This is a genomic window from Streptomyces sp. NPDC044571 (genome assembly GCF_040647115.1).
GTDB lineage: Bacteria > Actinomycetota > Actinomycetes > Streptomycetales > Streptomycetaceae > Streptomyces.
Map to the genome: position 1 here is coordinate 1 of NZ_JBEZBN010000029.1, position 56585 is coordinate 56585.

The window sequence follows — 56585 nt, forward strand, 5'->3', positions numbered from 1 at the left end:
CGCGCGGGGGGGCGGGGCGGCCCCTCCGTAGGGCCGAGGCGGCCGAGCCGCCGGGGGCTACTCGCCCCGGCGCAGGCTCGGCTTGAGGTCCTTGAAGCGGGCCAGCAGCCCGTTCACGAACGAGGGCGACTCGTCCGTCGAGAACTCCTTGGCGAGCTGCACGGCCTCGTCGATGGCCACGGCGTCCGGGGTGTCGTCCACCCAGATCAGCTCGTACGCACCGAGCCGCACGATGTTCCGGTCCACGACCGGCATGCGGTCGAGCTCCCAGTCCACGGCGTAGGTGACGATCAGGTCGTCGATGCGGTTCACCTTGTCGGCGTACCCCTCGACGAGGTCCATCGTGAAGGCGCTGACCGGAGGCTGCCGGTCGTCCGACCTCGCGTGGCGGATCCAGTCCGCGAGGACCTCGCGCACGGGCACCCCGCGCTGGTCGGCCTCGAACAGGATCTGGAAGGCGCGCTTGCGCGCGTTGCTGCGGGCAGCCACGGTTAGCTGCTCACCCGGCCGAGGTAGTCGCTGGTACGGGTGTCGACCTTGACCTTCTCGCCCGTGGTGACGAACAGCGGGACCTGGATCTCGTAGCCGGTCTCCAGGCGGGCCGGCTTGGTGCCGCCGGTGGAGCGGTCGCCCTGGACGCCCGGGTCGGTGTGCTCGATGACGAGCTCGACGGCGGCCGGGAGCTCGACGTACAGCACCTCGCCCTCGTGCTGGGCGACGGAGGCGGTGAAGCCCTCGATCAGGAAGTTGGCGGCGTCGCCGACGGCCTTGCGGTCGACCATCAGCTGGTCGTAGGTCTGCATGTCCATGAAGACGAAGTAGTCGCCGTCCATGTACGAGAACTGCATGTCGCGGCGGTCGATGGTGGCCGTCTCGACCTTCGTGCCGGCGTTGAAGGTCTTGTCGACGACCTTGCCGGAGAGCACGTGCTTGAGCTTGGTGCGCACGAAGGCCGGGCCCTTGCCGGGCTTGACGTGCTGGAACTCGACGACGGACCAGAGCTGGTCACCGTCGAGCTTGAGCACCATGCCGTTCTTGAGGTCGTTCGTGGAAGCCACGGTTGCGGAATCTCCTGCACTGGAAGACCACGGGTGCGCGCACAGCCCGCCGCGGCGGGCTAGAGCGCGAGCAGCTCCTTGGTCGTAATGGTGAGTAGCTCGGGACCGCCGTCCGCCTCGGGGCGTACGACGAGCGTGTCATCGATCCGGACTCCGCCCCGGCCCGGGAGGTGGACCCCCGGTTCGACGGTGACCGGCACGCAAGCGTCCAGTTTACCCATTGCCGTAGGTGCAAGCTGCGGGTCCTCGTCGATTTCGAGTCCGACGCCGTGTCCGGTCCACGGCGCGAGGGCCTCCCCGTGGCCCGCGGAGTCGAGGACGGAGCGCGCGGCACGGTCGACGTCGCGGTACGCGGCGCCGGGCACCAGTGCTTCCCGCCCGGCCCGCTGGGCCGCGAAGACGAGGTCGTAGAGCTCGATCTGCCAGTCGGCGGGGCTGGTGCCGATCACGAAGGTCCGGCCGATCTCACAGCGGTAGCCGCGGTAGTTCGCCCCCAGGCAGACGGACAGGAAGTCGCCTTCCTCGACCCGGCGGTCGGAGGGGCGGTGCCGGGAGCGGCCGGAGTGCGGTCCGGTGCCCACGGAGGTCGGGAAGGCCGGCCCGTCCGCCCCGTGGTCCACGAGGCGGCGCTCCAGCTCCAGCGCGAGGTGGCGTTCGGTGCGGCCGACGAGGATCGACTCCAGCAGCTCGCCGAGGGCCTGGTCGGCGATCTCGGCGGCGATCCGCAGGCAGGCGATCTCCTCCTCGTCCTTGACCAGGCGCTGCTGCTCCACGGCGGTGCCGAGGTCAGCGAGGCGCAGGCCGGGCGCCACGGAGCCCAGGGCTCGGTGCCGGGCGACGGTGAGGTGGTGCTCCTCGACGGCGAGTGCGTCCGCGCGTGCGGAGGCCGCCATGTCCGCCGCGGCGACGGCAGGGTCGGCCCCCGGGGTGGGGAGCACGCTGACCTTCAGGTGCTCGTCGAGCCGGCCCTCGTCGATGTCGCCGGTGGGCGGACCGAGGGTGAACAGCATGTCGCCGCCGTCGGGGCCGACGAGCAGTACCGCACCCTTGGGTGAGGCGCCGCTGAGGTAGCGCACGTTTGCCGGACGCGTGATCAGTGCGGCGGCGTTTCCGGCGGCGGCGCAGCGGTCGCGCAGCAGGCCTCGGCGGGTCGCGTACACGTCTGACATGTTTTCGAGCGTACGAGCGTGTGCCGCATCCGTCCTGGCGAGCAGGTCCGTCCGGGCCTGGCGGGCCTGTCGGGATCAGTAGGCGGGAGCCGTGATGGCGCGGGCCAGGGCGTCGTCCAGGGCGCGGGACGTGGCCTCGACGTCGAGGTCGGAATTGTCGATGATCGGCAGGCCGGAGCCGTACCAGCCCGCCATCCGGCCGTGGATCCGGGCGACTTCCTCGTCCGAGAGCCGCCGGTTGCCGGAGCGGGCGGCGTTGCGCTCCAGGACGATCTCCAGGCCCGGCAGCAGCACGACCGGCAGCAGGGCGGGGCCCACGTGCCGTTTCCAGCCGCCGAGGCCGACGACCGGCCGGTCCGGGAAGACGGCGTCGTCAAGGATGCAGGAGATCCCGTTCGCCAGGAAGTTGCGGGCGGCGAAGCCGCAGGTGCGGCGGGCCAGGCGGTACTGGGCCTCGGACTGGTCGTTCCAGCCCGCCTGCGGGTCGGCGAAGCCGGAGCACACCCATTCCCGGACGTCGTCCAGGCTGACGTGCGCGGTCGGCACCGGCCGGGTGCTCGCCCAGTGCCGGGCCACCGTGGTCTTCCCGGCGCCCGCCGGGCCGATCAGCAGCACGGCCAGCGTGGCACCGCCGGTGCCGCCGGCCACCGCGGGCGGCAGCGGGATGTGTCCGGTGGCGGCGTCCGGCACCGGCGCCGGCGGTGCGACCGGCCACCCCTGTGCAGGGGGTATCGGCGGCTGCGCGGGCGCCGCCGGATGGTGCCCCGGCTGTCCCCAGCCCGCGCCGCCGCCCCCCACTCCTTGCTGCATCCGCTGCCACTCCGTCTCGTTCTCGCACCGACTGATGCGAGAACGTTATATGACCCCGGCGGCCGCGGCGCCCACCAGCACCGTCAGAGCGCGACTTCGTCCGCCAGCGCGCGCAGCGCCAGCCGGTAGGAGCCGATGCCGAAGCCCGCCACCGTCCCCGTCGCCACCGAGGCGATGACCGAGGTGTGCCGGAACTCCTCGCGGGCGTACGGGTTCGAGATGTGCACCTCGATCAGCGGGGCGGTGCGCTGCGCGGCCGCGTCCCGCATCCCGTACGAGTAGTGCGTGAAGGCGCCGGGGTTGATGACCACGGGGATCTTCCCGTCCGCCGCCTCGTGCAGCCAGCGGATCAGCTCGCCCTCGTCGTTCGTCTCGCGGACCTCGACGTCGAAGCCGAGCTCCTCCCCGAGCGCACGGCAGCTCTCGACGAGTCCGGCGTACGAGGTGGCCCCGTACACGTCGGGTTCGCGCGAGCCGAGCCGGCCCAGGTTCGGGCCGTTCAGCACGAGTACCTTGCGGCTCATGCCGACACCTCGCCGTAGGCGGCGATGAGGTGCGCCGGGTCGGGGCCCTCCAGGACGGTGGGCTTGGCGAGGCCGTCCAGGACGATGAAGCGCAGCAGGTTGCCGCGGGACTTCTTGTCGACCTGCATGGTCTGGAGCAGCTTGGGCCACTGGTCGCCGCGGTAGGTGAGCGGCAGGCCCACGGCGGCGAGGATCTCCCGGTGCCGGTCGGCCGTCGCGTCGTCGAGCCGGCCCGCGAGCCGGCCCAGTTCGGCGGCGAAGACCATGCCGACCGAAACGGCCGCGCCGTGGCGCCACTTGTAGCGCTCGTTCTTCTCGATGGCGTGCGCGAGGGTGTGCCCGTAGTTGAGGATCTCGCGCAGGCCCGACTCCTTCAGGTCGCTGGAGACGACGTCCGCCTTGACCTGGATGGAGCGGCAGATCAGCTCGGCGGTGTGCGGGCCTTCGGGGGTGCGGGCCGCCGCCGGGTCCGCCTCGATCAGGTCGAGGATCGCCGGGTCGGCGATGAAGCCGGCCTTGATGATCTCGGCGAGGCCGCTGACGTAGTCGTTGACCGGCAGGGAGTCCAGCGCCGCCAGGTCGCACAGCACCCCGGCGGGCGGGTGGAAGGAACCCACCAGGTTCTTGCCCTCGGCGGTGTTGATGCCGGTCTTGCCGCCGACGGCCGCGTCGACCATCGCGAGCACGGTGGTGGGGACGGCGATCCACCGCACCCCGCGCAGCCAGGTGGCCGCGACGAAGCCCGCCAGGTCGGTGGTGGCGCCTCCGCCGACGCCGACGATCACGTCGGTGCGGGTGAACCCGGACTGGCCGAGCGCCTTCCAGCAGTACGCCGCGACCTCGGCCGTCTTGGCCTCCTCGGCGTTCGGCACCTGGATGGCGACGGCCTCGTAGCCCTGCTGGGCCAGGTCGTCGCGCAGTGCCTCACCGGTCGAGGCGAGTGCCTCGGGGTGGATGACGGCGACCCGCTGGGCCTTCGTACCGATCAGGCTGCCGAGCTCGCCGAGCAGCTGCCGGCCGACCAGCACGTCGTACGGGTCGTGGCCGGCGCTGCCGCCGACGTGGATCCGCGTCACCTGGTCCTGGTCTGTCATACGTCCTTCAACTCCAGAGCGTCGAGGACCGCCTGGGCGACCTCTTCGGGGGTGCGGTCGTCAGTGGCCACGACGACGCGCGCGACTTCGGTGTACAGGGGCCGGCGGGCCTCCATCAGCTCGCGCCACTGGCGGCGCGGGTTGACGGTGAGCAGCGGACGCGCGGCGCCGAGGCCGACGCGCCGGACGGCTTCGTCGACGTCCATCGACAGGTAGGCGACGGGCAGTCCGGCCAGCAGGGCGCGGCTGCCCGCGTCGAGGACGGCGCCGCCGCCGAGGGCGAGGACTCCGGTGTGCTCGGCGACGGCGGTGGCGACGGCCTGCCGTTCCAGCTCACGGAAGTACGGCTCGCCCTCGTCGACGAAGATGTCCGAGATCGTGCGGCCCTGGGCCGCGACGATGTCGGCGTCGGTGTCCCGGTAGGGGACGCCGAGCCGCTCGGCCAGCAGCGCCCCCACCGTGGACTTGCCGGATCCCATGGGTCCGACGAGGACGACCAGTGGTCCGCCGGTCACCGGATCTGGAGGTTGTCGAGGTAGGACCGGACGTTGCGGCGGGTTTCGGGGACCGAGTCGCCGCCGAACTTCTCGACCACCGCGTCGGCCAGGACCAGCGCCACCATCGCCTCCGCCACGATGCCCGCGGCCGGCACGGCGCAGACGTCGGAGCGCTGGTGGTGCGCGGCGGCGGCCTCGCCCGTGGCGACGTCCACCGTGGCCAGGGCCTTCGGTACCGTCGCGATCGGCTTCATCGCGGCCCGTACGCGCAGCAGCTCACCCGTGGTCAGACCGCCCTCCGTGCCGCCGGAGCGGCCCGAGGTGCGCTTGATGCCCTCCGGGGTCGAGACGATCTCGTCGTGCGCCTGGGAGCCCGGCACCCGCGCCAGGTCGAAGCCGTCGCCGACCTCCACGCCCTTGATGGCCTGGATGCCCATCAGCGCAGCCGCCAGACGCGCATCGAGCCGGCGGTCCCAGTGCACGTGCGAGCCGAGGCCCACCGGCACCCCGTACGCCAGCACCTCGACCACACCGCCCAGGGTGTCGCCGTCCTTGTGGGCCTGGTCGATCTCCGCCACCATCGCCTTCGACGCGTCCGCGTCCAGGCAGCGCACCGGATCGGCGTCCAGCTTCTGCACGTCCGCCGGGGTCGGGTACACCCCGTACGGGGCCTTCGCCGACGCCAGCTCCACCACGTGCGAGACGATCTCGATGCCCGCGACGTCCTTGAGGAAGGAACGGGCGATGGCGCCGAGCGCGACACGGGCGGCCGTTTCCCGGGCGCTCGCACGCTCAAGGATCGGGCGGGCCTCGTCGAAGCCGTACTTCTGCATGCCGGCGAGGTCCGCGTGGCCCGGGCGCGGGCGCGTCAGGGGGGCGTTGCGGCCCGTCTCCTTCAGCTCCGAGGGGTCCACGGGGTCGGCCGACATGACCTTCTCCCACTTCGGCCACTCCGTGTTCCCCACCATCACGGCGATCGGGGAACCCAGCGACAGGCCGTGCCGGACCCCGCCGAGGAACGTGACCTCGTCCTGCTCGAACTTCATCCGCGCACCACGCCCGTAGCCGAGGCGGCGCCGCGCCAGATGGTCGGCCACCAGCTCAGTGGTGACCGGGACGCCGGCGGGAAGCCCCTCCAGCGTCGCCACCAGCGCCGGGCCGTGCGACTCCCCGGCGGTCAGCCAACGCAACCTGCTCAACGATGCTCCTCATGCTCGCGCCTGGTACAGCGGCGGCGCGGTCCGGGGCACTCCCAGCGCTGGCTGGGGCGCGCGGCCAGGACCCGCCACTACCCGATCCTCCCACGTCCGGGCCGGTACACCGCGCTCCGGTCCAGCTGTCGGACGGCGGCCTACCCGTCCTCCACCATGGCGGAGCCGGGATGCGGCGGGCAAGATCAGCCCGCGCAGTGCATCAGGTGTGCCGGCGGCCGGTTCAGTGCCGGGCCCGCAGCGCGGCCTCGCCGGCGGTCCGCATGGCGGCCAGCGGGCCGGCGGCGCAGCCGGTCATCTGCTCGACCTGGAGCACCGCCTGGTGGACCAGGAGGTCGAGACCGCCGAGGAGGGTGCCGCCCTGCCGGGACCAGGCGGCGGCCAGGGCGGTCGGCCACGGGTCGTACAGCACGTCGAAGAGGGTGGCGGCGCCCGCCGGTACGGACGGGGCGAGGGCGTCGGTGGCGCGCGCCGGGGTGGTGGCGATCACCAGCGGCGCGGCCAGCGCCTCGGCCGCGTCGGACCAGTCGGCCGTACGGACGGCCACGCCGAGCCGCTCGCCCCACTGGCGCATCTCGGCGGCGCGGACCTCGGAGCGGACGTACACGGTGACCTCGCCGGTGCAGACCCGCGCGAGCGCGGCCAGGGCCGAGGAGGCGGTGGCGCCCGCGCCGAGGATGGCCGCGGTCTCCACCTTCTCGACGCCCCGTTCGCGCAGGGCGGCGACGATCCCCGGGATGTCGGTGTTGTCGCCGATCCGCCGGCCGTCCTCGGTGAGGACGACCGTGTTGACCGCCTCGACGGCGGCGGCGGTGTCGCTGATGCCGTCGAGCAGCGGGATGATCGCCCGCTTGAGCGGCATCGTCAGGGAGAGCCCGGCCCATTCGGGGCCCAGGCCGGCGATGAACTCCGGGAGCGCGGCCTCGTCGATCTCGAAGCGGTCGTACGACCACTCGTCGAGGCCGAGCTCCCGGTAGGCGGCGCGGTGCAGCACCGGTGAGAGGGAGTGCTCGATGGGCGAACCCAGCACCGCGGCCCGTATGCGTGACATGTGTTACCTACCCGCCGTTTTTCTGCTTCTGTCGCTCGTTGAATTCCGCGACCAGTTTCTCGTGTTCGGCGAAGGTCTTGGTGTAGGTGGTCGTCTCTCCGTCAACCGAGACGAAGAACATCCAGCCGCCCTTGTCGGGGTCGAGCGTGGCCGCCAGGGCGTCCTTGCCCGGGTTGCCGATGGGACCGGGCGGCAGGCCCTTGTAGAAGTAGGTGTTGTAGGCGTTGTCGAGCGTCTTCGTCTCCGCGCGGGTGACGTTGATGTCGCTCGTGCCCTTCAGGTAGTTGATCGTCGAGTCGAACTCAAGCTTCTGGTTGGTGACGTCGTTCGTCTTCTTCAGACGGTTGTAGATGACCTCGGACATCTTGCGGAAGTCGTCGTGGTTCTTGCCTTCGGCGTTGACGAGACTGGCGACGGTGACGAGCTGGAGCGGGTTGTCGAGGCCGAGCTCCTTGGCCTTGCCCTCGATGCCGATCTCCGCGTACTTCGTGGTCGCGTTCTTGATCATCTCCTTGAGCAGCGACTCGGGAGTGCTGCCGCTGGTGAGGTCGTAGCGCGCCGGGTAGAGGAAGCCTTCGAGCGGGTCGATGATCTTCGGGTTGTTGTTGGCCCAGGCCGGGAGGCCCAGGTTCTTCGCCTCGCGCTTGGCGAGGTCCCTCGTGGTGCCCGCCGGCTTGCCGTACTTCGCGTCGATCATCTTGTAGACCTCGGCGTTGCGGCTGCCCTCGGGGATCGTGAGCACGTGCAGCTTGGAGGGGTCGACCAGCAGCGCGACGCACTCGGCGGCCGACATCTTCTTCTTCAGGGGGTAGACGCCCGGCTGGATGGCCTTGCCCTTGGGGTTCACCGTCGCGGCGTTGACGAACGCCTCCACGCTGGCGACCACGCCCTGCGCCTTCAGGATGCGGCCCATCTGGGCCATGGTGGCGTCCTTGGGGATCTCCACGTCGACCGACTCGTCGGTGCCGGCCCCGGCATAGTCCGCGGCCGTGCCGAACCGGTCCTTCAGGTACGTGTAGCCGTAGTAGCCGCCACCGCCGACGACACCCGCGATCACGACGGCCACGATCAGGCAGGCCGTGCCGCTGCGTCGTTTCTGCTTGCCCTTCGAACGGCCCGAGCGGCGCCCGCCGCCGGACGGCTCGCCGGGGCCGTTCTCCGCTCCGGACGGCGACGAGGAGGTGTCCTCCGCCGGGTCGTCCGTCTCCGGGTCCTGCTCGGGGATCAGGTGGCGCCGGCCCGGGGGCACCGGCGGCGGGTAGGCCTCGTCGGTGCCGTACAGGTCGGGAGCCTCGCCCGGGTAGCCGCCGACGGGCTGCTGGGCGTACGGGTCCGCGCCCGCGTACGGGTCGACGGCCTGTGCGACGCCGGCGTACTCGGCCTGGGCCTGGGCCTGGGTGTCCCAGGCCTGGCCGTCGTACGTGGGCTGCTGCTGGAACTGCTGCGGGGCGTACTCCTGCTGCGGCTCCTGGTACTGCTGCTGCTCGTACTGCGGGTACTGCTGTGGCTGCTGCGGGTACTGCGGCTCCTGGTACTGCGGCTCCTGCGGGTACTGCTGCTGCGGGGCGCCGCCGTAGGGCATCTGAACCTGCTGGGCCTCATGGCCGTTCCACCCCTGGTCCCCGTACAGGGGGTCCTCCGGGTGCCACGGTTCGGGGCCTCGGCCCCGGCCATACTCAGTCATCGATCCCCTAGAGCCGCGAGACGGAGGCAGCGGCTACGTCCGCCGCGGCACCCGGTTCCGCCTCTGAAGTGGTGGGCGACGACTGTTCGAATGCCGTCGCATCGCGCGGAACGTTACCGTATCGCGATCAGACAACCACTTCGACGCACTCACCGGGCGGATTACCTGATACCCGTTCGGTCTCAAGAGCGTTCTGAAGGATCACCACGGCGGCCGCCTGGTCGATCACCGAGCGGCCCTTCTTGGCGTTCTTCCCGGAGGCCCGCAGCCCCTGGGCGGCGGTGACCGTGGTCATCCGCTCGTCCACCAGACGGACCGTCACCGGCTTGATGCCCTTGGCCAGTTCCGTGGCGAAGGCGCGCACCTTGGCCGCGGCCGGCCCCTCCCGCCCGCTGAGCGAGCGGGGCAGGCCGACCACGACTTCCAGCGGCTCGTACTCCTCGACGAGCTGCCGCAGCCGCCGGTGGGCGAAGGGGACGTCCCGGCCCGGAACGGTTTCCACCGGTGTGGCGAGCACCCCGTCGGGGTCGCACGAGGCGACCCCGATCCGGGCGTCCCCGACGTCGATGGCGAGACGGCGGCCGCGGCGCAGGGTCATCGTCAGACCGTCTCGACGACGAGGCGCTCGACCGCGGCGATGGCCTCGGGGACGGCGGCCGGGTTCTGGCCGCCGCCCTGGGCGACGTCCGGCTTGCCGCCACCGCCGCCACCGAGGGTCTTGGCGGCCGTGCGGACCAAGTCGCCGGCCTTCAGGCCGCGCTCGCGGGCCGCCTCGTTGGTGGCGATGACGGTCAGCGGGCGGTCGTTCGCCACGGCGAACAGGGCCACGACGGCCGGGCGGTCGCCCTGGATGCGGCCGCGGACGTCGAGGACCAGCTTGCGCAGGTCGTCGGCGCCCGTACCGTCCGGCACCGAACCCACGACGAGGGCGACCCCGCGGATGTCCTGGGCGCCCGCGGCGAGACCGGCGGCGGCCTGGAGCACCTTCTCCGCGCGGAACTTCTCGATCTCCTTCTCGGCGTCCTTCAGCTTGCCGAGCATGGAGGCGATCTTCTCCGGCAGCTCCTCCGGACGGCCCTTGACCAGCTCCTGGAGCTGGGCGACGACCGTGTGCTCCTTGGCCAGGAAGTTGTACGCGTCGACGCCGACCAGGGCCTCGACGCGGCGCACGCCGGAGCCGATGGAGGACTCGCCGAGCAGCTTCACCAGGCCGAGCTGGCTGGTGTTGCCGACGTGGGTGCCGCCGCACAGCTCCTTGGAGAAGTCGCCGATGGTGACGACGCGCACGCGCTCGCCGTACTTCTCGCCGAACTCGGCGATGGCGCCCTGCTTCTTCGCCTCGTCGATGCTCATGATCTCGGCGGTGACGTCGAGCTCGCGGGCGAGCACGTCGTTGATCTTCTGCTCGACGTCGGTGAGGACCGTGCCGGGGACGGCGTTCGGCGAGCCGAAGTCGAAGCGGAAGCGGCCGGGCGAGTTCTCGGAGCCGGCCTGGGCGGCCGTCGGGCCGAGGGCGTCGCGCAGCGCCTGGTGGGTCAGGTGGGTGGCCGAGTGGGCGCGGGCGATGGCCCGGCGGCGGTGCACGTCGATGGCGGCGTAGGCGGAGGCGCCCACGGTCACCTCGCCGACCTGCACGGAGCCCTTGTGCACGGAGACGCCGGGGACCGGCTGCTGCACGTCGCGGACGACGATGACGGCGCCGGAGTCGAGCTTGATCCGGCCCTGGTCGGCGAGCTGGCCGCCGCCCTCGGCGTAGAAGGGCGTGCGGTCGAGGACGACCTCGACGTCGTCGCCCTCCGAGGCGGCGGGCGCGGAGACGCCGTTGACCAGCAGGCCGACGATGGTGGACTCGCCCTGGTTGGTGGCGTAGCCGGTGAACTCGGTGGCCCCGGCGCTGTCGGCGATCTCGCGGTACGCGGAGACGTCGGCGTGGCCGGTCTTCTTGGCCTTGGCGTCGGCCTTGGCGCGGTCGCGCTGCTCCTGCATCAGGCGGCGGAAGCCGGGCTCGTCCACCGACAGGCCCTGCTCGGCGGCCATCTCCAGGGTCAGGTCGATCGGGAAGCCCCAGGTGTCGTGGAGCAGGAACGCCTTGTCGCCGGAGAGGACGGTGCCGCCGGCGGCCTTGGTTTCCGTCACGGCGGTGTCGAGGATGTTGGTGCCGCCCTTGAGGGCCTTGAGGAAGGCGGCCTCCTCGGCCAGCGCGACGGTCTCGATGCGCTTGCGGTCGGTGATCAGCTCCGGGTACTGCTGCCCCATCGTGTTGATCACGACGTCGACGAGGTCCTGCACGACCGGGCCGGTGGCGCCCATGAGGCGCATGTTGCGGATGGCACGGCGCATGATGCGGCGCAGCACGTATCCGCGGCCCTCGTTGCCGGGGGTCACGCCGTCGCCGATGAGCATCACGGAGGTGCGGATGTGGTCGGCGACCACGCGCATGGAGACGTCGCTGTCCTTGGCGGCGCCGTACTGCACGCCGGTCAGCTCGGTGGCCTTGTCCATGACCACGCGCAGGGTGTCGGTCTCGTACATGTTCTGCACGCCCTGCAGGATCATGGCGAGACGTTCGAGGCCGAGGCCGGTGTCGATGTTCTTCGACGGCAGGTCGCCGAGGATCGGGAAGTCTTCCTTCCCGTCGCCGGCGCCGCGCTCGTACTGCATGAAGACGAGGTTCCAGATCTCCACGTAGCGCTCGTCGTTGACGGCGGGGCCGCCCTCGACGCCGAACTCCGGGCCGCGGTCGTAGTTGATCTCGGAGCAGGGGCCGCAGGGGCCGGGGACGCCCATGGACCAGAAGTTGTCCTTCTTGCCCAGGCGCTGGATGCGCTCGGCGGGGACGCCGATCTTCTCGCGCCAGATCTGCTCGGCCTCGTCGTCGTCGAGGTAGACGGTGATCCAGAGCTTCTCGGGCTCCAGGCCGTAGCCACCCTGGTCCTGGGGCGTGGTGAGCAGCTCCCAGGCGTAGCGGATGGCTCCTTCCTTGAAGTAGTCCCCGAAGGAGAAGTTGCCGCACATCTGGAAGAACGTGCCGTGGCGAGTGGTCTTGCCGACCTCTTCGATGTCCGGGGTACGGACGCACTTCTGCACACTGGTGGCCCGCGGGGCGGGGGGCTTGGTCTCACCGAGGAAGTACGGCTTGAACGGGACCATGCCCGCATTGACCAGCAGCAGAGTCGGGTCGTCCGCGATGAGCGACGCCGAAGGGACGACGGTGTGACCGCGCTCCTCGAAGAAGCTCAGCCAGCGGCGGCGAATCTCAGCCGACTCCATCAGTGGTCCTCATTCCGGTTGTACGAAGGGTTCGGTCGGGGGGTGGTCTTGCCGTTCGGGATGGCCTGCAGGCGGCGCGGTCCGGGGAGGGCCGTGACGTTGTCGGGCCGGTCCGGATCGTGCTGCAGTCCCAGTGCGTCTTTCAGCTCGTCCTCGCGCTGCGACATTCCCGCCTTGACGTCGAGGGCGAAGTCCTTGAGGCGGTGGCCCGCCTCCAGCGCCTTGTCGGCGGCCTGCGCGGCGAGGCTCTCCGGTGTCAGCTTCTTCAGCTGCCGGTTGACTTTGGTGGTGGCCCACACGCCGGCGGCTGCGCCTGCGGTGAACCAGAAGGCTCGGCGGAACATCGGCGGTCTCAGCCCTTCTGCTTCCGGCGCCGGGCTGCCGGCACCGTACGGCCCACGAACACGGTGCGTCGGGACGCTCCGCGCGGTTCCTCCTCCGGCGTCCGGCCCAGCGCCCTGCGGACGCCGTAGCCGAAGGCGGCGACCTTGACCAGCGGGCCGCCGAAGGTGGAGGCCACGGTGGAGGACAGCGCGGAGGCGTTCGAGGTCACTTCCTGCACGTCGCTCGCGATGGCGTCGACCCGGTCGAGCTGGGTGCGCGCGGAGCGGACGGTCGTGGAGGCGTCCGCGAGCAGCGGAACGGCCTGCTCGGTCACGTCGGCCACGAGCTTGGTGGTCGCCTTGAGCACCTGCGCCAGCCTCGCCAGCGCCACGGCAAGGAACGAGACGAGGATGGCCCAGAAGACGGCCACCAGGATCCCGGCCACCTCTCCACCGGACACGTTGCACCGCTTTCTGCCTGTTGGTCAGCACGTAGAAAAGTCGTTCTCCGACCCTATCGCGCCCGAGATCCACCGCCGTACCGGAATTCAAGGTCTCGCCGGACCGCCTTGTACGCAGCGCATCCGGAGCACTACCCTCCGCGCCCCGTGCGAGGGAGGCCGATTCCACAGGGAACGCCCGGCAATCTTCCCTCGGAGCTCAGCGGCTTCGTCGGCCGGGGTGCCGAGCTCGCCGAGGTGGCGCGGCTGCTGGACTCCTCCCGGCTGGTCACGGTGACCGGCGTGGGCGGGGTGGGCACGTCCCGGCTGGCGCCGGCGGCGGCGCGGCGCGCGGCCGACACCGAGCAGGAACGCTACTGCGACGGCGTGTGGCTCGCCGAGCTGTCCCGCGTACGGGATCCGGCGCTCGTCGGCGTCACGCTCGCGGAGGCACTGGGGCTGACCGACACCACACCTCCCGGCCGCCCCGGACGGTGCCGGCCGAGCACCTGGCCGGGCGGCGGCTGGTGCTGGACGGCTTCGAGCACCTGGTCGACGAGACGATCGAGCTGGTGCGGGAGCTTGCTGCGCCACTCCCCCGGCCTGCGGGTGCCGGCGGCGGCCGCTCGCCCTCGACGGGGAGCCGGCCCTCCCGCCGGCCCCGCCCGTGCCCGAGGAGGCGATGGCGCTGTGGCGCAGCGGGCGGCGGCTGCGGTCCCGGGTTTCGCCGTGACCGGGGCCGACCGGGCGGTGCCGGCCGAGCTGTGCGCCCGGCTCGACGGGATCCCGCTCGCCCTGGAGCTGGCCGCGGGCCGGCTGCGGGCGCTGTCCCCCGCGCAGGTCCCGGCCCGGCTGGAGGACCGGTTCGCGCTGCTGACGGGCGGGCGCGCGGGGTGCTGCCACGGCACCGCGCGCTGCGTACGGCGATCGGCTGGAGCCATGAGCTGTGCACGGCCCGGGAGCGGCTGCTGTGGGCGCGGCTGTCGGTGTTCGCCGGGCCGTTCGACCTGGACGCCGCCGAGTACGTGTGCGCGGCCGCGACGTGGTGGACGAGCTGCTCGCGCAGTCGCTGCTGGTCCGCGAGGAGATGGCGGCCGGGGTGCGCTACCGGATGCTGGAGACCGTACGGATGTACGGGGCGGGCCGGCTGGACCCGCTGGGCGAGGCGGGGCGGCTGCGGCGGCGGCACCGGGACTGGTACCTGGGGCTGGCGAGCTGGTGCGAGCTGGACTGGTTCAGCCCGCGCCAGGAGGAGGTGGCCGCGCTGGTGGAGGCGGCGCTGCCGAATCTGCGGCTGGCGTGCCGGGACGGGGCGGCGCAGACCGGCAATGCGGTGGCGACGGCCTATGCGGCGCACCGGCTGGGGTGCCTGGCGCTGGTCTCGGACGACATGCCGCGGGCGGCCGGACCGCTGGGGGCGGCGCGGAGCCGGAAACGGGAAACCCGCCGGCTCCCCCGAGGGGGAACCGGCGGGCTGACCAGCCTGTGAGCCTACGGCCGCTGGATCAGCGGGCGTAGTACTCGACGACGAGCTGCTCGTCGCAGATGACCGGGATTTCCTTGCGGTTCGGCTCGCGGTCCAGGCGGAAGGCCAGGGCCTTCAGGTTGACCTGCAGGTAGCGCGGGGTCTCGCCCTCACCTGCGTAGCCACCCTCACGGGCAACCTGGAACGGGACCTTCTCGCGGCTGCGCTCGCGCACGGTGATGACGTCGTCCGGGCGGACACGGAACGACGGCTTGTCGACCTTGGCGCCGTTGACCTCGATGTGGCCGTGAACGACCATCTGGCGGGCCTGGTAGATCGTGCGGGCGATGCCCGAACGCAGCACCAGGGCGTCGAGACGACGCTCAAGCTCGACGACCAGCGCCTCGCCCGTCTTGCCCTCGGCCTTCTTGGCGCGGTCGTACGCGCGGGCCATCTGGCGCTCGGAGATGTCGTACTGCGCGCGCAGACGCTGCTTCTCCAGCAGACGGACCTTGTAGTCCGAGTTCTGCTTGCGGCCACGGCCGTGCTCGCCCGGCGGGTAGGGGCGGGCCTCGAAGTACTTGACGGCCTTCGGCGTCAGGGCGATGCCGAGGGCACGAGACTTCTTGACCTTGGGTCGCTTCTGGTTCACGGGGAACCTACCTCCATGTAAGTTAGGTGAGGCTTACCTTAGCGAGGAGGACGTAATGTCTCGACCACATGGGATCCCCCTGCCCAGTGCGCATCGCAGTTCGGATTCAAACGCAACAGAATCCGCTGACGACGACGATAAGCAAGGTCAGCCGCGTCCCAGGGAAGGCGTTCGGCAGCTCACCGGAGCCGAACGCGTACGAACCCTCGTAGAGTCCAACGCCTCAGTATCCCTCACTCTGCCGGGTGCTCGTGACCAGGTGCGGTCCCTTGACCAGGGAGAGTGGGTGACAGGGATGGCGGCCGCTCGGACCGTCACCCCGGACGGGGACGTGATTCTCCTGGTGTCAGGGGAATCCGCGGCCGCCAGGGCAGCCGCTCACGCCCAGGACGCCGACCTCCCCGCCGTGATCGAGATCACGGACGTGGCGCCGGTGTCCGTGCCCCATCGTATCCGAGGCCGCGCCTGGCTCACCGGGTGGCTGACGCGGGTGCGCGGGGTCGACCGCGCGGTGTACGGGGCGCTGCTCGGGGAGCGCCCGGGCGGGACGCTGCTGCGCCTGGAGGTGGGAGAGATCTCGGTGGACGACCTGTGGGGCGCGGAACAGGTGGATCCGGAGGCACTGGCCTCCGCGGAGCCGGACCCGCTGGTGCACCACGAGACGGAGGTGCTCCAGCACCTGGCGGCGGCGCACGCCGGCCGGGTCGCGGACCTGACGGCCCTGCTGGGTGGCCGCGGGAGCGCCGGCCTGACCGCGGTCCCCCTGGCACTGGACCGCCTGGGCCTGCGGATCCGCTGCACCGCGGCGGGCTCCGCCCCGTTCGACGCCCGCTTCGACTTCCCGACGCCCGTGCGCGAGGTCTGCGACCTCCGCCGGGCGATGCGCACCCTGTTCGCGGCGGCGGCGGTATAGGGGCGGCCTGCGGACTCCCGGGGAGGCTCCGGAAACCGTGATCGCCGGACACGGATGATCTCCCTGTGCCACCGTGATGTCGTCTGGTGACGTCACCGCTACACGGAGGAGCACGATGGCTGTCCCGACCCCTGAGCAGAGCGCGGCCGTCGACTCCTTCAGGCGCGGGGACCACCTCGTCCTCCAAGCGGGCGCCGGGACGGGCAAGACCACGACCCTGGCCATGCTCGCGAAGGGCACTACCGCCCGCGGCCGGTACCTCGCCTTCAACAAGTCCATCGCGGTCGACGCGGCCCGCAGGTTCCCCGGCAACGTGGAGTGCAGGACCGCCCACTCCCTCGCCTTCGGCGCGGTGGGCCGGCGCTACGCTTCCCGGCTGAACGCCCCGAGGGTGCCCGGTTGGAAGACCGGCGCGTTACTCGGCATCGCGGGGAACATGCGCGTGCGGATCGGCGAGCGGAACGTCACCAACAAGGCGCTGTCGTACACGGCGCTGCGGACCGTCACCCGCTTCTGCCAGTCCGCGGACAGCACCCTCGCACGCCACCACGTCCCGCGGCTGCGCGGCATCGAGGCCGAGCACCTGCACGCCCAGCTGGTCGACGTCGTGCTGCCGTACGCCGCCAAGGCCTGGGAGGACCTGCAGAACCCGGAGGAAGGCGTGGTCCGCTTCGACCACGACCACTACCTGAAGATCTGGGCCCTGACGGACCCGGTCATCCCGGCCGACTTCCTGCTGCTGGACGAGGCGCAGGACACCAATCCCGTGGTGGAGAAGATCTTCACCGCGCAACGCGACCACGCCCAGCTGGTGATGGTCGGCGACTCGGCCCAGGCCATCTACGGATGGCGCGGTGCCAGGGACGTGATGAGCGGCTTCGACGGGACGCAGCTGGCCCTGTCCCGGTCCTTCCGCTTCGGCTCCGCACTCGCCGAGGAGGCCAACCGCTGGCTGCAGCTCGCCGCATCACCGATCCGGCTGACCGGCACCCCGGCCATCGATACCCGCCTGGAGCGCGTGGACAGGCCGGAGGCCATTCTGTGCCGGTCCAACGTCGGCGCCATGCTCGCCGTCATGCGGCTGCTGGAGCAAGGCCGCAAGGTGGCCCTCGTCGGCGGCGGCGAGGCACTGAGCGCGCTCGCCCGGGCCGCCCGCGACCTCAAGGCCGGCAAGCGCAGTACGCACCCGGAGCTGATCCTCTTCGATTCCTGGGGCGAGCTCCAGGAGTACGCCGAGTACGACCCCTCGGGCCGGGACCTGCTGCCGCTCGTCGACCTGGTGGACGAGCACGGCGTCGACGTCGTCCTGGGCGCCGTGGAGCGGCTCTCCGCCGAGCAGGGCGCCGAGATCGTGGTCTCCACCGCCCACAAGGCCAAGGGCCGCGAATGGGCCTCGGTCCGCATCGGCGAGGACTTCACCGAACCGGTGGACGCCGAGGAGACCGACGAGAACGGAGACCCGCTGCCCGGCGAGATCGACGATGCGGAGGCGCGCCTCGCCTATGTCGCGGTCACCCGCGCACGCCTGCGGCTCGACATCGGCGGCCTCGGCTGGATCAACCGGCGCCCCGAGGCCCGTCCGGGCGCCGCCGTCCGCCCGTCCCCCGGGTCCGGCGATCCCTGGAGTGCGATGGGGCCTGCCCCGCGGTGACGCCGCCGGGTCGCGACGGCACCCGGCGGTGCCGTCAGGATCCGCGGAGGCGTTCTCGGATCTTCTCCACCACGTCCGCGTACCGCGCCTCCGCCCCGTACCGGGTCGGTTCGTAGTACCGCTTGCCCTGGACCTCGTCCGGGGCGTACTGCTGCGCGGCGATGCCGCCCGGCACGTCGTGCGGGTACACGTACCCCACGGCGTGGCCCAGCTTCGCCGCCCCCTTGTAGTGGCCGTCCCGCAGGTGGGCCGGAACCGCCCCGGCCAGGCCCGCGCGGACGTCCGCCAGGGCCGCGCCGATCGCGATCGTCGCGGTGTTGGACTTGGGTGCCAGAGCCAGTGCGATCGTCGCGTGCGACAGGGTCAGGGCCGCCTCCGGGAAGCCGATCATCGCCACCGCCTGGGCCGCGGCCACGGCGATCGGCAGGGCGGTCGGGTCCGCCAGGCCGATGTCCTCGCTGGCCGAGATCATCAGGCGCCGGGCGATGAACCGCGGGTCCTCGCCCGCCTCGATCATCCGGGCCAGGTAGTGCAGCGCCGCGTCCACGTCCGAGCCCCGGATCGACTTGATCAGGGCGCTCGCCACGTCGTAGTGCTGGTCGCCGTCGCGGTCGTACTTCACCGCGGCGCGGTCGACCGTCTCCTCCAGGGTCTGGAGGGTGATCTCCGCTTCCCCCTTGGAGATCGCGGCTCCGGCAGCGGCTTCCAGCGCGGTCAGGGCACGCCGGGCGTCGCCGCCGGCGATCCGCAGCAGGTGCGCCTCGGCGTCCGCGGGCAGGGAGACGGCCCCGCCCAGCCCCCGCTCCTCCGTCAGGGCCCGCCGCAGCAGCCCGCTGAGGTCCTCGTCGGTCAGCGGCTCCAGGGTCAGCAGCAGCGACCGCGACAGCAGGGGGGAGATGATCGAGAAGTACGGGTTCTCGGTGGTGGCCGCGATCAGCGTCACCCAGCGGTTCTCGACCGCGGGGAGCAGGGAGTCCTGCTGGGCCTTGCTGAAGCGGTGGATCTCGTCGAGGAAGAGGACGGTCTCCTTGCCGTAGCCGCCGGCCGCGCGCTTGGCGCCCTCGATGACGGCGCGTACCTCCTTGACGCCCGCCGTGATGGCGGACAGCTCCACGAACCGCTTCTGCGTCGCCTGGCTCACCACGTACGCCAGGGTGGTCTTGCCGATGCCCGGCGGCCCCCACAGGATCACCGACGAGGCGCCTGCCGGGCCGCCCGCCCCCTCCCCGACCAGCCGTCGCAGCGGTGAGCCGGGCTTCAGCAGGTGCTGCTGGCCGACGACCTCGTCCAGGGTGCGCGGGCGCATGCGGACGGCGAGCGGGGAGCTCGTCGGATCCTTCTCCCTGCGGTCTTCGGCAGCGGCGGTGAACAGGTCTGGTTCCACACAGGAAGCCTATGCGAGCCCACTGACAGCGCCCCCGGGATCAGGAGGTCCGCGGTCACGCTCGCGGTCAGGGGAATCCCGGTCAGGAGGTCCAGAAGTCCCACCAGCGGGTCAGGATCAGCATGCCGATGATCCCGACGTGCAGGACGGGCAGCACCCACGGGAACTCGTCGAGGAAGCCGCGCAGCCAGCCGGGAGCGGGCAGCAGGCCCTCCCGCACGTTGTGCGCGGTGACGTACCAGAACAGGAAGATGGTGGCCACCCAGGCCAGGCAGCACCACAGGCACAGGGAGTTGATGGTGTAGAGCGACTGGTACGTCAGCCAGGCGCAGAAGACGACCCCGAACAGGGCGCCGGCGTTGAAGGTCAGCCAGTACCAGCGCCGGAAGCGGGCCCCGGCCAGCAGGCTCATGCCGACGCAGATCACGATCCCGTACGCGACGAGCCCCATCATCGGGTTCGGGAAGCCGAAGACGGCCGCCTGGTCGCTCTTCATGATGTTGCCGCAGGAGACGATCGGGTTGAGGCTGCAGCCCGGCGTGAAGTTCGGGTCCTCCAGCAGCTTGAACTTGTCGATCGTGATCACCCAGGCCGCCAGCAGACCCGCGGCGCCCGTGATCACCAGCAGCAGCGCCAGCGCCCTGCTGCCCCCGACCGTCCGCGGGGCGGTGTCTGCGTCCGTACCTCGTGTCGTCATACCGCCCGCTCCACATCTGCAAGGTCATCAAGCACCGGCCATTGTGCCGTACGAAGCCGTCCGTCCACCGTTCGACGGACATAAGGACCACCTGATGCAGCCGCGGTCCCCGCCCCGCCGGGGCACGGGTAGCGGAAGCGGGGCCGGGGCACGTGCCCCGGCCCCGCTGTGAGGTCGGACGGCTCAGGCCAGCTTGGCCAGGAGGACCTCGACGACCTCCGACAGGGCCACCGGCGCCTGCTCGCCCGACTCCATGTCCTTCAGCTGGACGACGCCCTCCGCCAGGTCCCGTTCCCCCGCGACCAGCGCGAAGCGCGCCCCGCTGCGGTTCGCGTCCTTCATCGCACCCTTGAGGCCCTTGCCCCCGTACGCGATGTCCGCCGCGATCCCGACCCGCCGCAGCTCCGTGACGAGGGAGAACAACTTCGGCTTCGCCTCGCCGAGCGCCACCGCGAACACCGACGTCGTCGGCGGGATGTCCAGGTCGACGCCCTCCGCCTCCAGCGCCAGCACGGTGCGGTCCACGCCGAGCGCCCAGCCCACCGACGGGAGCGCCGGTCCGCCGATCATCTCGGACAGGCCGTCGTAGCGACCGCCGCCGCCGACCGCCGACTGCGAACCGAGGCCGTCGTGGACGAACTCGAAGGTGGTGCGGGTGTAGTAGTCGAGCCCGCGCACCAGCTTCTCGTCGTCCTCGAAGGCGACCCCGGCCGCCGTGATCAGCGCCCGCACCTCCTCGTGGTACGCCTTGCACGCGTCGCACAGGTAGTCGCGCAGCACAGGGGCGCCGACGAGCTGCTTCTGGACGTCGTCCCGCTTGTCGTCGAGGACGCGCAGCGGGTTGATCTCGGCCCGGCGGACGGTCTCCGCGTCGAGGTCGAGGCCGCGCAGGAAGGACTGCAGCGCCTCCCGGTACACCGGGCGGCACTCCTTGTCGCCGAGCGAGTTCAGCAGGATCCGGAAGTTGCGCAGGCCGAGCGAGCGGTAGGCCTGGTCGGCCAGGATGATCAGCTCGGCGTCCAGGGCCGGGTCCTCGGCGCCGATCGCCTCGGCGCCGACCTGCGAGAAGTGCCTGTACCGGCCCTTCTGCGGGCGCTCGTAGCGGTAGTACGAGCCCGAGTACCAGAGCTTCACCGGCAGGCCGCCGGCCTTGTGCAGGTTCGCCTCCAGCGCCGCGCGCAGCACGGAGGCGGTGCCCTCGGGACGCAGGGCGAGGTTGGCGCCGCCCTTCGTGGTGAGGGTGTACATCTCCTTGGTCACGATGTCGGTGGACTCGCCGACACCGCGGGCGAACAGGTCGACGTCCTCGAAGCCGGGGGTCTCGACGTACCCGTAGCCGGACAGGCGCAGCGGCCCGGAAATGGCGTCGCGGACGGCCAGGTACTTCGCCGAGTACGGCGGGATCAGGTCGTACGTGCCCTTGGGGGCCTTGAAGGTGCTCACGGAAGTCTCGTCACATTCCTCGTCGTGGAGCGGGCGCGGCACCCCTGGGGTCCGCTCCCAGGCCGGCGGCGACCTCCCGCAGGTACGGGTTGCCCGCGCGCTCGCGGCCGATGGTGGTCTGGGGGCCGTGGCCGGACAGCACCACGGTCGAGTCGTCGAGCGGCAGGCACACGCGGGCCAGCGATTCGAGCATCTCGGCGTGGGAGCCGCCGGGCAGGTCGGTGCGTCCGATGGAGCCGGCGAAGAGCAGGTCGCCGGAGAAGAAGACGGACGGGATGTCCGCGGCCTCCGGCGTCCGGAAGGTCACCGACCCCTTGGTATGGCCGGGCGCGTGCGCGACCGTGAAGTCCAGACCGGCGAGCTTGAGCCCCGCGCCGTCCGTCAGCTCGCGGACGTCGTCCGGCTCGCCGACGGTCAGTTCGCCCATCAGCGGCATCCCGATCGAGCGGCCGAGGGCCTTCTCCGGGTCGCTCATCATGTAGCGGTCCTCGGGGTGGATCCAGGCCGGTACGTCGTGCGCTCCGCACACCGGGACCACCGAGGCCACATGGTCGATGTGGCCGTGGGTGAGGACGACCGCGACGGGCTTGAGCCGGTGCTTCTTCAGCGTCTCCTCGACACCCTGGGTGGCCTGGTGGCCCGGGTCGATGATGACGCACTCCTCGCCGGCGGCGGGGGCGACCACGTAGCAGTTGGTCCCCCAGGCTCCGGCGGGGAATCCGGCAATCAGCACGTTCGTCCTCAATCGTCGTCCGGCGGGAGCTGCTGCAGCGGTCCCGGATCGGAATGCTGCTGCTCAGAGCCTACCGGCGCGGCTCGTTACACAGCGAACCCATATACGGTACGGCCTATCCGAGCCCGGACAGCGGTGCCAGACACGTACAAGGAGACGACCCGGTGGTCACGAGCGATCAGCGGCGGCGACAGCTCGCCAGGGAGAAGTACGAGCGTCAGCAGAAGCGCAGGGCGGAAGCCCGGCGCAAGGCGCGGCAGCGGGCGGCGGTGATCGGCGCGGCGGTGGCCGTGGTGGTCGCGACGCTGGTGGGCCTGGTCGTGGGCGGCGTCTTCGACAAGGACAAGAAGGACGAAGCGGCGGACCCGTCGGCGAACCCGTCGGCCTCGCCGACGCCCCGGCAGTCCCCCGCCCCGGCGATGGCGATCGACCAGAAGGCGAAGTACACCTTCGACCTGAAGACCAGCGCGGGCGAGGTCAAGGTCGAGATGGACGCGGCGAAGACGCCGGAGACCGTGAACTCGTTCAAGGCGCTGGCGGACAAGGGCTTCTTCGACAAGACGAAGTGCCACCGCCTGACCACCTCGGGGATCTTCGTGCTCCAGTGCGGCGACCCCCAGGGCACCGGCATGGGCGGCCCCGGCTACACCATCGCGGACGAGAACCTCGATTCTCTGGGCAAGCCGAACGAGCAGGGTCAGGTCGTCTACCCGGCAGGCACGGTGGCGATGGCCAACACGGGCCAGCCGCACAGCGGCGGCAGCCAGTTCTTCCTGGTCTACAAGGACAGCCCGCTGGCCCCGTCCTACACGCCCTTCGGCAAGATCGACGCGGCGGGCCTGAAGGCGCTGGAGGAGGTCGCGAAGGCGGGGACGGCCGACGGCGGCCAGGACGGGGCCCCGAAGACCCCCGTGACCATCGAGAAGGCCACCGTCACGCAGAACTGACGGTTCCGGTGGCCGGGCCCGGCCGGCGTCCCTCCCGTACGGCGATATTCCGTCGTGCGGGATGCGGACAGCCGGCCCGGCGGTCGCCTATGTTGGCGTTGTGCAGGGCGGGCGCTGCCCGCCCCAGGAAACTGTGGACGATGCCCAGGGGGTGAACCCCTCGCAGGCATCAGGTGGAGGAGGCGCTGTGAGCAGCGACCCGTGGGGCCGCGTCGATGAGACGGGCACCGTGTACGTGCGTACTGCCGAGGGCGAGAAGGTCGTCGGCTCTTGGCAGGCGGGCACCCCTGAGGAGGCCCTGGCCTACTTCGAGCGCAAGTACGAGGGCCTGGTGGTCGAGATCGGCCTCCTCGAACGGCGGGTGCGGACCACCGACCTGTCCGCCAAGGACGCGCAGACGGCGATCGACCACCTGCGAGCCCAGGTGGAGGAGCACCACGCCGTGGGCGACCTCGACGCCCTGCGCGTGCGGCTGGACAAGCTCGTCGCGACCGTGGAGTCGCGGCGCGAGGAGCGCAAGGTCCAGAAGGCCAAGCAGACGGACGAGGCCCGTGCGGCCAAGGACGCGCTGGTCGTCGAGGCCGAGCAGCTGGCGCAGAGCGACCAGTGGCGCAGCGCCGGCGAGCGGCTGCGCGCCCTGGTGGACATCTGGAAGGGGCTGCCCCGGCTCGACCGCAAGTCGGACGACGAGCTGTGGCACCGCTTCTCACACGCCCGCTCCGCCTTCTCCAAGCGCCGCAAGGCGCACTTCGCCTCGCTGGACGCGCAGCGCGAGGAGGCCCGCAAGGTCAAGGAGAAGCTGGTCGCGGAGGCCGAGGTGCTGTCGAAGTCGACGGACTGGGGTCCGACGGCCGCGCGCTACCGCGAGCTGATGGCGGACTGGAAGGCGGCGGGCCGGGCGCAGCGCGAGGCCGAGGACGACCTGTGGAACCGCTTCCGCGGTGCGCAGGACGTCTTCTTCGCGGCGCGCGGCGAGGTGTTCGCGGAGCGCGACGCCGAGCAGGTGGAGAACCTGAAGCTGAAGGAGGAGCTGGCCGAGGAGGCCGAGAAGCTCGTCCCGGTGACGGACCTGAAGGCGGCCCGGGCCGCGTTCCGTTCCATCAACGAGCGCTGGGAGGCCATCGGCCACGTACCGCGTGACGCCCGCCCGAAGGTCGAGGGCCGGATGCACGCGGTGGAGCGGGCCATCCAGGAGGCCGAGGAGGGCGAGTGGCGCCGTACGAACCCGGAGGCGCGGGCCCGTGCGGCCGGTCTGACGGGTCAGCTGCAGGCGGCGGTCGACAAGCTGCGTGAGCAGATCGACGCGGCCCGTGCGGTGGGCAACAACGCGAAGGCCGACAAGCTGGCCCGCGAGCTGGAGGGCCGCCAGGCGCTTCTTGACCAGGCTCTGAAGGGCCTGGAGGAGTTCGGCGGCTGATCACCCGGCCCCCGCCAGGGCGCGGAGGACGACGGCCCCGGTACGGATGTCCGTACCGGGGCCGTTCGCGTCGGCGGGGCCGTTCGCGGCTGCCGGGCGGATCGCCTCGGTGGGCCGCTCACAGCGCGCGGCTGCCGTCCTCCAGGAGGTCCAGGGCGTGTTCGAGTACCGCACAGGCCTCCACGTGGTTCCCGGACTCCTGCAGCAGGGCGGCCAGGCGGCGGCACACCTGCACGGCCTCCGGTCCGTAGAAGCGGTGTGCCTGCTGGAAAGCCTCCTCCAGCACCTCGATGGCCTCCCGGGTCTGTCCGGTCTCCTGGAGGATGTCGGAGAGTTCCAGCTGCACGGCCAGCAGGTCGCCCTCCCCGTCGGGCATCCGCTCCTGCAGGGCGAGGCGCAGGACGGGCAACGCGTCCCCGCTGCGGCCGGCCGCCCGCAGGGAGCGGGCCAGCCCGATCCCCGCGACGACCATGGCGGAGCGCACGTCGGCGGCCAGGACGGGGCCGGCGGGGGCGCCGCTCACGGCCCGGGCCCGGTTGCGCACGAGCCGGAGCCGGCCCATGCCCCGTTCCTGGGCGCTCTGCGGGAGCGGCCTGTTCTTGCTGCGCAGCCTGGACTCCATGGTGCGGCACAGGGTGTCCAGGTCGATCAGCTCGGGCCCGTCGTGGATCCCGTCGCGCAGGATCCTGAGCAGCTCTCCGGTGAACGCGGTGTGCCGCTCGCCGTCCGGGGCGAGGGCGACGCGGTCGCGCGGCGAGGCGGTGAGGACGTACGCGCCCTCGACGGCCGCCTGCGCGGCGAGCGCCTCCGGGGGGCCGGCGAGCGTACGGGCGGCCCGGCCGCTGAAGCAGCAGTCGAGTACGACCACCTTGCGCCGGGCCCCGGAGTCGCGCAGCGCGGAGCGCAGGTGCTGGTAGGCGACGGCGGTGTACCCGACGTGCTCGCGGGAGCCCTGGAGGGCCAGGTAGAGGTCGGCGGTCTCCGCGTCCCGCATGCCGTGTCCGGCGAAGTAGACCAGGAGCGTGTCGGCGGCCTCCTCCCCCGCCCGGTTGACCGGGTCGAGGAGCTCGGCGGGGTGCTGCGGGTCCAGCACGGTGGTGCAGTGCTGCTCGGGCAGTCCCCAGACGGTCGCGTCGCACAGTTCGGCGGCCAGGTCCTTGACGTTGGCCTCGACCGCCGGGAGCGCGGCGAGATGGCGGTATCCGGCGGTGCCGATGAGGACGGCGCGCGAGGCCCCGGGGTCAGGAAGCCCCGTCATCGTCCCCGTCCTGCGGCCGTACGGGCTCCAGCGCGGCAACGATCCGGCGCAGCACCTCGGGGTCCTCGGCCGCTTCACCGGTGAGCCGGACTTCGTAGACCCCGCGGGTGACGGTGAGGGAAGGCGCCCGGCGGCGGGAGGCCTGCCACTGGAGCACCGAGAAGACCAGCGAGGCGGCGGACAGGCCGGATCCGACGGCGAGTTGGAGCACGTCGAAGCCCGGGCTGCCCATGGGCGTCGCGGGCGCAGTCGTGTCCGGCGCTGAGGGCGGCGGCGGGCTGTCGCTCCCGATCACGGCGCGCACGTCGCGACCGAGGGCCTCGTCCTCCTTCAGCCAGCGCAGCAGTGACCGCAGCTCGGCCTCCGGCCCGTCTCCCGGTCTGACGGGGTCCACCCGTAACGCGTACTCAGGCATCCGATCCGTTCCTCTCCTGTCCCGTTCCGATGTGCGTGCTCACCCGGGCGAACAGCTCCAGCGCCGCGGCGGGCTCCCCGAGCCGGGCCTGGCACACAGCCTGCCAGTACTGGCAGGCGAGGGTGGTCGGATGGCTCGCGCCCAGCGATTCATGGCAGTACGGCGTGACTCCGGCCAGGAGTTGGGCCGCCTGCCGGAACTCCCCGCGCTGGACCAGGACGACGGCCTCCCGCTGCCGGGACAGCGCGGTGCGCTCGGTCATCCGGCTGTGCACGAGGCGGCGGGTCAGATCGCTGAGGCTGAGCTGGCTCGGCGCCTCGGCGGCCTCGCTGTCCGCGACGTCGACGTCCTGCCAGTCGAAGGCGGGAACCGGCTCGGGGGCCACGGCTTCCCACCCGCCGGGTTCCTCCACCGTGCGGCGGCCGGGATACCGCGCGCGCTGCGCTTCCCGGGGCGGCTCCTCCAGGTGGTGCCGGAGGAGCTCGACGACCTGCTGTTCTCCTCCGGCCGCCCAGGGCCTCAGCGTCGCGGCCGCCTCGGCCGCGTTCAACGGCCGGCCCCGGGGGTCGACGGCGCAGAGGGAGTCCACCGCCCACAGCAGGCCGTCGGGCAGCGGGAGCCGGTGCTCCCTGAGCGAGGGGACTCCCTTGGCGGCCTTGAGCACCAGGACGCCGAAGTCCATGGGCCGGCTGCCGAACGGCGGACTTCCGGTCAGCATGAAGTGGAGGCAGGCGCCGACGCTGTAGAGGTCGGTGGCTCCCGAGGGCGCCACCCCCTGGATCCGTTCCGGAGCCATGTACTGGGCCGTGCCGACCAGTTTGCCGCCGGCCGTGGTGATCCGGGGTTCCTCCGCCACCACGGCGAGGCCGAAGTCGTAGAGCACCACCCGGCCGTCCCGGCTGATGCGCACGTTGCCGGGTTTCACGTCGCGGTGCAGGACCCCGCTCCTGTGCGCCGCTTCCAGGGCCCCGAGCATCTCGACGGCGATCCGGCATGCCGCCGCCACGGGCAGCGGGCTCCCGGCGGCCATGACCGAGAGGTCGATGCCGTCGAGCAGCTCCATCACCAGGTACGGCGTTCCGCTGTCCCGGTCGACCCCGGAGTCGTAGATCCCCACGACCCCGGGGTGGCGGATCCGCGCCAACGCGATGGCTTCGGACACGAACCGCCGCAGCGTCTCCTGCGAGGGGCTCGTCCCGAAGGCCGAGAGGATCTTCACCGCGACGGGGCGCCGCAGTCGGGTGTCCTCCGCGGCGAACACCACGCCCATGCCGCCGCGGCCCAGGACGTTCAACGGGCGGTAGCGCTCGGCGAGTTTCGCGGGGAACACGTCGGTACCTGCCACGTGCTCCCCCCGGGGTGGCGTCGGCGTGGGCGTAGGCCGGTCAGGGCCTCCTTGCTGAGGTCACACGGTAGACGTCGTAGACGCCCTCCACACCCCGAACGGCCTTCAGGACGTGGCCCAGGTGCTTGGGGTCGCCCATCTCGAAGGTGAAGCGGGAGGTGGCGACCCGGTCGCGGGAGGTCTGGACGGCCGCCGAGAGGATGTTCACGTGCTGGTCCGACAGGACCCGGGTGACGTCCGACAGCAGGCGGGACCGGTCCAGGGCCTCGACCTGGATGGCGACCAGGAAGACCGAGGACTGGGTGGGCGCCCATTCCACTTCGAGCATCCGCTCCGGCTGCTGCGAGAGGGAGTCCACGTTGACGCAGTCGGCGCGGTGAACCGATACGCCGCTGCCGCGCGTGACGAAGCCGATGATCGGGTCGCCCGGTACCGGGGTGCAGCAGCGGGCCAGCTTGACCCAGACGTCGTCGACGCCCTTGACGACCACGCCGGGGTCGGCGCTGCCGCGCCGCTTGGTGCGGGCGCGCGAGGGCGGGACGCTCTCCTCGATGTCCTCGTTGGCCGCTTCCTCGCCGCCGAGGGCCTGCACCAGCTTCTGCACGACGCCCTGCGCGGCCACGTGGCCCTCGCCGATCGCCGCGTACAGGGAGGAGATGTCGGGGTAGCGCATCTCGTGGGCGAGGGTGACGAGCGAGTCGCCGGTCAGGATGCGCTGGATCGGCAGGTTCTGCTTGCGCATGGCCCGCGCGATGGCGTCCTTGCCGTGCTCGATGGCCTCGTCGCGGCGCTCCTTGGAGAACCAGCCGCGGATCTTGTTGCGGGCCCGCGGGGACTTGACGAAGCCGAGCCAGTCGCGGGACGGGCCCGCGCCCTCGGCCTTGGACGTGAAGACCTCGACGAGGTCGCCGTTGTCGAGGGTCGATTCGAGCGGGACGAGCCGCCCGTTGACCCGGGCCCCTATGGTGCGGTGGCCGACCTCGGTGTGGACGGCGTACGCGAAGTCCACGGGAGTGGCTCCGGCCGGCAGCGCTATGACGTCGCCCTTGGGGGTGAAGACGAACACCTCGTTGCGGGAGAGGTCGAAGCGCAGCGAGTCGAGGAACTCGCCCGGGTCCTCGGTCTCCTTCTGCCAGTCCAGCAGCTGGCGCAGCCAGGCCATGTCGTTGACCGTGTCCTGGCCGGCGCTGCCCTTGGCGGCCTGCGGGACGTCGGTGCGGACCTTGGAGGTGCCGGCGACGGTCTGCTGCTTGTACTTCCAGTGCGCCGCGATGCCGTACTCGGCGCGGCGGTGCATGTCGAAGGTGCGGATCTGCAGCTCGACCGGCTTGCCGCTGGGCCCGATGACCGTCGTGTGGAGCGACTGGTACATGTTGAACTTGGGCATCGCGATGTAGTCCTTGAACCGGCCGGGGACCGGGTTCCACCGCGCGTGGACCGTGCCGAGCGCCGCGTAGCAGTCGCGGACCGTGTCGACGAGGACGCGGATGCCCACCAGGTCGTAGATCTCCGCGAAGTCACGGCCGCGGACGATCATCTTCTGGTAGACGCTGTAGTAGTGCTTGGGGCGGCCGGTGACGGTGGCCTTGATGCGGGCGGCCCGCAGGTCGCTCTGCACCTCGTCGGTGACGACGGCGAGGTACTCGTCGCGCTTGGGCGCCCGCTCGGCGACGAGGCGGACGATCTCGTCGTACATCTTGGGGTAGAGGATCGCGAAGGCGAGGTCCTCCAGCTCCCACTTGATGGTGTTCATGCCCAGCCGGTGCGCCAGCGGGGCGTAGATCTCCAGGGTCTCGCGAGCCTTCTTCTCCTGCTTCTCCCGCTTGAGGTAGCGCATCGTGCGCATGTTGTGCAGGCGGTCGGCGAGCTTGATGACCAGGACGCGGGGGTCCTTGGCCATGGCCACGACCATCTTGCGGACGGTCTCGGCCTGCGCGGCCTCGCCGAACTTGACCCGGTCCAGCTTGGTGACGCCGTCGACGAGAAGGGCCACGGCGTCGCCGAAGTCGCGGCGCAGGTCCTCCAGCCCGTACTCGGTGTCCTCGACGGTGTCGTGCAGCAGGCCGGCCATCAGGGTGGCCGGGTCCATGCCGAGCTCGGCGAGGATGGTGGTGACGGCGAGCGGGTGGGTGATGTACGGGTCGCCGCTCTTGCGCTTCTGGCCGCGGTGCCAGCGCTCGGCGACCTGGTACGCCTGCTCGATCTGGCGCAGGGTCGCCGTCTCGATCTTCGGGTCGTTGCTGCGGACTATGCGGAGCAGGGGTTCCAGTACCGGGTTGTACGGGTTGGAACGCTGGACGCCGAGGCGGGCGAGCCGTGCGCGTACGCGGTTCGAGGACCCGGCCGACTTCGCCGGCACGGGCTTCGCCGGCGCGGGCCGCACGGGCGGGGCCGGCGGGGGCGTGGCGGGGGGCGTCGCGGCCTGCTCGGTCTGCGGTTCGGGCTGCGCGGCGGAGAGTGGCTGGACCTCGTCTGGCAAGAGCGCTCCTCTGGGGGTCCCCCCGGACGGAGTCCGGGGGACGATCCGGTGCCCCGGTCAGGTCCGGATAAACCATGGTAGCGAGGGTTGCACCGCCCTGTTCCCCGCGCCCGGGGAGTGGAACGGACCGGGTATGCGCAGCGGGCGGGTACCCGGGGTGTCCCGGGTACCCGCCCGCTTCACGGGTGGTGTCGTCAGACCGCGATCAGACCACGATCAGCGCGTCCAGCGGGGCGCCCGCCAGCGCACCGGACAGCCGCTCGCGGCCCGGCAGGAACGACAGCTCCATCAGTACGGCCACACCGGCGACCTCGGCACCCGCACGGCGGATCAGCGTGAGCGAGGCCTCGGCCGTGCCGCCGGTGGCCAGGACGTCGTCGATGACCATGACCCGGTCACCGATGGCCAGGTCCTCCGCGTGGACCTCGATCTCGGCGGTCCCGTACTCCAGGTCGTACGCCTGTCCGAGCGTCGCGCCCGGCAGCTTTCCGGCCTTGCGGACCGGCACGAAGCCGATGCCCGCCTGGACCGCGACCGGGGCCGCGAGGATGAAACCGCGCGCCTCCAGCCCGACGATCTTCGTGGCACCGTACCGGGTGGCGAGGTCCACCAGCTCGGCCGTCAGCGCCGCGAAGGCCTTCGGGTCGGCCAGCAGCGGGGTGATGTCCTTGAACATCACGCCCGGCTTCGGGTAGTCGGCGACGTCCTTGATCCGGCTGAGCAGCAGGTCGTGCACCTCGGGGGACAGCGGGCTCACCGGCGCCGCCCCGCGCGGCCCTGCGCCACGACCTGGGGTCCGGCCTCGGACCCGTGTCCCTCGTCCGCGGGGCCGCCCTTGGCGGCCTCGGCCTCGCGCTTGGCGAGGACCCGCTTGCGCAGGGCCTTCATGGCGGGCTCGCGCTCCTTCAGGTCCACGACCAGCGGGGTCGCGATGAAGATCGAGGAGTACGCACCGGCCGCGAGGCCGACGAACAGCGACAGCGAGATGTCGTTGAGCATGCCCGCGCCCAGGAAGCCGCCGCCGATGAAGAGCAGCGCCCCGACCGGGAGCAGCGCGACGACCGTGGTGTTGATGGAACGGACCAGGGTGCCGTTGATGCTGCGGTTGGCGACGTCGCTGAAGGTGTAGCGGGTCTGCTTGGTGATGTCCTTCGAGCCCTCCTTGAGACCGTCGAAGACGACGACGGTGTCGTAGAGGGAGTAACCGAGGATGGTCAGCAGACCGATCACGGTGCCCGGCGTCACCTCGAACCCGACCAGCGCGTACACGCCGACCGTGATCGTGAGGTCGTGGATCAGGGCGATCAGTGCCGCGACCGCCATCCGCCACTCGAAGGCGATGGCGAGGTAGATCACGACGAGGACCATGAAGACACCGAGGCCGGTCCAGGCCTTGTTCGCGATCTGCTCGCCCCAGCTGGGGCCGACCAGGTCGGCGTTGATGTCCTTCTCCGTGACCTTGAGGTCGGCGGCGAGCTCCTTCTTCACGTCGGCCGCCGCGTCGGTGTCCAGACCCGAGATCTGGATGCGCAGGCCGCCGGTGCCGAGCTCCTGGACGATCGCGTCGTGGCCCGAGGCCTTCTCCGCGGCCTCGGTCGCCTTGGCGACGGAGACGGCCGTCTTCGGGGTGGTGAAGACGGCACCGCCCTTGAACTCGATGCCCATGTTGAGGCCTTGGACGGCCAGGGCCACGATCGCCGTGATGGTGATCAGGATGGAAACGCCGTACCAGACGAAACGCTTGCCGACGAAGTCGTACCCGACCTCACCGCGGTACAGCTTGGCGCCGAGATCTCCCAGCTTCGACATCTCTCACGCCTCCTTTACGTCGACGGGAGCGGTGACGGAAGCGGCGCCGGTGGCCGTACCGGAACCGGTACGGCGGGACCGGCGGAGCGGCGGCTTGGCGCCGAGCCGCTTGGGGTCCAGTCCGGACCAGGGGTGACCGCTGGAGAAGAACTTCGTACGGGCCAGCAGCGTCATGACCGGCTTGGTGAAGAGGAACACCACCACCACGTCGAGCAGGGTGGTCAGACCCAGGGTGAAGGCGAAGCCCTGCACCTTGCCCACGGTGACGATGAACAACACCGCGGCGGCCAGGAACGACACGAAGTCGGAGACCAGGATGGTGCGCCGGGCGCGCGGCCAGGCCCGCTCCACGGCGGGACGCAGGGTGCGGCCCTCGCGGATCTCGTCGCGGATGCGTTCGAAGTAGACGATGAACGAGTCCGCGGTGATGCCGATCGCGACGATCGCACCGCATACGGCGGGCAGGTTCAGCGCGAAGCCGATGCCCTTTCCGAGCAGCGCCATGATCGTGTAGGTGAGGACCGCGGACACCAGGAGGCTGATGATGGCGATGAACGCCAGGCCTCGGTAGTACACGAGCAGGTAGATCACGACGAGGGCGAGGCCGATGGCGCCGGCGATCAGGCCGGCCTTCAGCTGTTCGCCGCCGAGCGCGGCGGTGACGGTGGTGACGCTGTCCTCCTGGAAGGACAGCGGCAGGGCGCCGTAGGAAAGCATGTTGCCCAGGTCCTGCGCGGACTGCTGGGTGAAGCCGCCGGAGATCTCGGCGTTGCCGCCGGTCAGCGCCTGGCTCACGGACGGGTCGGAGACGACCTCGCCGTCGAGCACGATGGCGAACTGGTTCTGCGGCATCTGCTTGGTGGCGAGCTCACCGGTGATCTTGGCGAACTTGTCGGCGCCCTTGTCGGTGAACTCCATCGTGACGATCCACTGGCCGCGGCGCGGGTCGATGACGCCCTTGGCGTCCTTGACGTCCGTGCCCGCGACCCCGGCCGGGCCGAGGATCCACTTGCCCCAGGCGTCGCCGCGCTTGCCGCAGGCGAGCGTGGGCTCCTCGGGCTTGGCACCCTTGCCGGCGGCGGCGCGCTGCGCCTCGTTGGTGCAGTCCAGCGCGGCGAACTTCGCCTGGAGGTCGGCCGCGGCCGCATCGGCACCCGAGGGGGCCGGGGTCGGCGCGGGGGCCTTGGTGTCGTCTGCCTTCTTCGACTCGCTCGCCGAGGGCGAGGGAGTGGGCGCGGCCGGGGCCTTGAGGGCCTCGCTGAGCGCACGGCCCTGGGAAGTGGCGCTGGACGACGGGGTGGCCGGCGCGCTGGGCTTGCTGCCCTCGGCCTTGGGGGCGCCGGAGCCGCTCGCGGAGGGGCTCGGCGTGGCCTCGGGGGCCACGGGGGCGCCGTCGGCGAAGGCCAGGACCGGGCGGAAATAGAGCTGGGCGGTGGTGCCGACCTGCTCGCGGGCCTGCTGCTCGTTCGTCCCCTTGGGGATGTTCACGATGATGTGGTCGCGGCCCTGGGTCTGGACCTCGGCCTCCGTCACGCCGAGACCGTTGACGCGGCGCTCGATGATGCCGACCGCCGTGTTCATGTTGGTCTCGTTGATCGCGTCCGGCTTGCCGGGCTCGCTCTTGGCCTTGAGCGTGATGCTCGTACCGCCGGCGAGGTCGATGCCGAGCCGGGGGGTCGTCTGCTTCGTGAGGAACATCCCCGCGGTGAGCGCCACCATTGCGATCAGGATGACGGCCAGGGCGCGCCCCGGCCTCCCCTGAGCCCCCGTGGGCCGCCGGCCCTTCTTCGGTGCTGCCACCTTGTCGTATCTCCCTGTCCAACCGTCCCGCGCCGGGTCAGCGCGCGGACGGCCACGAAATGTGTGTGGGGACCCCTGCCCCCCGCAGAAGTGTCACTTACGGGGACCGCGACGGCTGCCGGTCAGGCGCCCGCGGTCCCCGGCCGGGCGCGTGCTACTTCGCGCCGGCGTCGCCGTCGGCCTTGCCGTCCTTGGGCTCGTCGTCCTCGGGCTCGTCCTTCTTGCCCAGGTCGAGCTTCGGCGTCCCGGTCCCGGGCGCGTCCGCGGACCCGTCCTCGGTCCCGGTCAGCGACGAGGCGTCGTCGGGGACCACCGGCGCGTCGATCGTCGGATCTTCGACGATGCCGTGGACGATGCGGTTGTACTCCGCGTCCTCCAGGACGGCGCCGATGGCGTTCTTGGCGTAGATCGCGTGGACGCCGGGGGCCACCTCAAGGGTGACGGTGTCGTCGCCGATCTCCTTCACCGTGGCGTACATGCCGCCGATGGTGCGGACGCCGGTGCCCGGCGTCATCTGCTCGCGCATCTGCGCGGCCTGCTGCTGCCTCTTCTTCTGGCTGCGGGTCAGCAGGAACATGGCGCCGACACCCAGGAGGATGGGGAGGAGGAATGAGAGATTCACGGACGTAGGTCCTTCGCACGACCGCACATGCGGCGGCCTTTTCTACGGGGGTGGGCATACCGACCGGAAGGGTCGGCATCGGCGGAGTCTAGGCGAGTCCGCACCGATGGAACAACGCCCAGCATGGCACCGCAGTTCCTGAGCGGTCGAACCTCCGCGCCGTCAGGCCCCGAACAGGCCCTGTTGTCCGCTTGATCCACTCCCGCCGTGCTGCGGCGGGACAAGCCCCAGGTGAGCCCATGCGGCGGGGGTCGCGACCCGCCCGCGAGGGGTACGGGCGAGCAGGCCTTCGCGGACGAGGAACGGCTCGGCGACCTCCTCCACGGTCTCCCGCTCCTCCCCCACCGCGACGGCGAGGGTCGACAGCCCGACGGGCCCGCCGCCGAAGAGCTTGAGCAGCGCCTCCAGGACGGCCCGGTCCAGTCGGTCCAGCCCGCGCCCGTCCACCTCGTACACCTGCAGGGCGGTGGCGGCCACCTCCCGGGTGACCACGCCGTCGGCCCGCACCTGGGCGTAGTCGCGGACGCGGCGCAGCAGGCGGTTGGCGATGCGCGGGGTGCCGCGCGAGCGGCCGGCGATCTCGGCGGCGCCCGCGGGGTCGATCTCCACGTCGAGGAGGCGTGCGGAGCGGTGGATGACGCGCTCCAGCTCCTCGGGCGCGTAGAACTCCATGTGCCCCGTGAAGCCGAAGCGGTCGCGCAGCGGAGGGGGCAGCAGCCCGGCCCGGGTCGTCGCCCCGACCAGGGTGAACGGGGGCAGCTCCAGCGGGATCGCGGTCGCGCCGGGGCCCTTGCCGACGATCACGTCGACCCGGAAGTCCTCCATGGCCATGTAGAGCATCTCCTCGGCGGGCCGGGACATGCGGTGGATCTCGTCGAGGAAGAGGACCTCGCCCTCCTGGAGGGAGGAGAGGATGGCGGCGAGGTCCCCGGCGTGCTGGATGGCGGGGCCGGAGGTGATCCGGATGGGCGCACCCATCTCCGCAGCGATGATCATGGAGAGGGTGGTCTTGCCGAGGCCGGGGGCGCCGGAGAGCAGGACGTGGTCCGCGGTGGCGCCGCGCTGGCGGGCGGCCTTCAGAACGAGGTCCAGCTGCTGGCGGACCTTTTCCTGGCCGACGAACTCGCCGAGGTCCTTGGGGCGCAGGGCCGCCTCGACGGCGGTGTCCTCGCCGTCCGCCGCGGGCGCGACAATGCGCTCGTCCCGGTCGCTCTCGTCGTCCCAGTTCACGGTGTCAGTCTGCCTTCTCGGTTCGTACGGTGATCGGCTTCGCGCCGCGGCGGCGCCCCGGTCAGCGGGCGCGGTTCAAGGTCTGGAGGGCGGCGCGCAGCAGCTGCGGGACCGGGGCGGCGCCGCCGGCGGCGATGGCCGCCTCGGCCTGTGGGGTCACCGCCGTGACGGCCTCCTCCGCCTCCCGGGCGGCGTAGCCCAGGCCGATGAGGGCCGCGGAGAGCTGCTCGGTCCAGGGGGCGGGCCCCGTGGCGGCGGCCCGCTGGGCCCCCACCAGGGCGCCCGTGCCCAGCGGCGCGCCCAGCTTGTCCTTGAGCTCCAGGAGCAGCTTCTGGGCCCCCTTCTTGCCGATGCCCGGCACCGCCATCAGGGCCTTCTCGTCCCCCGAGGCGACGGCCACCCGCAGCGCGTCCGGACTGTGCACCCCGAGCATCGCCTGCGCCAGCCGGGGCCCGACCCCGCTGGCGGTCTGGAGCAGCTCGAAGACCTGGCGCTCGTCGTCGTCGGCGAAGCCGTAGAGCGTCAGCGAGTCCTCCCGCACCACCAGGGAGGTGGCCAGCCGGGCGCTCTCGCCGATCCGCAGGCCCGCGATGGTGTTCGGCGTGCACTGCACGGCCATCCCCACTCCCCCGACCTCGATCACGGCCAGGGTGGGGGCGAGTGCGGCGACCGGGCCGCTGACGAACGCGATCATGAGGGGCGGCCTTTCGAGGCGGAGGCGTGCAGGGCGACCGCCTGCTGGAGGCGGCTTTGGGCGGGAGCCCGCCAGATGTGGCAGATGGCGAGCGCGAGGGCGTCCGCGGCGTCGGCCGGCTTCGGCGGGGCGGCGAGCCGCAGCAGCCGGGTCACCATGGCGCCGACCTGCGCCTTGTCGGCCCGGCCGCTGCCCGTGACGGCGGCCTTGACCTCACTGGGGGTGTGCAGGGCGACCGGTATCCCGCGCCGGGCGGCACACAGCATGGCAACGGCGCTCGCCTGTGCGGTCCCCATCACCGTACGCACGTTGTGCTGGCTGAACACCCGCTCCACGGCGACGACTTCGGGCCGGTGCACATCCAGCCACTCCTCGATGCCCTGTTCGATGGCGACGAGCCGGCGACCCAACTCGGCGTCCGCCGGGGTGCGGACCACGCCGACGCCGATCATGGTCAGGGGCCGTCCGGCCACCCCCTCGACCACGCCGACACCGCACCGCGTCAGCCCCGGGTCCACACCGAGTACGCGCACCGTGCCCCCTCCTCGCGCCGAACGCCCCGTTGACGCCGTCAGACTATCCGGCACCACTGACAAGCCGACGGGCCGACGGAGTGTCCCCGTCGGCCCGTCGCCACACCTGGATGGAAGGCGCAGCCTAGGCGTCGACCTTCTCCATGACCTCGTCCGAGACGTCGAAGTTGGCGAAGACGTTCTGCACGTCGTCGCTGTCCTCCAGCGCGTCGATCAGCTTGAAGATCTTGCGCGCGCCCTCTTCGTCGAGCTCGACCTGCATGGTCGGGACGAAGCTGGAGTCGGCCGAGTCGTAGTCGATGCCGGCCTGCTGGAGCGCGGTACGGACCGCGACCATGTCGGTGGCCTCGCTGATGATCTCGAAGGTGTCGCCGTTGTCGTTGACCTCTTCGGCACCGGCCTCAAGCACCGCGCCGAGCACGTCGTCCTCGGTGAGCTCGCCCTTCGGCAGGATGACGACGCCCTTGCGGTTGAACAGGTACGAGACCGAGCCCGGGTCCGCCATCGAACCGCCGTTGCGGGTCATGGCGACGCGGACGTCGGACGCGGCGCGGTTGCGGTTGTCGGTGAGGCACTCGATGAGGACCGCGACGCCGTTCGGGCCGTAGCCCTCGTACATGATCGTCTCGTAGTCCACGCCACCGGCTTCGAGGCCGCCGCCGCGCTTGACCGCGGAGTCGATGTTCTTGTTCGGGACCGAGCTCTTCTTGGCCTTCTGGATGGCGTCGTAGAGCGTCGGGTTGCCCTCGGGGTCGGCGCCGCCCATCCGGGCCGCGACCTCGATGTTCTTGATCAGCTTCGCGAAGAGCTTGCCGCGCTTGGCATCGATCACGGCCTTCTTGTGCTTCGTCGTAGCCCATTTAGAGTGGCCGGACATCCGCCTGTCTCCTTCGCGTAACCAACAGTGTTCGTCTCCGATCCTACCGGGACCTGGTTACAGCCCCGCGCGCACCATGTCGACGAAGTACGCGTGCACCCGGTCGTCGCCGGTGAGTTCGGGGTGGAACGAGGTCGCCAGCACGCTGCCCTGGCGGACGGCGACGGTGTGGCCGTCGTACGTGGCGAGCACCTCGGCGGCGGCGCCGACCGACTCGACCCACGGGGCGCGGATGAAGACGCCCTCGACGGGGCCGCCGTCGATGCCGGCGAAGTCGATCTGTGCCTCGAAGGACTCGTTCTGGCGGCCGAAGGCGTTGCGGCGGACGATCATGTCGATGCCGCCGAGCGTCTCCTGGTCGTCACGGCCGTCGAGCAGCTTGTCGGCGAGCATGATCATGCCCGCGCAGGTGCCGTAGACGGGCATGCCGGTCCGGACGCGCTCGCGCAGCGGCTCCAGCATGCCGAACAGGACGGCGAGCTTCGACATCGTCGTGGACTCGCCACCGGGGATCACCAGGGCGTCGACCTCGGCGAGCTCCTCGGGACGCCGGACCGGCCTGGCCACGGCGTCCGCCGCGGCCAGGGCGATCAGGTGCTCCCGTACGTCGCCCTGCAGGGCCAGAACCCCGATGACGGGGGTGCCGGGAATGCTCATGCTGGTTACCAGCCCCGGTTGGCGTAGCGCTCGGCCTCGGGGAGGGTGTCGCAGTTGATGCCGACCATGGCCTCGCCCAGGTTGCGGGAGGCGTCCGCGATGATCTTCGGGTCGTCGAAGAAGGTGGTGGCCTTCACGATGGCGGCGGCGCGCTTGGCCGGGTCGCCCGACTTGAAGATGCCGGAGCCGACGAAGACGCCCTCGGCGCCGAGCTGGCGCATCAGGGCGGCGTCGGCCGGGGTGGCGACGCCACCGGCGGAGAACAGCACGACCGGAAGCTTGCCGAGCTCGGCGACCTCCTTGACGAGCTCGTACGGGGCGCGCAGCTCCTTGGCGGCGGCGTACAGCTCGTTGTTGTCGAAGCCGCGCAGCTTGGCGATCTCGTTCTTGATCTGGCGCAGGTGGCGGACGGCCTCGACGACGTTGCCGGTGCCGGCCTCGCCCTTGGAGCGGATCATGGCCGCGCCCTCGGCGATGCGGCGCAGGGCCTCGCCCAGGTTGGTGGCGCCACAGACGAAGGGGGTGGTGAACGCCCACTTGTCGGAGTGGTTGACCTCGTCGGCCGGGGTCAGGACCTCGGACTCGTCGATGTAGTCGACGCCGAGGGACTGCAGGACCTGGGCCTCGACGAAGTGGCCGATGCGGGACTTGGCCATGACCGGGATGGAGACGGCGTCGATGATCTCTTCGATCATGTTCGGGTCGGACATGCGGGCCACGCCGCCGTCCTTGCGGATGTCGGCGGGCACCCGCTCCAGGGCCATGACGGCCACGGCGCCGGCGTCCTCGGCGATCTTGGCCTGCTCGGCGTTGACCACGTCCATGATCACGCCGCCCTTGAGCTGCTCGGCCATGCCGCGCTTGACGCGGGAGGTGCCGATCGCCGAGGACTCAGCGGACTGCGGGGTGGAGGGAAGCGTGCTCACGGATTGACCTCACTCGGGCTGGTGTACTCGGTGTACGTACCTGACGTACTTGCCTGAGGAAACCCTCCCGGACCAGTCCACTGCAAGGGCCAATATGGAGCGAGTGGCCCTTTCGGAGGCTCCATGCGGTCTAAGTCGGCCGATCCGCAAGATCCACCGGAGGCTCGTCGTCCATTTCGAAGGCGAGCGGGAAGGGCGCATGCCCGGCCAGCCGGAACCACCGCACCTTGCGGTGCCGGCGCAGGGCCCGCGCCGCCCGTACGGCGTCGTTGTGGAACCGCCGCGCCATGGGCACCCGCCGCACGGCCGCGGCGAGCTCCTCGGCGGCGCCCTCGCCCCCGGGGGCCGCCTTGAGCGCCTCGACCTGGCCGGCATCGGCGAACACCGCGCGCAGCGCCTGGCTCAGCTCGCTCTCGGCGACCTCGCGCTGCTCCTCCTCGGCCTGCCGGGCGGCGTGGGCGGCCTCGTACAGCACGAGCGAGGAGGCGGGGTCGAGCACCCCGGAGGTGGCCACCTCCAGCACCACGGAGGCCCGCCGCACGAGCTGCGCGTCGAGAGCCGCCCGGGCCGCATCCATCCGCGAGTGCAGCCGGTCCAACCGCCCGGCGGTCCAACTGAGGTACACCCCGACCACGCCGAGCGCCAGGGCAATCCACACAAGGGTTTCGATCACGCCGCGCGACTCTACCGGTCACCGCGTCCCCCGCACGGCCCACCCCGGGCCGCGGTCAGGGGGACGGGTCGCGGGTGAGGCCGAGGCGGGTCCGGAGGGGGGCGCGTTCGTCCGCGGCCACCGCCGTCGCGCCGTCCGTCACCGTTTCGTAGACCGCCAGGATGTCCGCGCCGACCGTCGACCAGTCGAAGCGCCGTACGTGGGCCGAGCCGCGGGCGCTGAGTTCCGCGCGGCGGGCCGGGTCGCGGAGGAGGGAGACCGCCGCCGCGGCCAGGGCGTCGGAGTCCTCGTTCGTGAACAGCTCCCCCGCCGCGCCCTGGTCGAGGACCTGCGCGAACGCGTCCAGGTCGGAGGCCAGGACCGCCGCCCCCGCCGAGAGGGCCTCGACCAGGATGATGCCGAAGCTCTCGCCCCCGGTGTTCGGCGCCACGTACACGTCGACGCTGCGCAGCAGGCGTGCCTTGTCCTCGTCCGAGACCATCCCGAGGAACTCGACGCGGGAGCGGAGGGCCGGCGGCAGGGAGGACACCGCCTCCTCCTCGTCGCCGCGGCCCGCCACGAGCAGGCGTACGTCCGGGCAGGCCTCGACGATCCGCGGGAAGGCGGCCATCAGCACGGGGAGCCCCTTGCGGGGTTCGTCGATGCGGCCGATGAAGCCCAGGGTCACGCCGGCCCACTCCGCCTTCGGCTCGGCCGAGGCGAAGAAGTCCACGTCCACGCCGTTGGGGATGACCACCGCGTCCCCGCCCAGGTGCTCGACCAGCGTGCGCCGGGCGTACTCGCTCACCGCGATCCGGGCGCTGATCTTCTCCAGGGCCGGCTGGAGGATCGGATAGGCCGCGATCATGGCCCGCGAGCGCGGGTTGGAGGTGTGGAAGGTGGCCACGATCGGCCCCTGCGCCGCCCAGCAGGTCAGCAGTCCCAGCGAGGGCGAGGTCGGCTCGTGGATGTGGATCACGTCGAAGACCCCGTCGTGCAGCCAGCGCCGGACGCGGGCGGCCGACAGGAAGCCGAAGTTCAGCCGGGCCACCGACCCGTTGTACGGCACGGGCACCGCCCGCCCCGCCGAGACCACGTACGGCGGCAGCGGCGTCTCGTCGTCGGCCGGGGCCAGCACGGACACCTCGTGGCCGAGCCGGATCAGGTGTTCGGCCAGGTCCCGGATGTGGAACTGGACCCCTCCGGGCACGTCCCACGAGTACGGGCAGACAATGCCGATCTTCACGCGGAGCGCTCCTCCAGGTCGTCCAGCCACAGCCGCTGGAGCATGTGCCAGTCCTCCGGGTGCTCTGCGATCCCCCCGGCGAAGGCGTCCGCCACCGCCTGGGTCATGGCGGCCGTCTTCTCGGTCCGCGTCCCGGCCTTGGGCACCTCCACCTCGGGGTGGATGCGCCCGTACAGCTTCGGGGTGTCCCCGTAGTACAGGGTGACGGGCAGCAGCACGGCGCCCGTCTGCTGGGCCAGCAGCGCCGGCCCGGCCGGCATGCGGGCCGCCGCGCCGAAGAAGTCCACCTCGACCCCGGAGGCCGACAGATCGCGGTCGGCGACCAGGCAGATCAGGCCGCCGGAGCGCAGCCGCCGGGCGAGGGTCCCGAAGGTGGCCCCACCGTTGTGGGGCAGCACCTCCATGCCGAGGCCCTCGCGGTAGGCCACGAAGCGGTCGAACAGCGACTCGGGCTTGAGGCGCTCCGCCACGGTGGTGAACCCGACCCCGACGTGCCTGGTCACCCAGGCCCCCGCCAGGTCCCAGTTGGCCAGGTGCGGCAGTGCGGCGATCACCCCGCGCCCCGAGGCGATCGCTTCGCGCAGCAGGTGCTCGTCCTTGATCTCGACGTCCGTGGCGAAGCGCTGCGGGTCCATGGCCGGGAGTCGGAAGGATTCCATCCAGTAGCGCATGTACGAGCGCATGCCGGCCCGCGACAGCTCCCGCAGCTGCTCCGGGCCCGCCTGGGGCACCACCCGGGCCAGGTTCGACTCCAGCCGCAGGACGCTCTTGCCGCGCCGCTTCCACGCGTAGTCGGCGATCCGCCGGCCGAGGGCCACCGCGGCCGGTTCGGGCAGCTTCTTCACCCCGGCCCAGCCGAGCCCGTACAGCCCGTCGACCAGCTTGTCCTGCATCCGGCCCATCAGGCCGCGCCCGCTTCGGAGGCCGACGCCGCGGCATCCGCCTCCGCCGCCTCGCGGCGTACGGTGACCACCCGCTGGATCAGGGTGACCAGCGAGCCGGCCGCAACGATCCACAGCGCGATCGGCAGCAGCACCCCGATCCACGAGGGCACCCCGAAGGTCTGCAGACCGGAGAGACCGGCCGCGACCAGCGAGATCACCAGCCGCTCGGCGCGCTCGACCAGCCCGTTGACGGCCACCGGCAGCCCGATCGACTCGCCGCGGGCCTTGGTGTACGAGACCACCTGGCCGCTGGCGAGGCAGAAGATCGACACCGCGCACAGCACGTTGTCGTGCCCGGAGCCCGCGTACCACAGCGCGAGTCCACCGAAGATCGCCGCGTCGGCCACCCGGTCGAGGGTGGAGTCGAGGAAGGCGCCCCAGCGGCTGGAGGTGCCGGCCTGGCGGGCCATGTTCCCGTCCACCAGGTCGGAGAACACGAAGAGGGTGATGGTGATCGTGCCCCAGAAGAACTCCCCCCGCGGGAAGAAGACCAGCGCTCCCGCCACCACTCCGGCGGTGCCGATGAGGGTGACGGCGTCCGGGCTCACCCCCCGCCGGAGCAGAAATGCGGCGAATGGCGTGAGAACACGCGTGAAGAATGCACGCGCGTACTTGTTCAGCATGGCCTTCCCGGAGGGTCGCTGGGCCGTACGGCCCCATCGGCCACCGGCTGGCCCATCGTAGCCAGCGCCCCGGTCCGCCATGCCGCGCACCCACGGTTCGCGCCGGACAAACGCCGGACCACCGCCGGAGAGGCGGCGGACACGCGCTCCACGGCCGGCAGGGGCGCCTGCGCAGGACCCGCCGGGCCGCTCTTTCTCCCGCCGCGGGGTACTCCGTATGGACGCAGTGTGACGGCAGTGCAAAGCTCGAAGGACCCCGATCAACCTCCTCACCGCCACACCGGGAGGCACGAGCACCATGGGAGCCACATCACACCAAGCCGGAGCCGCCGGCAGGGCACTGGCGGCCGACCGCCCCTCGTCCGTACGGAACGTCGTGCTGGTCGGCCACACCGGATCCGGGAAGACCACGCTGGTCGAGGCCCTGGCCCTGACCGCCGGAGCCATCAACCGGGCCGGCCGGGTCGAGGACGGCGCCACCGTCTCGGACCACGACGAGATCGAACACCGGCAGCAGCGATCCGTACAGCTGTCCCTCGTCCCCGTCGAATGGGCCGGAATCAAGATCAACCTCTTGGACACCCCCGGATACGCCGACTTCGTCGGAGAGCTCAGGGCCGGTCTGCGCGCCGCGGACGCGGCCCTTTTCGTCGTCTCCTCGTCGGACGGCATCGACGGCGCCACCCGCATGCTCTGGGACGAGTGCGAGGCCGTCGGCATGCCCCGGGCCATCGTCGTCACCCATTTGGAGGCAGCCCGGGCCGACTACGAGCAGATGACCTCGGTCTGCGGCGAGATCTTCGGCGCCGAGGACCCCGACGCCGTCATCCCGCTCTACCTCCCCCTCTACGGGCCCCCCGGCCCCGACGGGCACGCCCCCGTCACCGGCCTCGTCGGCCTGCTCTCGCAGCGCGTGTACGCGTACGACTCCGGGGAGCGGGTCGAGCGCGACCCGGACCCCGAGGAGCTCGCCCGGATCACCGAGGCCCGCGCCCGCCTGATCGAGGGGATCATCGCCGAGAGCGAGGACGAGAGCCTCATGGACCGCTACCTCGGCGGCGAGGAGATCGACGTCAAGACCCTCGTGGACGACCTGGAGCGCGCCGTGGCCCGGGGGACCTTCCACCCCGTCCTGATGGCCGCCCCGGCCGCCGAGGGCGCCCGCCAGGGGCTCGGCACCGTCGAACTGCTGGAACTGATCACCGGTGGCTTCCCGACCCCCGCGGAGCGGGCCCCCGTCGCCGTCACCACCCCGGACGGCGCGGAGCGCCCCGCCGTGACCTGCGATCCCCAGGGCCCCCTGGTCGCCGAGGTCGTCAAGACCGCCTCCGACCCGTACGTGGGCCGCATCTCCCTCGTCCGCGTCTTCTCCGGCACCCTGCGGCCCGAGCAGACCGTGCACGTCAGTGGCCACGGGCTGGCCGACCGCGGGCACGAGGACCACGACGTCGACGAACGGATCGGCTCTCTCACCTCCCCCTTCGGCAAACAGCAGCGCACCCTGACCCACGCCATCGCCGGCGACCTCGCCTGCGTGGCAAAACTCGGCCGCGCCGAGACCGGCGACACCCTTTCCGCCAAGGACCGTCCCCTGCTGATGCAGCCCTGGCAGATGCCCGACCCGCTGCTGCCCCTCGCCATCGAGGCCCACAGCAAGGCCGACGAGGACAAGCTCTCCCAGGGCCTGGCCCGGCTCGTCGCCGAGGACCCCACGATGCGGCTGGAGCAGAACCCGGACACCCACCAGGTCGTCCTGTGGTGCCTGGGCGAGGCCCACCAGGACGTGGCCCTGGAACGGCTGCGCACCCGTTACGGCGTCCAGGTCGACCCCGTCCCGCACAAGGTGAGCCTGCGCGAGACCTTCGGCGCCAAGGCCGCCGGACGCGGCCGGCACGTCAAACAGTCCGGCGGACACGGCCAGTTCGCCATCTGCGAGATCGAGGTCGAGCCGCTCCCGCCCGGCAGCGGCATCGAGTTCGTCGACAAGGTCGTCGGCGGCGCCGTGCCCCGCCAGTTCATCCCGTCCGTCGAGAAGGGCGTACGGGCCCAGGCCGCCCGCGGGGTCGCGGCCGGCTACCCGCTGGTCGACGTGCGCGTCACCCTCGTCGACGGGAAGGCGCACTCGGTGGACTCCTCCGACGCCGCCTTCCAGACCGCCGGCGCCCTCGCCCTGCGCGAGGCCGCCGCCGAGGCCCGCATCCACCTCCTCGAACCGGTCGCCGAACTGGCCGTCCTCGTCCCCGACGAGTACGTCGGGCCCGTCATGAGCGACCTCGCGGGCCGCCGCGGCCGGGTCGTCGGCACCGAACAGGCGGGCGCGGGCCGTACACAGGTCCGTGCCGAGATCCCCGAGATCGAGATCGGCCGCTACGCCGTCGAGTTGCGCTCCGTCTCGCACGGCACGGGCCGGTTCATGCGGGCGTACGCCCGCCACGAGCCCATGCCGCCGCAGATCGCCGACAAGGTGCGCGAACAGGCGGAGAAGGGAAGCTGACTGACAGGGCATCGGATCAGCCGCCCATCGACCGCGTGCGGTGGGCGGCATTTCCCTGTCCCGTCACCACGGGGCGCCGTCCGCCGATAGGCTCATCAGCGGGGTAAGGCGATAAAGCGGCAAAGAGCACGGCACAAGAGCACACGAGCGCAAGAACAGTAGAGCGCAACGCTCGGCGATGGGGGCAGCGGTGGCGGACGACGGATTCGACTTCAGTCCCGGGGCACAGATTCCGCTCCAGGGCGGCGGCGGCCAGACCGCGGCGACCAACGCCCTCGCCTCGGCCGCGTACCGGGACGGCGGCAAGGACAGCCAGCTGTCCTCCCTCCTCAAGGCCAACAACGAGTACCACGAGTCCACGGTCAAGCCCCCGAAGATCTCCCTCTTCGAGCCCAACCTGGGCGAGGCCTTCTGCCGTGCCGTCGAGGCCCGCACCCTCGCCCCCGGCCGCAAACCGCTCATCCAGTCCTTCGGCGCCGACCCGCAGACCGTCGTGGAGCACTGCCTCGCCGCCACCCGCCTGCGCAAGGAACGCGACCGCAAGCTGCGCCTGATCGTGCTGGTCTGCGGCGTGCTCTTCCTGCCGGGACTGCTGCTGTGGCTGGGCCTGTTCCAGCTCCGCAAGTCCCTGTCCGCCAAGGACGGCAAGCGCTCCTGGGTGGGCACCGCCCTGCTCGTGGGCGTCGGCGTCCTCGCGGCGGTCCTGATGTTCCGGCTGCCGTTCACCGGCTTCCTCGGCATCTACCTGCGCGGCATGATCATCGCGCCGGCCCTCGGGTGGTTCCTCGCCCGCCGCCTGTGCGAGCGCACCGCGGCCGACATGCGCTCACGCTGGGACGGACTGCTGTCCGGCGGCGGCATCGGCGCCAAGATCCCCGAGGCGGTGCCCGGCAACCCCGACGAGAAGGCCCGCGAGGACCTGCGCCACTCCCTGGCCAAGCTCACCGCCGAGGACCGCAGCAATTCCGTCTTCTACGCCGGCCCCAAGGGCATCCTCGGCATGGGCACCCGCTGGGGCAGCTGGCAGCTCGCCGAGGAGCTGGTCCCCCGGACCGAGGGCGCGGAGATCCACCCCTTCCGCAGCTGGGACGTCATACGGGCCGTCGACAGCGAGCTGCGCAAGCTGGAGCGCGGCCCCCTGCACACCGGCGGACTGCCGCCGGCCTCGATACAGCACTGGATCGTCACGCCGATCGGCGAGGGCGCCAAGGAGGTGGCCCGTCCCACCGGTGAGGACGTCGACACCTTCCTGGTGAAGCCGCACGAGATCACCCGCATCTGCAACGAGCAGCAGTTCAGCGGCGGCAACCGGCACTACCTCGGCATCCAGTACCCGCTGTGGGACGGCCAGCTCGTCATCACGATGCTGGTGACGGTCACCGTGCTCTACAAGACCCTGCGGGTGGAGGTGACCGGGCACGCGCTCGGCCCCGTGCACGGCCTGTTCACCACCAAGTCGGAGGCGCCGAAGGTCGAGGTGCCGAAGTCGTTCCGGTTCTGGGAGACCGTCGAGCGCCCGCTGCCGCTGGTGGACGCGCAGGAGGTGGTCCGCCTCGCCGTCCGGGCCCCGCTGACCTGGTACCCGCCGATCCTGGACTTCCTCGGCGGCAAGCTGATCCTGCCGGAGCCCTTCGGGCTGCGGCACGCCTGGGCCGGCCAGCCGTGGCGGCACCGCTTCATGGCCGACGACGCGCTGCGTGCCGCGACCCCGGTCCTGCGGGCGGTGCACACCGCCGCGATGCGGGTCCTGGAGGAGAACGGCGTGGACACCGAGCGCTTCTCCAACCGCTCGATGATCGTCAGCGGACTCGTCCAGGACGCCGCACCCCGCAAGGCGGACGTCTACGACGCGTAGGGCTGGTTTACGACGCGCCGGCCTGGTCGGCGACGCGCAGGGCAGGTCGCCGACACGCAGGGCAGGTCAGCCCTGGGGCCAGGCCTCCGCGAGCATCTGCCGGGTGTCCGCGAGGAGTTGCGGCAGCACCTTGGTGTGGCCGACGACCGGCATGAAGTTCGTGTCCCCGCCCCAGCGGGGCACGATGTGCTGGTGCAGGTGCGCGGCGATGCCGGCTCCGGCGGCCGCCCCCTGGTTCATGCCGATGTTGAACCCGTGCGCACCGGACGCCTTGCGCAGCGCGACCATCGCCCGCTTGGTGAGATCGGCGAGCTCGGCGGTCTCGGCGGCGTCCAGGTCCGTGTAGTCGGCGACGTGCCGGTACGGGACGACCATGAGGTGGCCGCCGTTGTACGGGTACAGGTTGAGCACGGCGTACACGTGCCGGCCCCGTGCCACGATCAGGCCGTCCTGATCGGACATCTCCGGAATTCCGCAGAAGGGACAGCCGTCCCCGGCCTCCGGGCCGCTCGGCTTGTTCTCCCCCTGGATGTACGCCATCCGGTGGGGCGTCCACAGACGCTGGAACGCGTCCTGCGTGCCCACACCGACCTGCTGCTCCGGCTCAGTCGTCATGGGATGCAGCATATGACCTTGCCCTGGCCGGGCGTGTCGCCGGGGCAAGGACCGGCTCCGCGGGCGCGATGCTGGGCCCATGGACGACACCGCCGAGACCCGGGACCGCGCGTGGGAGCGCCGCAGCGAGCTGCCCCTGCTCTGCGCCTCCCTGGTCTTCCTCGCGGCGTACGCGGTCCGCGTGCTCGCTCCCGACTCGGCCCGGATCTGGCGGGAGACCGCCCTCCTCCTGGTCCTGGTGACGTGGCTGTGCTTCTTGTGCGACTACGTGGTGCGCATGGTCCTGAGCCCGCTGCCACCGCTGCGCTTCGTCCGCCGCCACGCGCTGGACACCCTCGTCCTGGTCCTGCCGCTGCTGCGCCCGCTGCGCGTGGTCAAACTGCACGACGCGGTCCAAGCGCGGATGGACCGCCCGCGCCGAGGCCTGTACGCCCGGGTGATCACGTACGCCGGGCTCTCGGCCCTGCTGATCGGCTTCGCGGGGGCGCTCGGCGTCTACCAGCACGAGCGGCGGGCCCCGGGCGGATCGATCCGCACCTTCGGGGACGCGGTGTGGTGGGTGTGCGAGACGCTGACGACCGTGGGCTACGGCGACGTGACCCCGGTGACCCCGATGGGCCGGTTGATCGCGAGCGGTCTGATGCTGTGCGGGCTGGCCCTGCTGGGCGCGGTGACGGGCTCGTTCTCCTCGTGGCTGCTCCACGTCTTCCGCCGGGAGGACGAGGAGGGGCCCCCGGGAAGCGGTGGCTTCCCGGGGGCCCCTTCATGAGTGCCGTACGCGCCTGACGCGTCGGACGCGCCCGACGTCAGACCTGGACGCGGTCCTCGACGACCTTGGCCAGCTTGGCCAGCGCCTCGTCCTTGGGGATGCCGTTCTCCTGCGAACCGTCGCGGTAGCGGAAGGAGACGGTGCCCGCGGCCATGTCCTCGTCACCGACGATGATCATGAACGGCACCTTGAGCTTCTGGTGGTTCCTGATCTTCTTCTGCATGCGGTCGGAGGAGGCGTCCACCTCGACCCGCAGGCCCTTCTTCTTCGCCTCGGCGGCGAACTCCTGCAGGTACTCCACGTGGCCGTCGCCGATCGGGATGCCGACCGCCTGGACCGGGGCCAGCCACGGCGGCATGGCGCCCGCGTAGTGCTCCAGCAACACCGCGAAGAACCGCTCGATGGAGCCGAACAGCGCACGGTGGATCATGACCGGGCGCTGGCGCGAGCCGTCGGGCGCGGTGTACTCCAGGTTGAACCGCTCCGGCAGGTTGAAGTCCAGCTGGACGGTCGACATCTGCCAGGTGCGGCCGATGGCGTCGCGCGCCTGCACCGAGATCTTCGGGCCGTAGAACGCCGCACCGCCCGGGTCGGGGGTCAGCGGGAGGCCCTGCTTCTCGGCCACCTGCTGGAGGACCGCGGTGGCCTCCTCCCAGACCTCGTCCGAGCCGACGAACTTCTCCGGGTCCTTGGTGGACAGCTCCAGGTAGAAGTCGGTCAGACCGTAGTCGCGCAGCAGGTTCAGCACGAAGGTGAGGGTGCGGTCGAGCTCCTCGGCCATCTGCTCACGGGTGCAGTAGATGTGCGCGTCGTCCTGGGTGAAGCCCCGGGCCCGGGTCAGGCCGTGCACCACGCCCGACTTCTCGTACCGGTACACGGTGCCGAACTCGAACAGGCGCAGCGGCAGTTCGCGGTAGGAGCGGCCGCGCGCGTCGAAGATCAGGTTGTGCATCGGGCAGTTCATGGGCTTGAGGTAGTAGTCGGTACCACCGTCGAGCTGCATGGGGGGGTACATGCCCTCCGCGTACCAGTCCAGGTGGCCGCTCTTCTCGAAGAGGGTGCCCTTGGTGGCGTGCGGGGAGTAGACGAACTCGTAGCCCTCCTCCTCGTGCCGGCGGCGCGAGTAGTCCTCCATGGTCCGGCGGATGATGCCGCCGCGCGGGTGGAAGACGGCGAGGCCGGAGCCGATCTCGTCCGGGATGGAGAAGAGGTCCAGCTCGTTGCCGAGCTTGCGGTGGTCGCGCTTCTCGGCCTCGGCGAGGAAGTCGAGGTGCGCCTTCAGCTCCTCCTTCGAGGGCCACGCGGTGCCGTAGATGCGCTGGAGCATCGGGTTCTTCTCGCTGCCGCGCCAGTAGGCGGCGGCGTTGCGCATCAGCTTGAAGGCCGGGATGGTGCGGGTGGTGGGCAGGTGGGGGCCGCGGCAGAGGTCCTTCCAGCACAGCTCGCCGGTCTTCGCGTCGAGGTTGTCGTAGATGGTCAGCTCACCGCCGCCCACCTCGACGTTCGCCCCGTCGTCGGTGGAGGCGGAGCCCTTGATGCCGATGAGCTCCAGCTTGTACGGCTCGTCCGCGAGCTCCTCGCGGGCGGCCTCGTCGGTGACGACGCGGCGCGAGAAGCGCTGGCCGCGCTTCTGGATCTCCTGCATCTTCTTCTCGATGGCCTTGAGGTCATCGGGGGTGAAGGGCTTGGCGACGTCGAAGTCGTAGTAGAAGCCGTCCCGGACCGGCGGGCCGATGCCCAGCTTGGCCTCGGGGAACAGCTCCTGCACGGCCTGCGCCATGACGTGCGCGGTCGAGTGGCGCAGGATGTTCAGGCCGTCCTCGGAGGAGATCTCCACCGGCTCGACGGTCTCGCCGTCCTGCACGGCGTAGGCGAGGTCCTTGAGCTCGCCCGCCACCCGCGCGGCGACGACGGTGCGCTCGCCGGCGAAGAGCTCGGCCGCCGTAGTGCCCGTGGCCACCACGCGCTCGTCCCGCTCGGAATCGCGTTGGATGATCACACGGACGTCTGACACCGGTCTCTCCTGACTCTGGGGGCACCTCCCGGCGTGAGCCGAGGGAGGAATGCGCGAGCGAACGCTGCGCGCCTGAATCGTACCGAGCCGAGTGGCTGCGCCGCTAAACGGTTATCGCCCGCCGGTACGGTGGGCTCTTCGCCCGCTGCCCGAAGGGACCTCCCCGTATGTCGAGCCTGCCCGTCCGCCCGCTGGACCTCGCCGACGACGCGACCGCCACCGCGGTGCACCGGATCGGCCGGGCCGCGTACGCGGTGGAGGCGCAGCTGATCGGCTTCGACGGCATCCCGGCCCTGCGCGAGAGCCTCGCGGAGCTGCGGAGGCGGCCGCTGCACTGGCGGGGGGCCGTCGCGGCGGGCGGGGAGCTCGCCGGCTTCCTCGCCTGGGAGGACGAGCCGGGCGGCAGCGTGTGCCTGGACCGGCTGTGCGTGGACCCGGCCTGGTTCCGCCGGGGCGTCGCCTCGCTCCTGCTGCGCCACCTGCTGACCGAAGCCCTGCCAGGCCGCCGGATCACCGTCACGACGGGCGCGGCGAACACCCCGGCGGTCACCTTGTACGAACGCCTCGGCTTCACCCGCGGCGAGGACTTCTCCCCCGCCCCCGGCCTGGTGATGGCCTCGTTCACGCGCGCCGCGGAGGACTGAGGACGAGCAGGGGCCCTCTAGTCGTCGGACGGCAGGACGTCCCTGGGGTCGAGGGACTCGTCCAGGGACTTCATGAGGCGGTCGCGTTCCACCTCGTCGAGGGGGACGGGCGTGACATCGGCGGCTTCCGTCAGCCGCCGGAAGCCGCCGCGGCGCTGCAGCCGGCCGCTGATCCGGATCGGCAGGCCCACCAGGTGGGCGTGGCCCGCCACCCGGTACGCCTCCTCGTCGAGCACCGCCCGTACGTAGGGGACCTCCGCGCCCGCCAGCACCCGCAGCCGTACGGTCCCGCCGCCCCCCGGCGCGGACCTGCGCATGCGGACCACCGCTCCCGCCACCCGCACCGGGACCGCCGGCTCGTCGCGGGTGTAGCGGGCCGCCGCCTCCCGGAGCACCGGCAGGTCCCCGGGGGAGAACTCCACCGGCTCCGGCCGGGCCGCGCACCCCGCCGGAACCCCGGCGGCGGGCGCCCAGGCGAGCGCGATCCGGGCTCCCTCCGAGCCGCGCACCAGCGAGATCAACGCATCGGCGAGCTCCCGGCTGACCCCCGCCCCCACAGCGGCGTCGAAGGCCTCCATGCCGCCGGTGGCGCGCCGGTAGTCCACGGCTTCGCGCGCCGCGTGCAGGGCGTGGTGCAGCCGCGTCACGGTCCCCCGCCCCCCGTCCACCGGGACGTACGCGGTGAGCCGGCGGCCGCCGGGGGCCGGGCCCACCAGGACCCCGTCCAGGCTCCGCTCGGCCTGGGCGCGGTGCCGTGCCCCGTAGTAGCCGGCCCGTGCCCGGTCGGCGAGGGCTCCGGCCAGCAGGAGCTGCCGGGCGGCCGAGCGCAGCTGCTCCTGCACCGTCCAGGCGGCCTCGCCCCGGGGCCCGTACAGCCCTTCGGGGCCCTGCGGGATCTGCCGCTCCCAGCGGATCTCGTCGCTGGGCACGCTCAGTCCGTAGAGCACCTCCCGCGCCGAGGGCAGCCCGCTGTGCGACAGCGCGGTGAGGGCCTCCTCCAGCAGGTCGGTGCAGTCGGGGAAGGTCCGGCTCTCGGGGACGAGGAGGCTCGTGCCCGGGCGGCCGGGCGGTGTCCAGCGCCCGTAGCGGCCGGCTGCCCCGCCCCGGCGCTGCCAGCCGTGCCGGTGCAGCAGCGCGCCCAGTACGGCCGGGTCGACGTGCAGGGGGTCGGGCGTCCCCGACTCCGCGAAGTCCGCGTACTCCGAAGGGGACGACAGCGGTTCGAGGTGCGGTGCGTGCCAGTGCATCAGGGTGTCCCTCCCGACCCGACCCGGGTCATGATCTCGCACAGCGCACGGTCGTCGAAGATCCGCGTGGTGGGGATCCGTACGGTGGTCCGGCGCCGGCCGGTCACGGGGTGTCCGGCGAGGTTGGTCCAGTAGCAGCAGTGCCGCAGGTCGAGCCGGTCGTGCCCGGCGGACAGCCACTGGTCGCGCTCGCGCGGGACGAGCATCACGACGAGGATCTTGTGGACGGCGACCGGGGTGCGGGCCAGCTTCACCAGGTGCTCGTTGTCGAGGGTGAAGGCGAAGGTGGGCCCCGGCGGTCGCGGCGCGACCTGGTAGGTCGCCTTCAACTGCACCTTGATGGTGACCTCGTCGTCGACGACGTGTTCGGGCGCGCCATGGCTGACCTGCCAGTCGATCCCGTTGTCCGGGAAGGGCTGGGAGAGCGAGCAGCCGGCCGCGGCCGCGACGGCGTGGAGGTAGCCCACCTGGAGGGTCTCCATGCAGGCGGTGGTGGCGAGTGTGCCGCGCAGCAGTCCGCTCCGCGGATCGCTCCGCGGATCGATCCGCCCCTGCAGCACCCCGCCCGGTTCGGGCTGCGCGAGCGCCATGGCCGGCTCCCCTTGCCTTCCGGGCTTGCCGTGTGAGGGGGGATGGGAGGGGGCGGGGTTGACGACCGGTCATGTGCACGGCCCCCCAGGGAAGTTGTCTCCGTACCGGAGGGGCCGCAAACGGCGTACGGCGCAAACAGGCCGGGTATCACCGACTCGGGCAAGGGCGGCGTGATCGGTGCGCGCCCATCTGCCGATCGGGGACGAGGAGTTCGCCATGACGCGCTGGTACGAGGGACCGCTGGCCGCATTCGACACGGAGACGACCGGGGTGGACGTGGAGCAGGACCGGATCGTGTCCGCCGCTCTCGTCGTGCAGGAGTGTGCGGGCGGCCGGGTCCGCTCCACCCGCTGGCTGGTCAATCCGGGTGTCCCCGTGCCCCCGGAGGCCACGGAGGTGCACGGTCTGACCGACGACCACCTGCAGCGCAACGGGCGGTGGCCCGCGCCGGTCATGGAGGAGATAGCACGTGCGCTCGGGGAACAGCAGGTGGCGGGGCGGCCGGTGGTGGTGATGAACGCGCCCTTCGATCTGACGCTGCTGGACCGGGAGTTGCGGCGCCACCGGGCCTCGACCCTGGCCCGGTACCTGGACAACCGGCCTTTGACGGTGCTGGACCCGCGGGTGCTCGACAAGCACCTGGACCGGTACCGCAAGGGCCGCCGCACGCTGACGGACCTGTGCGCGCACTACGGGATAGAGCTGGAGGGCGCGCATGACGCGGCCGTGGACGCGCTGGCCTCCCTGGAGGTCGTACGGGCGGTGGGGCGCCGGTTCGCGGGCCGCCTGGAGCGGCTGACCCCGGCCGAACTGCACACCCTGCAGGCGGTGTGGCATGCGGCGCAGGCGCGCGGCCTGCAGGCGTGGTTCGCCCGCCAGGGCACGCCGGAGGCGGTGGATCCGCACTGGCCGCTGCGGCCGGAGGTGTCGGCGGCGGCGTGAGGACGGTCCCGGGGAACGGTCTCCGGGGAACGGTCTCCGGGGAACGGTCCCGGGAATGCGGAAGGCCGGTCCGTCGATGACGGACCGGCCTGTCCCGGTGGGCGATACTGGGATCGAACCAGTGACCCCTTCGGTGTGAACGAAGTGCTCTCCCGCTGAGCTAATCGCCCGGGAACGGACTGAACAATACAAGAGGCACCGGGTCTGGTTCAAACCGCTTCCGGCGGGGCCGCCAGATGCGCCGCGAGGGCGTTGCGCCCGGCCCGCATCATCAGGGCGTGGTTGAGCCTGAAGACGGGCCGTACGGGCAGCGCCAGCGTCCGCAGCAGCGGCCGGCGCACTTCGACCTCCTGCTCGTACAGCGCCCGCGTGCCCTCACCGCCGGGGCCCCGGCGCGGGCGTACGGTCCACCGCGCCCAGCCCTCGATGTCGCCGTGCAGGGCCGCCTCCAGGACGCCCCGCGCGGGATCGCTCAGCAGTCGGGTGGCGGTCATCCGGATCTCGTAGGGGAACACGGAGCGGATGCACAGGGCGCTGCTGCGCCCGTCGATCGCCTCGGCCCGGCGGACCTGCGGCCACCAGCGCGGGTACTGGCCGGCCTGCTCCAGTACGGAGTAGACACGTGCGGGCGGGGCGTCGAGGTCCCACACGCTGCGGAAGCGGTAGCGGCTCCAGCGGTGCATGCCTCCAGTCTGGCCCGCCGCGGCCCCCGGTACGCCCTACTCCCCCGCTTCCGCGGGTACTCAGGGCGGATCTGAGTACGGACCCCCATGGCCCCGCGGGCGTGAGCGGGGCCACACTCCGGGCATGGCACCTCCACCACCCGACATGCCCCGGCCGCCCGACATGCCGCTGCCGCCCGCCGAGGAGTTGGCGCTCATCGACCGGGAGCTGGCCCAACTCGACCACCGCCGCTCGTACTTGCTCGCGCGCCGGGAGTGGCTGCTGCGGCTGCCGGTGCCGGCCGGATGGCCCGCGCCCGCTCCTGCGCCCGCGCGCCCGAAGGAGGCCTCGGCCCCGGGCGCGCAGAACGTGCTGCTGACCCTGGGCGCGGTGCTGCTGGCGGTGGCGGCGCTGGCGTTCACGCTGCTCAGCTGGGGCTCGCTGGGGATCGCCGGGCGCTCGGCCGTCCTGGCGCTGGTGACCGCGGGGGCGCTTGGTGCGCCCGCGCTGCTGCTGCGCCGCGGGCTGCGGTCCACGGCGGAGTCGGTGGCGGCCGTGGGACTGCTGCTGACGGTGCTGGACGCGTACGCGGTGTACGCGGTCGGCGTGCCGGACGCGGACGGCACGGCCTACGCCGCAGGCGCGGCCGCGGTGCTGGCTGCGCTGTGGGCCGGGTACGGCCGGGCGGCGGCGAAGCTGGTCCTGCCCTGGCCGGCGGCGGTCCTGGCCGCGCAGCTCCCGCTGCCGCTGGCCGCGGAGGCCTCCGGCGCTGGCGGGGTGGGGCTCGGCTGGGCGCTGCTGGTGACGGCGGCGCTGGACGCGGCCCTCGCGCTCGCGGCCGCCGGGTCCCGGCTGGTCCGGCTGGTCCGGCTGGTCCGATTGGCCTGGGTGCCGGCCGCGGCGCTCGGGGCGGGGGCGCTGCTGACCGGCCTTTCGGGCCTGCCCGGGGCGCTCTCGGCGGGCGCGGCGGCGGGTCCGGCGACGCTGCTGGCGGGCTGCGCCGTGCTGGGGGTCGCGGTGGCCTGGCGGGAGCCCTCGGCGTCGGGCGCCGCACTGGCGGGCGGCCTGGCGGCGGTGGCGGCGGCCGGCGGGACGCTGCGGCCGGAGCTGGCTCCGGACTGGGCGGTGGTGGCCCTCCTGCTGCTCGCGCTGCCGCTGCCGGCGGTGGGAGCCGCGAGCGGGCTGCCGGCGGCGGTCCGGCGGGGCCTCACCCGGGCGGGGGCGGGGGTGGCGGCCCTGGTCGTGCTCTGGGCGCTGTCCGCGGCGGCGCTGCGCCTGGCCTCCCGGGCGGAGGTGTTGCGCGAGGTGTGGGCGGCGACCACGCCGGTGCCCCAGCCGTGGGGGCCGGGCCCGGCCGCGGCGGTGGCCCTGCTGGTCGCCGCGGCGGCCGGCTGGGCGGCGGCGCGGGCGCTGCCGTACCGGGAGCCGGCGGTGGTCGCGGTGGTGTGCGGCTGGGCCGGGCTGTTCACCGCGCCGATGTTCCTCGGGCTGCCGGTGGCGGTGGTGCTCGCGGCGCAGCTGGCGGTGACGGCGGCCGCCGGTGTGGGCGCGCTGCGGGTGTCGGGCGGGCCCGGGGTCGCGGCCGGGGTCTGCGCCCTGGTCGGGGCCGTGGACGTGTCGGTGGCCGCACTGGACGGGCGTACCGCCACCGTGGCGGTGTTCGGCCTGTTGAGCGCGGGCGGCGCGGCAGCGGCGGCGTACGGAGCCGCTGCGGGCCGTGTGCGGGCCTGCGGGGCGGGGCTGGCCGTCGGGTACGCGGGGGCGACGGTGGCGGCGCTGAGCGCGCTCTGGGGGCTCGCGCCGGCCTGGTGGGCGCTGCCCCTGCTGGTCGTCCCGGCGACGGTCGCGGCCCTCGGTCCGCGGCTGGGGGTCGTGCGGGTTCCGGCCGAGGTCACTGCGGGGGCGGTCGGTCTGGGGGCGCTGCTCTTGGCGGGCTCGGCGGGGCCGGCCCGGCCGCTGTCGGCGCTGGTGTGCGCGCTGGCCGGGGTGGTCTGCGCGGGCGCGGCGGTGCGGGAGGAGCGCCGCTCGCTGGGCTGGGCGGCCGGGGTGCTGGGAGTGGCGGCGGCCTGGATCCGGCTGGCGGCGTCCGGTGTGGCCGTACCGGAGGCTTACGCCCTGCCGGTGACCTTGCCGGCGCTCGCCGTGGGCTACCTGCGCCGCCGGCGGGATCCGCAGGCCTCTTCGTGGACCGCGTACGGGCCGGGACTG

General features: G+C 72.0%; 52 protein-coding genes, 1 tRNA gene and 1 pseudogene (1 of these 54 running past the window's edge). 11 read left to right on the forward strand and 43 right to left on the reverse strand.

Annotation, left to right across the window (positions count from 1 at the left end; translation table 11 throughout):
* Positions 1-57: 57 nt before the first annotated feature.
* The 14 genes from nusB to AB0B01_RS17455 form a co-directional block, all read right to left on the reverse strand.
* A complete protein-coding gene (gene nusB, locus AB0B01_RS17390; protein ID WP_356848408.1) occupies positions 58-489 on the reverse strand; it encodes a transcription antitermination factor NusB in 432 nt (143 codons plus the stop codon).
* 2 nt (positions 490-491) lie between these two features.
* The gene (efp, locus tag AB0B01_RS17395; RefSeq protein ID WP_356848407.1) at positions 492-1058 is read right to left on the reverse strand and encodes an elongation factor P; all 567 of its coding nucleotides are present in this window, start codon (positions 1056-1058) and stop codon (positions 492-494) included.
* A 59-nt stretch (positions 1059-1117) separates the two neighbouring features.
* Complete coding sequence (locus tag AB0B01_RS17400) at positions 1118-2227, reverse strand: aminopeptidase P family protein (RefSeq protein WP_361719117.1); 1110 nt, start codon at positions 2225-2227, stop codon at positions 1118-1120.
* 75 nt (positions 2228-2302) lie between these two features.
* A complete protein-coding gene (locus AB0B01_RS17405) occupies positions 2303-3037 on the reverse strand; it encodes an AAA family ATPase (RefSeq protein ID WP_361719120.1) in 735 nt (244 codons plus the stop codon).
* Between the two features lie 83 nt (positions 3038-3120).
* Positions 3121-3561, reverse strand: coding sequence for a type II 3-dehydroquinate dehydratase (aroQ, locus tag AB0B01_RS17410; RefSeq protein ID WP_361719123.1), 441 nt, complete (start codon positions 3559-3561; stop codon positions 3121-3123).
* Entirely contained in the window at positions 3558-4655 is a 1098-nt protein-coding gene (aroB, locus tag AB0B01_RS17415) for a 3-dehydroquinate synthase (RefSeq protein ID WP_361719126.1), read from the reverse strand. The genes aroQ and aroB overlap by 4 nt, the downstream gene beginning before the upstream one ends.
* On the reverse strand, positions 4652-5170 hold the full coding sequence (locus tag AB0B01_RS17420; protein ID WP_361719129.1) for a shikimate kinase: 519 nt from the start codon (positions 5168-5170) through the stop codon (positions 4652-4654). Before AB0B01_RS17420 ends, aroB begins: the two co-directional genes overlap by 4 nt.
* On the reverse strand, positions 5167-6351 hold the full coding sequence (gene aroC / locus AB0B01_RS17425; protein WP_361719132.1) for a chorismate synthase: 1185 nt from the start codon (positions 6349-6351) through the stop codon (positions 5167-5169). The genes AB0B01_RS17420 and aroC overlap by 4 nt, the downstream gene beginning before the upstream one ends.
* A gap of 235 nt (positions 6352-6586) precedes the next feature.
* On the reverse strand, positions 6587-7414 hold the full coding sequence (locus AB0B01_RS17430) for a shikimate dehydrogenase (protein ID WP_361719135.1): 828 nt from the start codon (positions 7412-7414) through the stop codon (positions 6587-6589).
* 7 nt (positions 7415-7421) lie between these two features.
* On the reverse strand, positions 7422-9098 hold the full coding sequence (gene mltG / locus AB0B01_RS17435; protein ID WP_361719138.1) for an endolytic transglycosylase MltG: 1677 nt from the start codon (positions 9096-9098) through the stop codon (positions 7422-7424).
* Positions 9099-9225: 127 nt separating this feature from the next.
* Positions 9226-9696, reverse strand: a complete 471-nt coding sequence (gene ruvX / locus AB0B01_RS17440) for a Holliday junction resolvase RuvX (RefSeq protein WP_361719141.1) — start codon at positions 9694-9696, stop codon at positions 9226-9228.
* A 2-nt stretch (positions 9697-9698) separates the two neighbouring features.
* On the reverse strand, positions 9699-12368 hold the full coding sequence (gene alaS / locus AB0B01_RS17445; RefSeq protein ID WP_361719143.1) for an alanine--tRNA ligase: 2670 nt from the start codon (positions 12366-12368) through the stop codon (positions 9699-9701).
* On the reverse strand, positions 12368-12712 hold the full coding sequence (locus AB0B01_RS17450; protein WP_361719146.1) for a DUF6167 family protein: 345 nt from the start codon (positions 12710-12712) through the stop codon (positions 12368-12370). The genes alaS and AB0B01_RS17450 overlap by 1 nt, the downstream gene beginning before the upstream one ends.
* Positions 12713-12720: 8 nt before the next feature.
* Complete coding sequence (locus AB0B01_RS17455; protein WP_361719149.1) at positions 12721-13152, reverse strand: DUF948 domain-containing protein; 432 nt, start codon at positions 13150-13152, stop codon at positions 12721-12723.
* 147 nt (positions 13153-13299) lie between these two features.
* On the opposite strand from AB0B01_RS17455, the pseudogene AB0B01_RS17460 reads away from it, so the two are divergent.
* Positions 13300-14533 (forward strand): annotated as a pseudogene (locus tag AB0B01_RS17460) (regulator); the annotation flags it as partial.
* Between the two features lie 103 nt (positions 14534-14636).
* Here the strand turns inward: AB0B01_RS17460 and rpsD are convergent.
* Positions 14637-15248, reverse strand: a complete 612-nt coding sequence (rpsD, locus tag AB0B01_RS17465; RefSeq protein WP_356848389.1) for a 30S ribosomal protein S4 — start codon at positions 15246-15248, stop codon at positions 14637-14639.
* Positions 15249-15591: 343 nt separating this feature from the next.
* Here rpsD and AB0B01_RS17470 point away from each other — a divergent pair, with 343 nt between their 5' ends.
* Together AB0B01_RS17470 and AB0B01_RS17475 are read left to right on the forward strand one after the other, a co-directional pair.
* Positions 15592-16161: a DUF2470 domain-containing protein gene (locus AB0B01_RS17470; protein WP_361719152.1), complete on the forward strand. Its 570-nt coding sequence runs from the start codon at positions 15592-15594 to the stop codon at positions 16159-16161.
* Positions 16162-16276: 115 nt separating this feature from the next.
* Positions 16277-17812, forward strand: coding sequence for a UvrD-helicase domain-containing protein (locus tag AB0B01_RS17475; RefSeq protein WP_361719155.1), 1536 nt, complete (start codon positions 16277-16279; stop codon positions 17810-17812).
* A 34-nt stretch (positions 17813-17846) separates the two neighbouring features.
* Here the strand turns inward: AB0B01_RS17475 and AB0B01_RS17480 are convergent, their stop codons facing one another.
* The 4 genes from AB0B01_RS17480 to AB0B01_RS17495 form a co-directional block, all read right to left on the reverse strand.
* Positions 17847-19196 carry a replication-associated recombination protein A gene (locus AB0B01_RS17480; RefSeq protein ID WP_361719158.1) on the reverse strand — a complete coding sequence of 450 codons (1350 nt, stop codon included), beginning with the start codon at positions 19194-19196 and terminating at the stop codon, positions 17847-17849.
* An 82-nt stretch (positions 19197-19278) separates the two neighbouring features.
* Complete coding sequence (locus tag AB0B01_RS17485; protein ID WP_361719160.1) at positions 19279-19893, reverse strand: vitamin K epoxide reductase family protein; 615 nt, start codon at positions 19891-19893, stop codon at positions 19279-19281.
* 183 nt (positions 19894-20076) lie between these two features.
* Positions 20077-21336: a histidine--tRNA ligase gene (hisS, locus tag AB0B01_RS17490; protein ID WP_361719163.1), complete on the reverse strand. Its 1260-nt coding sequence runs from the start codon at positions 21334-21336 to the stop codon at positions 20077-20079.
* Positions 21337-21346: 10 nt separating this feature from the next.
* Positions 21347-22069 (reverse strand): MBL fold metallo-hydrolase, encoded by a 723-nt coding sequence (locus tag AB0B01_RS17495; protein ID WP_361719166.1) that lies wholly within the window; start codon positions 22067-22069, stop codon positions 21347-21349.
* Positions 22070-22233: 164 nt separating this feature from the next.
* On the opposite strand from AB0B01_RS17495, the gene AB0B01_RS17500 reads away from it, so the two are divergent.
* Both AB0B01_RS17500 and AB0B01_RS17505 read left to right on the forward strand, forming a co-directional pair.
* Entirely contained in the window at positions 22234-23016 is a 783-nt protein-coding gene (locus AB0B01_RS17500) for a peptidylprolyl isomerase (protein WP_361719169.1), read from the forward strand.
* Positions 23017-23203: 187 nt separating this feature from the next.
* Positions 23204-24433, forward strand: a complete 1230-nt coding sequence (locus tag AB0B01_RS17505) for a DUF349 domain-containing protein (RefSeq protein ID WP_361719171.1) — start codon at positions 23204-23206, stop codon at positions 24431-24433.
* A gap of 118 nt (positions 24434-24551) precedes the next feature.
* On the opposite strand, the gene AB0B01_RS17510 is transcribed toward AB0B01_RS17505, so the two are convergent.
* From AB0B01_RS17510 to pgsA, 18 genes are all read right to left on the reverse strand, one after another.
* Positions 24552-25691, reverse strand: coding sequence for a caspase family protein (locus AB0B01_RS17510; RefSeq protein ID WP_361719174.1), 1140 nt, complete (start codon positions 25689-25691; stop codon positions 24552-24554).
* Positions 25675-26106 carry a hypothetical protein gene (locus AB0B01_RS17515; RefSeq protein ID WP_361719177.1) on the reverse strand — a complete coding sequence of 144 codons (432 nt, stop codon included), beginning with the start codon at positions 26104-26106 and terminating at the stop codon, positions 25675-25677. The genes AB0B01_RS17510 and AB0B01_RS17515 overlap by 17 nt, the downstream gene beginning before the upstream one ends.
* Positions 26099-27451 carry a serine/threonine-protein kinase gene (locus AB0B01_RS17520; RefSeq protein ID WP_361719180.1) on the reverse strand — a complete coding sequence of 451 codons (1353 nt, stop codon included), beginning with the start codon at positions 27449-27451 and terminating at the stop codon, positions 26099-26101. Before AB0B01_RS17520 ends, AB0B01_RS17515 begins: the two co-directional genes overlap by 8 nt.
* A 40-nt stretch (positions 27452-27491) precedes the next feature.
* Positions 27492-29930 carry a bifunctional (p)ppGpp synthetase/guanosine-3',5'-bis(diphosphate) 3'-pyrophosphohydrolase gene (locus AB0B01_RS17525; protein WP_361719183.1) on the reverse strand — a complete coding sequence of 813 codons (2439 nt, stop codon included), beginning with the start codon at positions 29928-29930 and terminating at the stop codon, positions 27492-27494.
* Between the two features lie 205 nt (positions 29931-30135).
* Entirely contained in the window at positions 30136-30687 is a 552-nt protein-coding gene (locus tag AB0B01_RS17530) for an adenine phosphoribosyltransferase (RefSeq protein WP_361719186.1), read from the reverse strand.
* Positions 30684-31739 carry a protein translocase subunit SecF gene (gene secF / locus AB0B01_RS17535; RefSeq protein ID WP_361719188.1) on the reverse strand — a complete coding sequence of 352 codons (1056 nt, stop codon included), beginning with the start codon at positions 31737-31739 and terminating at the stop codon, positions 30684-30686. The genes AB0B01_RS17530 and secF overlap by 4 nt, the downstream gene beginning before the upstream one ends.
* A 3-nt stretch (positions 31740-31742) precedes the next feature.
* The gene (gene secD / locus AB0B01_RS17540; RefSeq protein WP_361719191.1) at positions 31743-33539 is read right to left on the reverse strand and encodes a protein translocase subunit SecD; all 1797 of its coding nucleotides are present in this window, start codon (positions 33537-33539) and stop codon (positions 31743-31745) included.
* A 154-nt stretch (positions 33540-33693) separates the two neighbouring features.
* A complete protein-coding gene (yajC, locus tag AB0B01_RS17545) occupies positions 33694-34161 on the reverse strand; it encodes a preprotein translocase subunit YajC (protein WP_361719194.1) in 468 nt (155 codons plus the stop codon).
* A 162-nt stretch (positions 34162-34323) separates the two neighbouring features.
* Positions 34324-35391, reverse strand: coding sequence for a Holliday junction branch migration DNA helicase RuvB (gene ruvB / locus AB0B01_RS17550; RefSeq protein ID WP_361719197.1), 1068 nt, complete (start codon positions 35389-35391; stop codon positions 34324-34326).
* A 61-nt stretch (positions 35392-35452) separates the two neighbouring features.
* On the reverse strand, positions 35453-36085 hold the full coding sequence (gene ruvA / locus AB0B01_RS17555; RefSeq protein ID WP_361719200.1) for a Holliday junction branch migration protein RuvA: 633 nt from the start codon (positions 36083-36085) through the stop codon (positions 35453-35455).
* Positions 36082-36618 (reverse strand): crossover junction endodeoxyribonuclease RuvC, encoded by a 537-nt coding sequence (gene ruvC / locus AB0B01_RS17560; RefSeq protein ID WP_361719203.1) that lies wholly within the window; start codon positions 36616-36618, stop codon positions 36082-36084. Before ruvC ends, ruvA begins: the two co-directional genes overlap by 4 nt.
* A gap of 124 nt (positions 36619-36742) precedes the next feature.
* Positions 36743-37495: a YebC/PmpR family DNA-binding transcriptional regulator gene (locus tag AB0B01_RS17565; protein WP_361719206.1), complete on the reverse strand. Its 753-nt coding sequence runs from the start codon at positions 37493-37495 to the stop codon at positions 36743-36745.
* 57 nt (positions 37496-37552) lie between these two features.
* Positions 37553-38152, reverse strand: a complete 600-nt coding sequence (gene pdxT / locus AB0B01_RS17570; protein WP_361719209.1) for a pyridoxal 5'-phosphate synthase glutaminase subunit PdxT — start codon at positions 38150-38152, stop codon at positions 37553-37555.
* A 5-nt stretch (positions 38153-38157) separates the two neighbouring features.
* Positions 38158-39078: a pyridoxal 5'-phosphate synthase lyase subunit PdxS gene (pdxS, locus tag AB0B01_RS17575; protein ID WP_356848359.1), complete on the reverse strand. Its 921-nt coding sequence runs from the start codon at positions 39076-39078 to the stop codon at positions 38158-38160.
* A 130-nt stretch (positions 39079-39208) separates the two neighbouring features.
* The gene (locus tag AB0B01_RS17580; protein WP_361719212.1) at positions 39209-39751 is read right to left on the reverse strand and encodes a hypothetical protein; all 543 of its coding nucleotides are present in this window, start codon (positions 39749-39751) and stop codon (positions 39209-39211) included.
* A gap of 55 nt (positions 39752-39806) precedes the next feature.
* Entirely contained in the window at positions 39807-40976 is a 1170-nt protein-coding gene (locus AB0B01_RS17585; protein WP_361719215.1) for a glycosyltransferase family 4 protein, read from the reverse strand.
* Positions 40973-41878: a phosphatidylinositol mannoside acyltransferase gene (locus tag AB0B01_RS17590; protein ID WP_361719218.1), complete on the reverse strand. Its 906-nt coding sequence runs from the start codon at positions 41876-41878 to the stop codon at positions 40973-40975. The genes AB0B01_RS17585 and AB0B01_RS17590 overlap by 4 nt, the downstream gene beginning before the upstream one ends.
* Positions 41878-42543, reverse strand: a complete 666-nt coding sequence (gene pgsA, locus AB0B01_RS17595; RefSeq protein WP_361719221.1) for a phosphatidylinositol phosphate synthase — start codon at positions 42541-42543, stop codon at positions 41878-41880. The genes AB0B01_RS17590 and pgsA overlap by 1 nt, the downstream gene beginning before the upstream one ends.
* A 298-nt stretch (positions 42544-42841) precedes the next feature.
* On the opposite strand from pgsA, the gene AB0B01_RS17600 reads away from it, so the two are divergent.
* Together AB0B01_RS17600 and AB0B01_RS17605 are read left to right on the forward strand one after the other, a co-directional pair.
* Positions 42842-45037, forward strand: a complete 2196-nt coding sequence (locus AB0B01_RS17600) for an elongation factor G-like protein EF-G2 (protein ID WP_361719224.1) — start codon at positions 42842-42844, stop codon at positions 45035-45037.
* A gap of 190 nt (positions 45038-45227) precedes the next feature.
* The gene (locus AB0B01_RS17605) at positions 45228-46892 is read left to right on the forward strand and encodes a hypothetical protein (protein WP_361719227.1); all 1665 of its coding nucleotides are present in this window, start codon (positions 45228-45230) and stop codon (positions 46890-46892) included.
* A 66-nt stretch (positions 46893-46958) separates the two neighbouring features.
* Here the strand turns inward: AB0B01_RS17605 and AB0B01_RS17610 are convergent, their stop codons facing one another.
* Complete coding sequence (locus AB0B01_RS17610) at positions 46959-47519, reverse strand: HIT domain-containing protein (RefSeq protein WP_361719229.1); 561 nt, start codon at positions 47517-47519, stop codon at positions 46959-46961.
* A 67-nt stretch (positions 47520-47586) separates the two neighbouring features.
* Between AB0B01_RS17610 and AB0B01_RS17615 the strand changes: the two genes are divergently transcribed.
* A complete protein-coding gene (locus AB0B01_RS17615; RefSeq protein ID WP_361719232.1) occupies positions 47587-48276 on the forward strand; it encodes a potassium channel family protein in 690 nt (229 codons plus the stop codon).
* 37 nt (positions 48277-48313) lie between these two features.
* On the opposite strand, the gene thrS is transcribed toward AB0B01_RS17615, so the two are convergent.
* On the reverse strand, positions 48314-50290 hold the full coding sequence (gene thrS / locus AB0B01_RS17620; protein WP_361719235.1) for a threonine--tRNA ligase: 1977 nt from the start codon (positions 50288-50290) through the stop codon (positions 48314-48316).
* A gap of 167 nt (positions 50291-50457) precedes the next feature.
* Here thrS and AB0B01_RS17625 point away from each other — a divergent pair, with 167 nt between their 5' ends.
* Positions 50458-50934 (forward strand): GNAT family N-acetyltransferase, encoded by a 477-nt coding sequence (locus AB0B01_RS17625; protein ID WP_361719238.1) that lies wholly within the window; start codon positions 50458-50460, stop codon positions 50932-50934.
* 17 nt (positions 50935-50951) lie between these two features.
* On the opposite strand, the gene AB0B01_RS17630 is transcribed toward AB0B01_RS17625, so the two are convergent.
* Both AB0B01_RS17630 and AB0B01_RS17635 read right to left on the reverse strand, forming a co-directional pair.
* Positions 50952-52181 carry a hypothetical protein gene (locus AB0B01_RS17630; protein ID WP_361719241.1) on the reverse strand — a complete coding sequence of 410 codons (1230 nt, stop codon included), beginning with the start codon at positions 52179-52181 and terminating at the stop codon, positions 50952-50954.
* Positions 52181-52771 (reverse strand): DUF4365 domain-containing protein, encoded by a 591-nt coding sequence (locus AB0B01_RS17635; RefSeq protein ID WP_361719244.1) that lies wholly within the window; start codon positions 52769-52771, stop codon positions 52181-52183. Before AB0B01_RS17635 ends, AB0B01_RS17630 begins: the two co-directional genes overlap by 1 nt.
* Before the next feature lie 217 nt (positions 52772-52988).
* Here AB0B01_RS17635 and AB0B01_RS17640 point away from each other — a divergent pair, with 217 nt between their 5' ends.
* Positions 52989-53714, forward strand: a complete 726-nt coding sequence (locus AB0B01_RS17640) for a 3'-5' exonuclease (RefSeq protein ID WP_361719332.1) — start codon at positions 52989-52991, stop codon at positions 53712-53714.
* 98 nt (positions 53715-53812) lie between these two features.
* Here AB0B01_RS17640 and AB0B01_RS17645 read toward each other — a convergent pair.
* Together AB0B01_RS17645 and AB0B01_RS17650 are read right to left on the reverse strand one after the other, a co-directional pair.
* Positions 53813-53884: transfer RNA gene (locus tag AB0B01_RS17645), tRNA-Val, on the reverse strand.
* 39 nt (positions 53885-53923) lie between these two features.
* Positions 53924-54397, reverse strand: coding sequence for an SRPBCC family protein (locus AB0B01_RS17650; RefSeq protein WP_361719247.1), 474 nt, complete (start codon positions 54395-54397; stop codon positions 53924-53926).
* Between the two features lie 124 nt (positions 54398-54521).
* On the opposite strand from AB0B01_RS17650, the gene AB0B01_RS17655 reads away from it, so the two are divergent.
* Positions 54522-56585 carry the 5' portion of a hypothetical protein gene (locus tag AB0B01_RS17655; RefSeq protein WP_361719249.1) on the forward strand. 324 nt of this gene lie beyond the right edge of the window, so the window shows 2064 of its 2388 coding nt (coding positions 1-2064); its start codon is at positions 54522-54524; the stop codon falls past the right edge of the window.

What these genes read in the sequence shown, in the direction of transcription:
- alaS (WP_361719143.1), bottom strand. Translation starts at nt 12,368, where the DNA reads ATGGAGTCGGCTGAGATTCGCCGCCGCTGGCTGAGCTTCTTCGAGGAG.
- AB0B01_RS17430 (WP_361719135.1), bottom strand. Translation starts at nt 7,414, where the DNA reads ATGTCACGCATACGGGCCGCGGTGCTGGGTTCGCCCATCGAGCACTCC.
- AB0B01_RS17515 (WP_361719177.1), bottom strand. Translation starts at nt 26,106, where the DNA reads ATGCCTGAGTACGCGTTACGGGTGGACCCCGTCAGACCGGGAGACGGG.
- secF (WP_361719188.1), bottom strand. Translation starts at nt 31,739, where the DNA reads ATGTCGAAGCTGGGAGATCTCGGCGCCAAGCTGTACCGCGGTGAGGTC.
- AB0B01_RS17625 (WP_361719238.1), top strand. Translation starts at nt 50,458, where the DNA reads ATGTCGAGCCTGCCCGTCCGCCCGCTGGACCTCGCCGACGACGCGACC.
- AB0B01_RS17510 (WP_361719174.1), bottom strand. Translation starts at nt 25,691, where the DNA reads ATGACGGGGCTTCCTGACCCCGGGGCCTCGCGCGCCGTCCTCATCGGC.
- AB0B01_RS17485 (WP_361719160.1), bottom strand. Translation starts at nt 19,893, where the DNA reads ATGACGACACGAGGTACGGACGCAGACACCGCCCCGCGGACGGTCGGG.
- mltG (WP_361719138.1), bottom strand. Translation starts at nt 9,098, where the DNA reads ATGACTGAGTATGGCCGGGGCCGAGGCCCCGAACCGTGGCACCCGGAG.
- ruvX (WP_361719141.1), bottom strand. Translation starts at nt 9,696, where the DNA reads ATGACCCTGCGCCGCGGCCGCCGTCTCGCCATCGACGTCGGGGACGCC.
- AB0B01_RS17565 (WP_361719206.1), bottom strand. Translation starts at nt 37,495, where the DNA reads ATGTCCGGCCACTCTAAATGGGCTACGACGAAGCACAAGAAGGCCGTG.
- AB0B01_RS17640 (WP_361719332.1), top strand. Translation starts at nt 52,989, where the DNA reads ATGACGCGCTGGTACGAGGGACCGCTGGCCGCATTCGACACGGAGACG.
- AB0B01_RS17400 (WP_361719117.1), bottom strand. Translation starts at nt 2,227, where the DNA reads ATGTCAGACGTGTACGCGACCCGCCGAGGCCTGCTGCGCGACCGCTGC.
- AB0B01_RS17405 (WP_361719120.1), bottom strand. Translation starts at nt 3,037, where the DNA reads ATGCAGCAAGGAGTGGGGGGCGGCGGCGCGGGCTGGGGACAGCCGGGG.
- aroB (WP_361719126.1), bottom strand. Translation starts at nt 4,655, where the DNA reads ATGACAGACCAGGACCAGGTGACGCGGATCCACGTCGGCGGCAGCGCC.
- AB0B01_RS17630 (WP_361719241.1), bottom strand. Translation starts at nt 52,181, where the DNA reads ATGCACTGGCACGCACCGCACCTCGAACCGCTGTCGTCCCCTTCGGAG.
- pgsA (WP_361719221.1), bottom strand. Translation starts at nt 42,543, where the DNA reads ATGCTGAACAAGTACGCGCGTGCATTCTTCACGCGTGTTCTCACGCCA.
- pdxT (WP_361719209.1), bottom strand. Translation starts at nt 38,152, where the DNA reads ATGAGCATTCCCGGCACCCCCGTCATCGGGGTTCTGGCCCTGCAGGGC.
- AB0B01_RS17615 (WP_361719232.1), top strand. Translation starts at nt 47,587, where the DNA reads ATGGACGACACCGCCGAGACCCGGGACCGCGCGTGGGAGCGCCGCAGC.
- AB0B01_RS17600 (WP_361719224.1), top strand. Translation starts at nt 42,842, where the DNA reads ATGGGAGCCACATCACACCAAGCCGGAGCCGCCGGCAGGGCACTGGCG.
- ruvA (WP_361719200.1), bottom strand. Translation starts at nt 36,085, where the DNA reads ATGATCGCGTTCGTCAGCGGCCCGGTCGCCGCACTCGCCCCCACCCTG.
- AB0B01_RS17610 (WP_361719229.1), bottom strand. Translation starts at nt 47,519, where the DNA reads ATGCTGCATCCCATGACGACTGAGCCGGAGCAGCAGGTCGGTGTGGGC.
- AB0B01_RS17650 (WP_361719247.1), bottom strand. Translation starts at nt 54,397, where the DNA reads ATGCACCGCTGGAGCCGCTACCGCTTCCGCAGCGTGTGGGACCTCGAC.
- AB0B01_RS17635 (WP_361719244.1), bottom strand. Translation starts at nt 52,771, where the DNA reads ATGGCGCTCGCGCAGCCCGAACCGGGCGGGGTGCTGCAGGGGCGGATC.
- aroQ (WP_361719123.1), bottom strand. Translation starts at nt 3,561, where the DNA reads ATGAGCCGCAAGGTACTCGTGCTGAACGGCCCGAACCTGGGCCGGCTC.
- AB0B01_RS17590 (WP_361719218.1), bottom strand. Translation starts at nt 41,878, where the DNA reads ATGGGCCGGATGCAGGACAAGCTGGTCGACGGGCTGTACGGGCTCGGC.
- AB0B01_RS17475 (WP_361719155.1), top strand. Translation starts at nt 16,277, where the DNA reads ATGGCTGTCCCGACCCCTGAGCAGAGCGCGGCCGTCGACTCCTTCAGG.
- AB0B01_RS17450 (WP_361719146.1), bottom strand. Translation starts at nt 12,712, where the DNA reads ATGTTCCGCCGAGCCTTCTGGTTCACCGCAGGCGCAGCCGCCGGCGTG.